The sequence below is a fragment of the Streptosporangium nondiastaticum genome (assembly GCF_003011965.1).
Lineage (GTDB): Bacteria > Actinomycetota > Actinomycetes > Streptomycetales > Streptomycetaceae > Streptomyces > Streptomyces nondiastaticus.
Genome location: NZ_PXWG01000035.1, coordinates 1 through 57,039, shown reverse-complemented (window position 1 = coordinate 57,039; position 57,039 = coordinate 1). Strand labels below are relative to the sequence as shown.

General features: G+C 73.4%; 48 protein-coding genes and 1 pseudogene. 29 read left to right on the top strand and 20 right to left on the bottom strand.

The features are described from left to right. Window positions 1-243: 243 nt before the first annotated feature. On the bottom strand, window positions 244-735 hold the full coding sequence (locus B7P34_RS15845) for a hypothetical protein (protein ID WP_106677011.1): 492 nt from the start codon (window positions 733-735) through the stop codon (window positions 244-246). A 268-nt stretch (window positions 736-1,003) separates the two neighbouring features. On the opposite strand from B7P34_RS15845, the gene B7P34_RS15840 reads away from it, so the two are divergent. From B7P34_RS15840 to B7P34_RS15830, 3 genes are all read left to right on the top strand, one after another. Further along, window positions 1,004-1,339, top strand: coding sequence for a glyoxalase superfamily protein (locus B7P34_RS15840; RefSeq protein WP_030365720.1), 336 nt, complete (start codon window positions 1,004-1,006; stop codon window positions 1,337-1,339). Between the two features lie 140 nt (window positions 1,340-1,479). Next, window positions 1,480-3,045, top strand: a complete 1,566-nt coding sequence (locus B7P34_RS15835; RefSeq protein WP_106677009.1) for an AMP-binding protein — start codon at window positions 1,480-1,482, stop codon at window positions 3,043-3,045. Window positions 3,046-3,196: 151 nt separating this feature from the next. Next, window positions 3,197-3,931 carry a hypothetical protein gene (locus B7P34_RS15830; protein ID WP_106677007.1) on the top strand — a complete coding sequence of 245 codons (735 nt, stop codon included), beginning with the start codon at window positions 3,197-3,199 and terminating at the stop codon, window positions 3,929-3,931. Between the two features lie 178 nt (window positions 3,932-4,109). Here B7P34_RS15830 and B7P34_RS15825 read toward each other — a convergent pair whose 3' ends face one another. Together B7P34_RS15825 and B7P34_RS15820 are read right to left on the bottom strand one after the other, a co-directional pair. Next, window positions 4,110-4,931: a hypothetical protein gene (locus tag B7P34_RS15825; RefSeq protein WP_106677006.1), complete on the bottom strand. Its 822-nt coding sequence runs from the start codon at window positions 4,929-4,931 to the stop codon at window positions 4,110-4,112. Between the two features lie 70 nt (window positions 4,932-5,001). Next, window positions 5,002-5,583, bottom strand: a complete 582-nt coding sequence (locus B7P34_RS15820; RefSeq protein ID WP_106677005.1) for a TetR/AcrR family transcriptional regulator — start codon at window positions 5,581-5,583, stop codon at window positions 5,002-5,004. A 145-nt stretch (window positions 5,584-5,728) separates the two neighbouring features. Between B7P34_RS15820 and B7P34_RS15815 the strand changes: the two genes are divergently transcribed. From B7P34_RS15815 to B7P34_RS15805, 3 genes are all read left to right on the top strand, one after another. Beyond that, on the top strand, window positions 5,729-6,304 hold the full coding sequence (locus B7P34_RS15815; protein ID WP_106677004.1) for a dihydrofolate reductase family protein: 576 nt from the start codon (window positions 5,729-5,731) through the stop codon (window positions 6,302-6,304). A 24-nt stretch (window positions 6,305-6,328) separates the two neighbouring features. Next, the gene (locus B7P34_RS15810) at window positions 6,329-7,486 is read left to right on the top strand and encodes a methyltransferase (protein ID WP_223267895.1); all 1,158 of its coding nucleotides are present in this window, start codon (window positions 6,329-6,331) and stop codon (window positions 7,484-7,486) included. 242 nt (window positions 7,487-7,728) lie between these two features. Next, window positions 7,729-9,183: a hypothetical protein gene (locus B7P34_RS15805; protein ID WP_106677000.1), complete on the top strand. Its 1,455-nt coding sequence runs from the start codon at window positions 7,729-7,731 to the stop codon at window positions 9,181-9,183. Window positions 9,184-9,281: 98 nt separating this feature from the next. Here B7P34_RS15805 and B7P34_RS15800 read toward each other — a convergent pair whose 3' ends face one another. From B7P34_RS15800 to B7P34_RS15790, 3 genes are all read right to left on the bottom strand, one after another. Beyond that, window positions 9,282-10,151 carry a class I SAM-dependent methyltransferase gene (locus B7P34_RS15800; protein WP_223267894.1) on the bottom strand — a complete coding sequence of 290 codons (870 nt, stop codon included), beginning with the start codon at window positions 10,149-10,151 and terminating at the stop codon, window positions 9,282-9,284. Between the two features lie 76 nt (window positions 10,152-10,227). Further along, on the bottom strand, window positions 10,228-10,419 hold the full coding sequence (locus B7P34_RS15795) for a DUF2795 domain-containing protein (RefSeq protein WP_106676996.1): 192 nt from the start codon (window positions 10,417-10,419) through the stop codon (window positions 10,228-10,230). A gap of 544 nt (window positions 10,420-10,963) precedes the next feature. After that, window positions 10,964-12,532 carry a helix-turn-helix domain-containing protein gene (locus B7P34_RS15790; protein ID WP_106676994.1) on the bottom strand — a complete coding sequence of 523 codons (1,569 nt, stop codon included), beginning with the start codon at window positions 12,530-12,532 and terminating at the stop codon, window positions 10,964-10,966. 261 nt (window positions 12,533-12,793) lie between these two features. Here B7P34_RS15790 and B7P34_RS15785 point away from each other — a divergent pair, with 261 nt between their 5' ends. Then, complete coding sequence (locus tag B7P34_RS15785) at window positions 12,794-13,255, top strand: hypothetical protein (protein WP_146166829.1); 462 nt, start codon at window positions 12,794-12,796, stop codon at window positions 13,253-13,255. Between the two features lie 177 nt (window positions 13,256-13,432). Then, entirely contained in the window at window positions 13,433-14,056 is a 624-nt protein-coding gene (locus B7P34_RS15780) for a TetR/AcrR family transcriptional regulator (RefSeq protein WP_106676991.1), read from the top strand. Between the two features lie 23 nt (window positions 14,057-14,079). On the opposite strand, the gene B7P34_RS15775 is transcribed toward B7P34_RS15780, so the two are convergent. Both B7P34_RS15775 and B7P34_RS15770 read right to left on the bottom strand, forming a co-directional pair. Then, window positions 14,080-15,300, bottom strand: coding sequence for an FAD-dependent oxidoreductase (locus B7P34_RS15775; protein WP_106676989.1), 1,221 nt, complete (start codon window positions 15,298-15,300; stop codon window positions 14,080-14,082). Between the two features lie 118 nt (window positions 15,301-15,418). Then, the gene (locus tag B7P34_RS15770) at window positions 15,419-15,697 is read right to left on the bottom strand and encodes a helix-turn-helix domain-containing protein (RefSeq protein ID WP_106676987.1); all 279 of its coding nucleotides are present in this window, start codon (window positions 15,695-15,697) and stop codon (window positions 15,419-15,421) included. A 71-nt stretch (window positions 15,698-15,768) separates the two neighbouring features. Between B7P34_RS15770 and map the strand changes: the two genes are divergently transcribed. Continuing rightward, window positions 15,769-16,536, top strand: a complete 768-nt coding sequence (gene map, locus B7P34_RS15765) for a type I methionyl aminopeptidase (RefSeq protein ID WP_106676985.1) — start codon at window positions 15,769-15,771, stop codon at window positions 16,534-16,536. A gap of 28 nt (window positions 16,537-16,564) precedes the next feature. On the opposite strand, the gene B7P34_RS15760 is transcribed toward map, so the two are convergent. Further along, window positions 16,565-19,087: a bifunctional lysylphosphatidylglycerol flippase/synthetase MprF gene (locus tag B7P34_RS15760; RefSeq protein ID WP_106676984.1), complete on the bottom strand. Its 2,523-nt coding sequence runs from the start codon at window positions 19,085-19,087 to the stop codon at window positions 16,565-16,567. Window positions 19,088-19,115: 28 nt separating this feature from the next. Further along, on the bottom strand, window positions 19,116-20,432 hold the full coding sequence (locus tag B7P34_RS15755; protein ID WP_106676983.1) for an alpha/beta hydrolase: 1,317 nt from the start codon (window positions 20,430-20,432) through the stop codon (window positions 19,116-19,118). Window positions 20,433-20,585: 153 nt separating this feature from the next. Here B7P34_RS15755 and B7P34_RS15750 point away from each other — a divergent pair, with 153 nt between their 5' ends. From B7P34_RS15750 to B7P34_RS15705, 12 genes are all read left to right on the top strand, one after another. Beyond that, a complete protein-coding gene (locus B7P34_RS15750) occupies window positions 20,586-21,545 on the top strand; it encodes a 2OG-Fe(II) oxygenase (protein WP_146166828.1) in 960 nt (319 codons plus the stop codon). Window positions 21,546-22,088: 543 nt separating this feature from the next. Then, on the top strand, window positions 22,089-22,256 hold the full coding sequence (locus tag B7P34_RS37495; protein ID WP_189382812.1) for a hypothetical protein: 168 nt from the start codon (window positions 22,089-22,091) through the stop codon (window positions 22,254-22,256). A 132-nt stretch (window positions 22,257-22,388) separates the two neighbouring features. After that, on the top strand, window positions 22,389-23,948 hold the full coding sequence (locus tag B7P34_RS15745; RefSeq protein WP_106676981.1) for a radical SAM/SPASM domain-containing protein: 1,560 nt from the start codon (window positions 22,389-22,391) through the stop codon (window positions 23,946-23,948). A 12-nt stretch (window positions 23,949-23,960) separates the two neighbouring features. Further along, window positions 23,961-25,793, top strand: a complete 1,833-nt coding sequence (locus B7P34_RS15740; RefSeq protein WP_106676979.1) for a carbamoyltransferase C-terminal domain-containing protein — start codon at window positions 23,961-23,963, stop codon at window positions 25,791-25,793. A 35-nt stretch (window positions 25,794-25,828) separates the two neighbouring features. After that, on the top strand, window positions 25,829-26,719 hold the full coding sequence (locus B7P34_RS15735; RefSeq protein WP_106676977.1) for a phytanoyl-CoA dioxygenase family protein: 891 nt from the start codon (window positions 25,829-25,831) through the stop codon (window positions 26,717-26,719). A 52-nt stretch (window positions 26,720-26,771) separates the two neighbouring features. After that, window positions 26,772-28,085, top strand: coding sequence for an MFS transporter (locus tag B7P34_RS15730; RefSeq protein WP_106676975.1), 1,314 nt, complete (start codon window positions 26,772-26,774; stop codon window positions 28,083-28,085). After that, window positions 28,066-28,995, top strand: a complete 930-nt coding sequence (locus B7P34_RS15725; protein ID WP_106676973.1) for an NAD(P)/FAD-dependent oxidoreductase — start codon at window positions 28,066-28,068, stop codon at window positions 28,993-28,995. The genes B7P34_RS15730 and B7P34_RS15725 overlap by 20 nt, the downstream gene beginning before the upstream one ends. 46 nt (window positions 28,996-29,041) lie before the next feature. After that, entirely contained in the window at window positions 29,042-29,962 is a 921-nt protein-coding gene (locus tag B7P34_RS15720) for an SGNH/GDSL hydrolase family protein (protein ID WP_106676970.1), read from the top strand. Between the two features lie 147 nt (window positions 29,963-30,109). Next, window positions 30,110-31,945: a carbamoyltransferase family protein gene (locus tag B7P34_RS15715; RefSeq protein ID WP_106676968.1), complete on the top strand. Its 1,836-nt coding sequence runs from the start codon at window positions 30,110-30,112 to the stop codon at window positions 31,943-31,945. 25 nt (window positions 31,946-31,970) lie between these two features. Further along, window positions 31,971-32,126, top strand: a complete 156-nt coding sequence (locus B7P34_RS37490; RefSeq protein ID WP_189382810.1) for a hypothetical protein — start codon at window positions 31,971-31,973, stop codon at window positions 32,124-32,126. Window positions 32,127-32,174: 48 nt separating this feature from the next. Further along, on the top strand, window positions 32,175-33,278 hold the full coding sequence (locus B7P34_RS15710; RefSeq protein WP_106676966.1) for a PP2C family protein-serine/threonine phosphatase: 1,104 nt from the start codon (window positions 32,175-32,177) through the stop codon (window positions 33,276-33,278). Between the two features lie 283 nt (window positions 33,279-33,561). Continuing rightward, entirely contained in the window at window positions 33,562-34,509 is a 948-nt protein-coding gene (locus tag B7P34_RS15705) for an MBL fold metallo-hydrolase (protein ID WP_106676964.1), read from the top strand. 70 nt (window positions 34,510-34,579) lie between these two features. Here B7P34_RS15705 and B7P34_RS15700 read toward each other — a convergent pair whose 3' ends face one another. The 5 genes from B7P34_RS15700 to B7P34_RS15680 all read right to left on the bottom strand — a co-directional run bounded on the left by B7P34_RS15700 (window position 34,580) and on the right by B7P34_RS15680 (window position 40,965). Next, window positions 34,580-35,656: a hypothetical protein gene (locus B7P34_RS15700; protein ID WP_223267893.1), complete on the bottom strand. Its 1,077-nt coding sequence runs from the start codon at window positions 35,654-35,656 to the stop codon at window positions 34,580-34,582. Window positions 35,657-35,883: 227 nt separating this feature from the next. Then, a complete protein-coding gene (locus tag B7P34_RS15695; RefSeq protein WP_286157481.1) occupies window positions 35,884-37,320 on the bottom strand; it encodes a cysteine desulfurase in 1,437 nt (478 codons plus the stop codon). Continuing rightward, window positions 37,307-38,689: a family 2B encapsulin nanocompartment shell protein gene (locus B7P34_RS15690; protein WP_106676962.1), complete on the bottom strand. Its 1,383-nt coding sequence runs from the start codon at window positions 38,687-38,689 to the stop codon at window positions 37,307-37,309. Before B7P34_RS15690 ends, B7P34_RS15695 begins: the two co-directional genes overlap by 14 nt. 254 nt (window positions 38,690-38,943) lie before the next feature. Further along, window positions 38,944-39,723: a DUF998 domain-containing protein gene (locus tag B7P34_RS15685; protein WP_106676960.1), complete on the bottom strand. Its 780-nt coding sequence runs from the start codon at window positions 39,721-39,723 to the stop codon at window positions 38,944-38,946. Window positions 39,724-39,759: 36 nt separating this feature from the next. Beyond that, complete coding sequence (locus B7P34_RS15680) at window positions 39,760-40,965, bottom strand: DUF6777 domain-containing protein (protein ID WP_106676958.1); 1,206 nt, start codon at window positions 40,963-40,965, stop codon at window positions 39,760-39,762. 240 nt (window positions 40,966-41,205) lie between these two features. Between B7P34_RS15680 and B7P34_RS15675 the strand changes: the two genes are divergently transcribed. Next, window positions 41,206-42,495, top strand: a complete 1,290-nt coding sequence (locus B7P34_RS15675) for a streptophobe family protein (protein ID WP_106676956.1) — start codon at window positions 41,206-41,208, stop codon at window positions 42,493-42,495. Between the two features lie 366 nt (window positions 42,496-42,861). Here the strand turns inward: B7P34_RS15675 and B7P34_RS15670 are convergent, their stop codons facing one another. The 3 genes from B7P34_RS15670 to B7P34_RS15660 form a co-directional block, all read right to left on the bottom strand. Beyond that, entirely contained in the window at window positions 42,862-43,794 is a 933-nt protein-coding gene (locus B7P34_RS15670; RefSeq protein WP_106676955.1) for a serine/threonine-protein kinase, read from the bottom strand. Further along, a complete protein-coding gene (locus B7P34_RS15665; RefSeq protein WP_106676953.1) occupies window positions 43,794-44,324 on the bottom strand; it encodes a hypothetical protein in 531 nt (176 codons plus the stop codon). Before B7P34_RS15665 ends, B7P34_RS15670 begins: the two co-directional genes overlap by 1 nt. 63 nt (window positions 44,325-44,387) lie before the next feature. Further along, a complete protein-coding gene (locus B7P34_RS15660; protein WP_106676951.1) occupies window positions 44,388-46,796 on the bottom strand; it encodes an FHA domain-containing protein in 2,409 nt (802 codons plus the stop codon). 95 nt (window positions 46,797-46,891) lie between these two features. Here B7P34_RS15660 and B7P34_RS15655 point away from each other — a divergent pair, with 95 nt between their 5' ends. From B7P34_RS15655 to B7P34_RS15645, 3 genes are all read left to right on the top strand, one after another. Then, window positions 46,892-47,317: a gamma-glutamylcyclotransferase family protein gene (locus tag B7P34_RS15655; protein WP_106676949.1), complete on the top strand. Its 426-nt coding sequence runs from the start codon at window positions 46,892-46,894 to the stop codon at window positions 47,315-47,317. A gap of 314 nt (window positions 47,318-47,631) precedes the next feature. Then, a complete protein-coding gene (locus B7P34_RS15650; RefSeq protein ID WP_223267892.1) occupies window positions 47,632-49,485 on the top strand; it encodes a M4 family metallopeptidase in 1,854 nt (617 codons plus the stop codon). Window positions 49,486-49,666: 181 nt separating this feature from the next. Next, window positions 49,667-50,596 carry an alpha/beta fold hydrolase gene (locus tag B7P34_RS15645; protein WP_223267891.1) on the top strand — a complete coding sequence of 310 codons (930 nt, stop codon included), beginning with the start codon at window positions 49,667-49,669 and terminating at the stop codon, window positions 50,594-50,596. Between the two features lie 35 nt (window positions 50,597-50,631). Here the strand turns inward: B7P34_RS15645 and B7P34_RS15640 are convergent. After that, window positions 50,632-50,868: pseudogene (locus B7P34_RS15640) on the bottom strand (WhiB family transcriptional regulator); the annotation flags it as partial. Window positions 50,869-51,138: 270 nt separating this feature from the next. On the opposite strand from B7P34_RS15640, the gene B7P34_RS15635 reads away from it, so the two are divergent. After that, window positions 51,139-52,593 carry an amino acid permease gene (locus B7P34_RS15635; RefSeq protein WP_223267890.1) on the top strand — a complete coding sequence of 485 codons (1,455 nt, stop codon included), beginning with the start codon at window positions 51,139-51,141 and terminating at the stop codon, window positions 52,591-52,593. Between the two features lie 64 nt (window positions 52,594-52,657). On the opposite strand, the gene B7P34_RS15630 is transcribed toward B7P34_RS15635, so the two are convergent. Then, complete coding sequence (locus B7P34_RS15630) at window positions 52,658-53,593, bottom strand: AraC family transcriptional regulator (RefSeq protein ID WP_106676943.1); 936 nt, start codon at window positions 53,591-53,593, stop codon at window positions 52,658-52,660. Between the two features lie 96 nt (window positions 53,594-53,689). Between B7P34_RS15630 and B7P34_RS15625 the strand changes: the two genes are divergently transcribed. The 3 genes from B7P34_RS15625 to B7P34_RS15615 all read left to right on the top strand — a co-directional run. Then, window positions 53,690-54,727, top strand: a complete 1,038-nt coding sequence (locus B7P34_RS15625) for a zinc-dependent alcohol dehydrogenase family protein (protein WP_106676941.1) — start codon at window positions 53,690-53,692, stop codon at window positions 54,725-54,727. Window positions 54,728-54,803: 76 nt separating this feature from the next. After that, window positions 54,804-55,757 (top strand): cyclase family protein, encoded by a 954-nt coding sequence (locus B7P34_RS15620; protein ID WP_106676939.1) that lies wholly within the window; start codon window positions 54,804-54,806, stop codon window positions 55,755-55,757. A gap of 170 nt (window positions 55,758-55,927) precedes the next feature. Continuing rightward, window positions 55,928-57,039, top strand: a 1,112-nt coding sequence (locus B7P34_RS15615; RefSeq protein WP_146166827.1) for a GAF domain-containing protein, incomplete at its 3' end; no start/stop codon positions are given.

Below are 57,039 nucleotides of genomic sequence, written 5' to 3'. Positions count from 1 at the left end.
CGCCTGACGGCCGTCCCGTGCGGCCGGATCGCGGGTGAGCGGCCGGCCGGTCGCCGCCCGGCCGCCGGATCGTCCGCGAGATGCCGGCGGACGACCCGGCGGCGTTCGGCGAGGTCGGCGAGGTCGGCGAGGTCGGCGAGGTCGGCGAGGTCAACATCCCCCGTACGAGGTGCCCCCGCTCTGATGGGTGATCCGGGGTGCCCGCCGGGGACGTCCCGGGCAAGGGGGCCCCGACGGCCGGGCTCAGTAGTGCCAGCGCGGCTTGCCGCTGCCGCCGCAGCTCATGAGCCGGCCCTGGGCGTCGTGCGTGCTCGCCCCGACGTCGGCCGTGCGGCAGTACTGGCCCGCCTTGTAGCAGTTGCCCGCGCTGGAGCGGATCTCGCACGTCGCACCGGCCTCGCGCGGGGCCTGCGTGTGCTCCGTGGAGCCGGCCGCGCTCGTGTGCCCGGCGGCCGGCGGCGTCGCGGGCTTGCGGGAGGGCTTCGGCAGGACGGGCGAAGGCGTGACGCCGCGGGACGGCAGCGCGGTCGGGGACGCCGGAGGCGCCTGCGAGGGCGACGGAGAGGAGGGGGTCGCGGACGCCGGCGCGGAGACGGAGGGCGAGGACTTCTTCGCCGGTGACGCATCCTCGTCGCCCCCGGTGCAGCCGGCCAGCGCGAGGACACCCGCGAGGGCGACGGCACAGGCGGCGACCCGGCGGCGGCGAAAGGCCGGGAGGGATATGCGGAAAGACATGGTCGGGCAACTCCACGATCGGAACGGGCAGGAAGGAAGCCGCACTTCGAAATCCGTGACTCCGCTTTGCGGCGGGCACGCAGTTCGCTGCCGACACGTGGGGGGAATGCCTGGGCCCGCCCACATTAGCGGGATGTCCCCGGCGAGTGAACCAAGATCACAGGAAAATGGGCTTTGTACGCTGGAGGGTCCGGTGAGACCCCGAAGAGAGCATTCGTCGGCAAAGCACAACAACCGGGCGCCGCCGGGGTTCTGGAATGATGGACCCGTGGACGAAGAAGTCATCCCGGTGCTTTATGTCGAGGACGCGAGGACGGCGGTCGCCTGGTACGCACGCCTCGGATTCGCCGAGCAGTGGGAGCACCGCTTCGAACCGGGCCTTCCGGCCTTCGTCGAGGTGGCCCGCGGGCCGGTGCGGCTGTTCCTGTCGGAGCACGAGGGCGACGCCCGGCCCGGCACGCTGGTGTACCTGCGGGTGCGCGATGTCGACGCGGTCGCCGCCGAGTTCGGCGTTCCCCCGCAAACCGCGCCCTGGGCGCGGGAGATCGAGCTGCGGGATCCCGACGGAAACCGGCTGCGGGTGGGCACCCCCACCGCCCGTTGACCGAATATCGACGTTTCGGCCCCGCACGCCCCGCTCGGCGCTCCTCCCGACTTGGAGCTGTTGATCAATGGCACTAGCATCGAACTGGTTGCCTAAGTCAACTGCCGGCAATCGCCTTGCCGCATCAGGAGGAATCACGCATGACCGCCACGGCGCAGCAGTTCCGCACATACGTGGAGCGGAACCTCGACATCCTGGGAGCCGACCCCACCAGGACGGCCGTCGTCCACCACGACCGTCGCGTCACCGCCGGTGAACTCCGCGACCTCGTCCACCGGATGGCACGCGCGCTGCGCGCCCGGGGCGTGGAGCGGGGACAGGTCGTCACTCTGCTCAGCGGCAACCTGCCGGAGACCATCGCCGCCCGCTACGCGGCCAACCTGATCGGCTGCGCGGTCAACCACCTCTACAACAAGCTGTCCGCCGACGTGCAGGCCACCATCATGCGCGACGTCGAGACGCGCGCCCTCATAGCCGACCCCGCCTACGCCGGGCGCGCGGCCGAGCTGGCGGAGCTGACCGGCGTCCAGGACGTGCTCCTGCTCGGTCCGGGCAGCGAAGGCACCGACCTGCTGGAGCTGGCCGCCGGGCAGCCGGCCGAGCCGCTCTCGGGTCTCGCCCGCCCCGAGGATATCTGCATGATCCGCCACACCGGCGGCACCACGGGCCACCCCAAGGCCATCTGCACCGCCTTCGAGCGGCTGCCCGGCTTCCAGGACGACGTCGACGAGATCCTGGAGCCCGAGGGCAAGGCCGACGACGGGATGCGGCAGCTGGTGTGCACCACGCTCGCCCACGCCGCCGGACTCCTGGCCGACGTCACCCTCCGCACCGACGGCGGCACGGTCGTCCTCCTCGACGACTTCGACGCGGCGGAGGCCCTCGCGGCCATCGAGCGCGAGCGCATCACCCACATGTTCCTGCTGCCGCCCCTGCTGTACCAGCTGATGGACCACCCGGACGTGGACAGCACCGACACCTCCAGCCTCCGCAACGTCACCTACGGCGGCTGCCAGTCCTCCCCCGCCCGCCTCGCCTCGGCCGTGCGGCGCTTCGGGCACGTGCTGACCCAGTTCTACGGGCAGAACGAGGCCGGCGGCATCAGCGTGCTCAGCCCGGAGGACCACGACCCGGAGAACCCGGCCCGGCTGCGCACCGCGGGCAAGGCCATGAACGGCGTCGAGATAGCGATCCGCGACGAGTCCGGCCGCGACCTGCCCACCGGCGAGCACGGCGAGGTCTGCGTGCGCTCGGAGCACATCATGACCGGGTACTGGAAGCAGCCCGAACTGACCGCCGAGGTCCTGCGGGACGGCTGGCTGCACACCGGCGACATCGGCTTCCTCGACGACGAGGGCTACCTGACCATCGTCGACCGGATCAAGGACATGATCGTCGTGGTCGGCGGCCACGTGTACACCACCGAGCTGGAAGACCTGCTCAACACCCACCCGGAGGTGCTGCAGAGCGCCGTCTTCGGCGTCCCGGACGCCAACCGCATGGAGCAGGTGTACGCGGCCGTCGTGCGCGCCCCCGGCAGCGAGCTCGACGAGAAGGAGCTCCGCGAGTTCGTCGGCAACGAGCGCGGCGCCATGTACGAGCCCGCCCACGTCTCGTTCATCGACGCCCTCCCGCTCACGGACGCCGGCAAGCCGGACAAGAAGTTCCTCCGCCGCGAGGCGGAGGCCGCGGCGGCGACGCGCTGACGACGGCGGTCGGACGCGTGAGGGGGCCGGCACACGGACCGCGGCCGGCCCCTCCGCGAAAACAATTGGGTCGTTCCGCGCTCAGTGCGTAAGAATCCACTGACCACGGATCACCTCCGACCATCCCTCCGGAAAGCCGCAGTTCGCACCGATGCAGTTTCAGTCAACCGATGTCGTCGCCCGCGTCACGTTCCGGACTTCCGCAGCGGATTCCGCGGACGCGGCCTTGCGGGAATTCCGCCCGCTCGCGGACGAGCTCCGGCCCCTGGCCGTCGAGTCCTGGGCCACCGACCCCGGCGACGCCGGCGAAGGCTTCACCGTCGAATTCCTCCTGACGCTCCCCGCGCCGGAGAGCGACGACATCACCGAAGTGCTGCGCACCGCTACTGCTCCGCTGCTCGAACGGCTGGGCTTCGACGCCGGGAACCTCGACGTCGACGCCGAAGACCGGGATGCCGTCGTGTGGGCCGATGACGACGCCCGGCCGGACGCCGTGACGGCGTGCGGCGCGGCCGTGGTGTACGTCCGGATCGGACGCGATCCCAACGAGCCCAAGGAGCTGGTCCCCGAAGGGGGACCGCTCACCGAGGAAGAGGCCGTCGAACTCTTCGAGGCCATGAAGTCCTTGGCCGGACTGGTGCTCGTCCTCAACGTGGAAGTGGTCGGGCTCGACGCCTCGCCGGCGCGCGAACTCGTACGGGAACAAGCCGTGCGCCTGCGTCAGCGGTTCCTCGGCGATGGCGTGCCGGACGCGTTGCCCTTGGAGGAGGTCTCCGCCGGCGGAGGGACGCGTCAGTTCTCCGTCGCCGTCGACCTGGGCGACGAGGGCCCCGAGCCGCCGGCGGCCATGGCGGCCGCCCAGGAAGCACTCGGCGTCCGGGGCTGAGAACCGGTCTCCACCCTCTCCTCCCGCTCCGGGCCCTGCCTGACATCCGGCCGGCAGCCTGACGTCCCACCCCTCGCGGGTATCGCCGGCATGCGGCTGTTCGCAGCGACGGGCCGGGTCATGTCAGAACTTGCGGAGCAGCACCACCCGGGTGCGTGAACCGCCGGCGGACGGCCGCCTACGGCGCCGCATCCAGCGCCGGCGCCTCCGCGCCCTGCTCGGCCCGCAGCTGGGCCGCCACCGCGTCCGTCCGGGCCCGCAGCGCGAGCACCCGGTCGCCGGTCTTCGTGCCCCACGGCGGAGCTTCCGCGGGCAGGACGGGAACGCCCTTGGCCTGCGCGGTGAGCACGAGGCTGTGCATGACCGCCGCCTGCTGGGCCAGCAGCGCGGTGGTGAACATGTTGGCGCGCAGCGTCTTCTTCATCCCGAGCGCGCCACGGTAGGTGATCTCGCAGGCGACGTCGACGGTCTCCAGCCGCTGTTCGCCGGCCTGTTCCAGCGCCGCGAGCATGACGGAGGCGAGGCCTTCGACGACCTTGGTGACGACCCACTTGCGCCCGGGGAGCATGGGCAGCAGGTCGCGGATCCGGTCGATCTCGGCGTCGAGCGCCTCCGTGGTCATGGAGCTGAACGCGTCGTGCAGCTGGAGGTGGACGACCTTGTCCCAGGGGATGTCCTCGCCGTCGAAGCCGACCGACTCGGGCCCGAAGCGCAGGGCGCCGATGCCGTCCAGGGGGCGCAGCGCCTTCGCGGTGACGGCGGGGACCTTGGGGTGGCGGCAGATGAGGGCGCCGAGGGAGAACTCCCACTCCGTGGGGGCGGGCGCGGCGGGGGCGGGCAGGGAGCGCAGGACGGAGAGGACCCAGTCGCCGGAGGCGTTGGCGCCGGTGCGCCCGGCGTCGGCGCCGCGCTGCACGGCGTGGGCGACGTCCTTGCCGAAGGCGGTCGCCGCCGTTCCCACCTGGTCGCCCAGGTTCTTCACCCGGTTGAGTATGCCCATGCCCTGACCCCGTTTCACCTGCGATGTTTCGTACGGCGGCGACACTTTACCCACTGGCCGGGGGGAGGTTTCACCCACTGGCCGGGGGCAGGGTGCGATCGACCAGATCTCCGATCAGCTCGTCGAGGGGGAACGGCGCGAGGACGTCCGGGACGGTGAGGTCGTCCACGATGAGGCCGCTCATGGCGAGGTAGAGCAGGAGCACGGTGGTGCGGTCGCCGGGCAGCCCCGCGCCGAGGTGGAAGCGGATGCCCTCGTGGATGTTGCTGCTGAAGACCTCGCTGAGCATGGCCCGGAGTTCGGGCCTGCGGGTGCCTTCGAGCCGGAGTTCCATCATGGCGAGGTAGCTGCTGCGGTCGTCACGCATGCGGCGGACGAGGTCGTGGAGGAGGCGGATCACCAGGTCCCGCGAGGGCGGCTCCTGCAGCGTGCCGGCGAGCGCCGTGGCGTCGGGCGACAGGCGTTCGCGGGTGCGCCGGGCGACCTGCCGGATCAGGTCGTCGCGGTTGGTGAAGTAGTTGGAGGCGGTGCCGTTGGGCACGGCGGCCTCGGTGTCCACGGCGCGGAAGGTGAGCCCGCGGGAGCCCTGCCGGGCCAGGACCTCGATGGCGGCGTCGACGAGCACGGCGCGGCGCTCGGGGTTCTGTCGCATGCGGTCTTCCTCTCCGTCGGGGTTCGTCCCGCTGCCGGGGTTCTTGAAACCACTCCAAGCGTAGTTCTATAGTCGGCACATCAAACCACTCCATCCGTAGTACTACGGTTGAAGTGTTGAGGTGAATCAGGGAACGGGGATCCATATGCGCAAGCTCACCTACTACGTCGCGACCACCATCGACGGCTTCATCGCCTCACCCGACGGCGGCTCCGACTTCTTCCCCGTGGCCGAGGACCTGGCCGCGTACATGAACGCGCGCCACCCGGAGACAGTCCCGACCGCCTTCCACGAGCCGGCCGGCCTCGCCGACGCGCCGAACCTGCGGTTCGACACGGTCCTGATGGGGCGGGGCACGTACGAACCCGCCCTGGCCGCGGGCATCACCAGCCCGTACGCACACTTGCGGCAGTACGTCTTCTCCCGGACGCTGACGAGCGGCGACCCGGCCGTCGAGGTTGTCTCGGACGATCCGCTCCCCTTCGTACGCAAGCTCAAGGAGCAGGAGGGCGCGGGCATCTGGCTGTGCGGCGGCGGCAGGCTGGCGGGCGCCCTGCTGCCCGAGATCGACGAACTGATCGTCAAGCGCTACCCGGTCGCCATCGGCACCGGCATCCCGCTCTTCAGCGCCGGTTTCCACCCGCGCCGCTTCGGCCTCGCGGACTGCCGCGCATTCGGCAACGGGGCGGCCGTGCTCACCTACACCCGGGGTCTCGACTAGCCTGTGGGCACAATGAACCGTTTGATGACGCCGTGGGGCGAGCTGGTCCTGACCCGTTTCCCCGAGGACCCCCGCGACCAGCTCCGCGCCTGGGACGCCGCCGATGAGTACCTGCTCCAGCACCTGGCGGGGAGCGCGGAGAGCGCCGACGGCCCCGCGGACCTGTCCGGCACCGTGGCCGTGCTGGGTGACCGGTGGGGCGCGCTGACCACCGCCCTCGCCCGGCAGGGCGCCCGGCCCGTGCAGATCACCGACTCGTTCCTGGCCCGGCAGGCCACGCTGCGGAACCTGGAGCGCAACGGCGTCGACGCCGGCGCCGTCACGCTCCTGTCGACCAGGGACACGCCGCCGGACCGCATCGACGTCCTGCTGGTGCGCGTGCCCAAGAGCCTCGCGCTCCTGGAGGACCAGCTGCACCGGCTCGCCCCCCGGCTGCACGCCGGGAGCGTCGTCGCCAGCGCGGGCAAGGTGACCGAGATCCACACCTCGACGCTCAAGCTGTTCGAGCGGATCGCCGGCCCCACCCGCACCTCGCTCGCCGTGAAGAAGGCCCGGCTCATCTTCTGCTCGCCGGATCCGGCGATCCCTCAGTCCGGGAGCCCGTGGCCGCACCGCTACGCCCTGCCCCTGGGCATCGGGCCGGCCTCCGGGCTGATGGTCACCAACCACGCCGGCATCTTCTGCGCCGACCGCCTCGACATCGGCACCCGGTTCTTCTTGCGCAATCTGCCGCAGCGGCGCGGCCCGGAGCGCGTCGTGGACCTCGGCTGCGGCAACGGCATCGTCGGCACGGCCGCGGCGCTGGCGAACCCGCAGGCCGAGGTGATGTTCGTCGACGAGTCCTACCAGGCGGTGGCGTCCGCCGAGGCAACGTTCCGGGAGAACGCGGGCCCGCGGGCGCAGGCCGAGTTCCGGGTGGGCGACGGCCTGGCGGGCGTGCCCGCCGAGTCCGTGGACCTGGTGCTCAACAACCCGCCCTTCCACTCCCATCAGTCGACCACCGACGCGACGGCCTGGCGCATGTTCACCGGGTCGCGCGCCGCGCTGCGCCGCGGCGGCGAGCTGTGGGTCATCGGCAACCGGCACCTGGGCTACCACGTGAAGCTGCGCAAGCTCTTCGGCAACTGCGAGACCGTGGCCAGCGACCCGAAGTTCGTCGTTCTCAAGGCGGTCAAAAACTAAACGACTTGGGGCAGGGCGACCCCACCGGCGACCCCACTGGCGGGCAGTGATCCAGATCACTGCCCGCCAGTGGTTTAGGACTTCTGAGGGTCCCTACGGCCATGGCATGATCATGCCGTTACCGGCGGGTAGCCATCCGGTTTCCCGCCCATGCCGTGTGATGCGGGCCGAGGTGTCGACCCCTTCGGCCCGCCCCCACCTCACGCCCTCAAGGATCGAATTTGCGCAAGTCCGCACGATTCATGGCTTTACCCGCCATCACCGCCGCCTCCCTGCTCGCCACCGGGTGCTCCGCGGCCTCCGGGCCGTCCGGCAGTGACTCCGGCGCCGGCACCGAGAAGGCCGCAGCAGCCCGCCCGCCCGCGGCGGAACCCCAGCTCGCCGTCCGGGCCGCGCCCGAGGGCGCGGGCGCCCCGAGCGCCGTGGCCCGCCCCTCCGGCTCCGGCAAGCCGGCGCAGAAGTCCGCGCTGAAGGTCGCCTCGTTCGACAAGAGCAGCGGACGCGCCGTCATCTCCGGCGCGGCGAAGCCCCCCAAGGGCGTGGCCCCCGGCCGCACCCCCGCGCCGTCCGGCTCGGCAGGGGCCGGAAGCAGCGCCTCCCCCGAGAAGAGCAACCAGGTGGACGTCGGCGACATCATCGCCAGCGCGCCCGCCCCCGGTGCTCCCGACGGTGTCCTCGCCAAGGTCACCAAGGTGCTCGGCAAGACCGAGCAGGGTACCGAGGTCAACACCGCTCCCGCCACCCTGGGCGCCCTGCTGGGCGACTCCCAGGCCAAGGGCTCGGTGCCCGTCGACCCGTCCACGGTCGAGGTCGAGCCGCTCGTCAAGGGCGTCAAGGCCTCGTGGACGAAGACGGGGAACGTGCACTTCGGGCCCAAGGGCGCGAAGGTGCCGCTGGGCAACCTGCGGCTCGACGTCGGCACGTCCATCGCCACCGCCAAGGACGCCCCGGTGTCCGCCGCGGCGTCGGCCTCGGGCTTCGTCCAGCTGGCTCCGGAGGTCGACTTCGCCTACGACGGCGGCGGCTCGGGCTTCGGCGGCGCTCCCGCCGGCGCCTCGGTCTCGCTGTCGGGCGACTGGTCCTCCCAGTGGGAGCTCAAGGGCCAGGCGGCCGCCTCGACGGACGGCAAGCCGCTGCGCCTGCCGTTCGCCAAGCTGCACGCCTCGCCGGTCATCCAGGTCGGCCCGGTGCCGGTCGTGGTCAACCTCGGCCTCACCTGCTACCTGCAGGTGGACGCCGACGGCCACGTCAACGTCGACGTCAAGGAGGACCTCAAGGGAGGCTTCCGCGTCGGCGGCGCGTACAACCGCGGCAAGGGCTGGTCGCCGGTCAACACCTCCGACTTCTCGGCCACGTCGCCCCAGGCGTCCGTGACCGCCGCCGGCAAGGTGAAGGCCGCGCTCGGCGCCGAGGCGTCCGTCGGCCTGTACGGCGCGGTCGGCGTGAAGGCCGACGTCGCCCCGTACCTGCGGGCGGAGGCGGAGGGCAGCGCCACGGCGTCCGCCGACGGCAAGGCCTCGGCCACCGGCAAGTGGGGCGCCTACGGCGGGCTGGACCTCGCGGGAGCCCTCCAGCTCCAGCTGCAGATCTTCGGCACGCCGATCTTCGAGAAGCCGATCCCGCTGGGTTCGCTCCACAAGGAGTGGAAGCTGGCGGGCGGCGAGGGCACCGTCTCGACGGGCTCCCGCCGCAAGTAGGTTCCCCGCACGCGGGGTGAGGGCACCGGTGCGCGCACGTTCCGCGGCGCGCACCGGTGCCCCGCTTCACTTCAGGGAGCTACTCGGAGGTCAGGGAGCTACTTGGAGGCCCGCAGCGAGTAGACCATCGGGATGCGCGGGCGGCCCTCCGGGAGCCGGTAGACCGTGCTCTCGCCGCCCCGGCTTCCGCTCGTGTCCCGCGCCCGGACCATGCCGTCGAGGTACTCGAACAGCGTGAAGTCGTGCTCGTGCAGGAACTCCAGCCGCAGGCCCGCCGCGGTGACGGCGCTGACCACGTCGCTCAGGGGGTGCTGCCACTCCACCGAGCGGTTGTGCCGCGTCGCGGCGGTCAGGGCGGCGTACGAGCCCGGCTCCTCGTACGCGAACGGCCCCCGGGTGAAGTAGTCCTCGGTGAACGCGCTGCCGTCCTCGCCCAGGCACATGGCCACCGGATGGAACTCCGCCAGGTACAGGAAGCCTCCCGGCGCCACCAGTTGCGCCACCGTGCGCGCCCACTGTGTGAGGTCGGGCAGCCAGCACAGGGCGCCGAACCCGGTGTAGACGATGTCGAAGGTCTCACCCCGCAGCGCGGCGGGCGCGTCGTACACGTCGGCCTCGACGAACCGGGCCCGCTCCTCGCCGACCTCCGCCGCCAGCGCCCGCGCGGCCTCCACCGCCGGGCCGGAGAAGTCCAGGCCGGTCACCTCGGCGCCCCGGCGGGCCCAGGACAGGGTGTCGGTGCCGATGTGGCACTGCAGGTGGAGCAGGCGCTTGCCGGTGACGTCACCGACCTCGTCCGCCTCGAACCCGCGCAGGTCGTTGCGGCCGGCCTTGAAGCCCGCCACGTCGTAGAAGGCGCTCTCCGTGTGGAGGGGCACCCGCTCGTCCCACAGCGCGCGGTTGTCCTCGCGCCAGTTCCCGGCGGGACCGCCCAGCCCGCCGCCCGCTCGTTCGCCGGTCGTCGTCACCTGAGTGACGCTAACGGGGCCGGTTGCGGGCACGCGAACGATTTTCCAGGCCGTACCGCACGGCAAGCGCGTCGGCTCAGCCCTTGCCGAAGACCTCCCGCTCGACGTCGCCGGGGGTGTTGTAGGTGTCTTTGGAATGTTCCTGCAGGCGTCTGACCACATCGTTCGAGGCGTGGTTGTCCTCGGCGACCCGGGCGAGGTCCTTGCCCCGGGCGGGGAAGTGCGCGCCCTTCAGGACTTCCTGCATGTCGGTCGGGTTCTCAGCCACGATGATTCCTCCCGATATATTGCGTTTCACTCCTCTCGATTCTGGCAATCCCACCCCCGGCCCGCTACTTGACCGGCTACCCGGCCCGGTGCCACTGGAGCGGTTCCGCCGGGCGACCGAGCCGTTTCCTCAGGCCGCTCGGGCGGCTCTCCGGATACCAGCACTCCCCCGGACGGGCCGAAGGGGCTCGCAAGGAATCCGTGTGAGGGCGGCGGCGCCCCCTGGACGGCGCCCCCTGGAGCAGGACGTTGCCGATGCCTTAGGGCAGGACGTTGCCGATGCCTTCGGTGAACGGCCGCCGGCCCCGGGCGCGGGTGCACCCCCAAGTGCGTGCGCCCGGGTGCCGTGCGGTGGCACGGCTCCGGGCCGGCCGGCGCCCACGCCCGCGCGTGATCGGCGGGCGTGGACGGGCTCGCCGGGTGGCCGGGCCGGCGGCACCGTTCCCCCGTGGAACCGGCGCTGGGCGGCGCCGGTTCCGCTGACGTTACGCGCGGGCGGCCGGGCCCGGACACGTCACGCGTGCACGGTCGGGCGCCGCCGGCTGTCACCCGTGCACGGTTGCCGGGCACAGCACGCGGCCCGGGCCGGGCCCGAGCTCCACGTCGGCCAGGGCGGCGCAGGCGAGGACCACCTCGTAGAGGTCGCCGCCGCCGGGGACGAGCCGGCGGCCCAGCAGGTGTTCGGCGCCGCGCAGGTGGTCGCGCACGGTGCGGGGGTGGACGCCCAGGCGCGCCGCCGCCCCCTCGACCGCCGTGTTCTCCGAGATCCAGACGCGCAGGGTCCGGCGCAGGTCGCGGTCGTCGGGGGTGAGCCGCCCGAGGAGTTCCCCCGCCCAGGCCCGGGGGCCGCCGGACGCGAGCAGCCGCTCCAGGCTCGCGGGCGGCGGCGCGTCGCCGGGCGCAGTGCCGGGAGCGGTGGCGTGCAGGTGCAGGGCCAGGTGGAGCGCGGCCCGGGCGCGTACGTCGGCGAGGTCGGCGCCGAGCAGGGCGGCGGCCCTGTCCATGCGGGCGCGGACGGTGTTGCGGCTGACGCCGAGGACCTTGGCGGCGTTGACGGCCGTGAACTCCAGGCCGAGGCCGACGGTCGCGAGCAGCGGGGCGCGTGCGTGGTACGGCAGCGCGTCGAGCGGCTGCAGGGCGCGGGCGGCCCAGGCGTGCGAGGCGGCGGGGTCGAGGAGTCCGGCGAGCCTGGTCTGTGCGCTGTGCTCGGCGACCCGGTCGGGCCGGAAGCGTGCCACGGCGAGGGCGCGGGCCGCCTCGCCGTACGCCTCGCCGGTCCGGGAGAGGGGGTGGAGGCCGCCGGCGCCGAGGTAGACGTCCGGCCGGCCGGCGACGAGACGGCGCAGCGCGTCGGCGGGGGCGGGCCCGCCGGCGTCTCCCGGCGCGTCCCCGTCACGGGCGGGGACGACGACGATCACCTGGGTGTCGTAGGCGGCGCAGCGCACCGTCAGGGCCCGTCCTCCGGTGGCTTCTTCGCAGGCGCGCAGGAGGGTGTCGCGCCGGTGCCCCTGTTGTTCGAGGACGATGACGCGGGCCGTGTCGGCGTCGAGGAGGCCGGGGGCGAGACCTGCGGCGGTGCGCTGGGCGAGGGTGACCTCGCCGCCCATGAGGAGCTGGAAGACGGCGAGCCGGAGGCAGGCGGTGGCGTGTTCGGCGCTGCGGCGGTGCTCCTCGGCCTCGCGGGCCCGGAGCAGCGGGGCGAGGACTCCGGCGGCGTGGGTGAGGAGGGCCGCGGCCCGCTCGTCGAACGGGCCGGGCAGGCCGGCGGCGAGGACGGGGTGCGGGGCGCTGCGCCCGACGGCGACGAGGCGCAGCTGTCCGTGCCGGTCGTCGGCCGCCGCGGCGTGGAGCCTGCCGCCTGCCACGTGGCGTAGCAGTTCCCCGGCGCGTTCCTCGACGGCTGCGTGGGCGGCGGTGCCGGCGAGGGGCTCGCCGTTCCGGCCGGTCAGGGTGACGGTGCCGCCGAGGGTGCCGGCGAGCCAGGTGACGAGGCGGCGCAGGACCGTGTCGTCGCCGTTCTCACCGGCGCGGGCGAAGTCCAGCAGCCGGGTCAGCCGCGCCGCGTGTTCCCGTGCCTGCCGCAGCCGTTCGCCGCTGTCGTCGTCCGTGGCCACGCGCCCAACCTCTTTTCCCGTTTTTCACCCTTCTTTTCCTCAAGGCTACTTGAGGAAAAGAAGGGTGCTCGCGCCGCTGCGGGGAGGCGCGTTGGGCGCGCGCACGCCGGGGGGTGCGTGCCGTGGCGTGGCGGGCCGTTCGCACTGCGGGACGGGCGTACGGAGCAGCGGTTCGCGCGTTGTGTTAGTAAGAGGAGCAGCACGTCACGGAAGGCACGGGCGTGACTGCGGGAGAGGGGTGGGATGGGAGGGAGGAGCACGTTGATCCGTCTGACGCGGGGCGCTACGGGTTTCCGGGGGCCGCACGAGGCTCCTCTGCCGCGCACCGAGGCGGCGCTGTTCCGGGCGGCTTGTTTCACCGCGGCCATGGAGGCCCGGGGACGGGCCGGCGAGGTGGTTCCCGGCGAGGTGCAGACGTTCCGCCGGGCGACGCTCAGCGACGGGTACGGCCGTGTGTTCACTGCCCTGGGCCACGTCCATCTGCCCCTGGTCGCCTTCACGACGGACGCGGTCCGCGAGGGCGAGCCGGTGCCGGGATTCGCGGACCCGCCGCTGTGGGCGCAGGTCTTCGAGACGGCGGGGCTGCGGGTGATGGGGGTCAAGGAGCTGATGACGCCCTTGGAGGAGTGCGATGTCTCGGAGCTGTCGCCGGCCGAGCTCACGGAGATCCGCTACTGGAAGCCCGCGTGCCTGGGCGATGTCCTGTTCAACTGGTGGGACTGACCCCTGGTGGGGCTGCCCCTGGGGGCTACTCCTGGTGGGGCTGACCCCGGGCCGGGCCCGGTCCCGGTGACCCGGCCGCCGGAGGCGCGGTGTACGGTCGGGTGTCGTCCGCGAGGACGGCAGCCCGGGCCGGAGCGCGAGAAGAACCAGCGCGAGAAGAACAGAGGTGGCGTCACGATGAGTCCCCGCCGGAGTGCTGCCCCCGGCGAGCCGACCTTCACGGAGCGGGCGCGCCGGCAGCAGATCGTCGAGAGCACGATCGACCTGATCTCCACGCGGGGGTACCCGGCGGCGTCGCTGTCGGCGATCGCGGAGGCGGCCGGCATCTCCAAGGCCGCGGTCCTCTACCACTTCTCGTCGAAGGACAACCTCACGCGCACGGTGCTGACGCAGGTGCTGGAGGAGTTCACCGCGTACGTCGCCGAGCGCGTGGAGCGGGAGGCGGACCCGCTGGACGCGCTCGTCGCCTACGTCCGGGCGATGGTCGGCTACCAGCAGGCCAACCGGCGCCATGTGCGCGTGATCATCGAGATGCTCCTGGACGACGAGGGCGGCACACGGCTGAAGACGCCGGGCCGGCACCAGACCGGCGGCCGCCTGCAGGGCCTGATGGAGCTGCTGGCGGCGGGGCAGGCGGCGGGCCGGCTGCGCGCGTTCGACACGCGGGTGACGGCCCTCGCGATCGGTGGTGCGATCGACGGGGTGGTCTCCCACTGGCTCGCCGACCCGGAGCTGGATCTCGGCGCCGCGGCCGACGAGCTGGTGACGTTCACGCTGAACGCGGTGCGGGCCCGGGACTGAAGCCCGTACGTCCGGGGCCGTTCCTAGGCCCTCGCGAAGGCGGGCGCGCGCTCGGGGCGTATCCCGAGCCCGCCGATGTACGCGGTGGCGGCGCGCAGGGGGCGGGCCCGGCGCAGGATCCGCAGGGGCAGGGGCATGGTGCCCGCGGTCAGGGTGCCGTCGAGGGCGCTGCGGATCAGCTTGTGCTCGCCCTGCTGGGACTGCTGCACGAGGGCCGTGGGGAGCGTGCGGCGCTTCTGCACGCGTTCGAGGTCGTGGCCGCAGACGGTGCCCTCGCGCAGCGGCCGGGCGAGGATGCGGGCGGCCGCGACGGCGTCCTGGATCGCGAGGTTGACGCCGACGCCGCCGACGGGCGACATGGTGTGGGCGGCGTCGCCGATGCAGAGCACGCCGTTGCCGTACCAGCGCGGGAGCCGCCCCATGCTCACGTCGAGCAGCTTCACGTCGTCCCAGGAGCCGATGCCGGCGGTCACGGCGGCGTCCCAGCCGAAGAAGGCGCCGAGCCGGTCGCGGAACCACTGGATGTCGTGGGAGCGCAGTTCGGCGTCGCGGCCCTTGCCGATGAGGTAGGAGGTCTGGAAGTAGGTGCCGCGGTCCATGGTGACGGCGGCCTGGCCGTCGCCGAAGCGGGCGAAGACGCGGCCGTCCTTGAGGCCGCCGCGGGGCGCGTCCACGCGGACCTGCCAGACGTCCATGGGGACGTCGAACTCCTCCGGGACCAGGCCCGCTTCCCCGCGGACGACGGAGCGGCGGCCGTCGCAGCCGACGGTGAGGTCGGCGGCGATCTCGCCGGGGGTGCCGTCCTCGGCGGTGTAGCGGACGCCGGTGACGCGGCCGCCGTCCCGGCGCAGGCCGGTGACCTCGGTGCACATGCGCAGGGTGAAGGAGGGCTCGGCTTCGGCGGCGCTCGCCAGCAGGTCGAGGAAGTCCCACTGGGGGACCATGGCGATGTACTTGTGGCGGCCGGGGATGCGGCTGAAGTCGGCCGCGACGACGGTGGTGCCGGCGATCTCCATGCGCATCTCCTCCAGCTTGGGGAAGGGGAGCTGCGCGAACCGTTCCCCGAGGCCGAGCTCGTCGAGCAGGCGCAGGGTGGAGGGGTGGACGGTGTCGCCGCGGAAGTCACGGAGGAAGTCGCGGTGCTTCTCCAGCACGGTGACCCGGATCCCGGCCCTGGCCAGCAGCAGCCCCAGCATCATCCCCGCGGGGCCTCCGCCCACCACGCAGCATGTCGTGCGCTCCATGTGTCCTGCCTCTCGTCGAGCATGACTCTAACCGATCGGTCAGTAATCTAACCGATCGGTCAGCCGCTGTCTCGCGAGAGCCGGAAATGCCGTCAGGAACGGCGCCGCCCCGCTCTCTTCACGCCGTCAGCGCCGCACGATCCCCCTCATCCGCACCGGCCGCCGCAGCCGCCGCCAGCTTCTCCATGGGCAGGCCCAGCACGGAGGCCAGCGCCGCGATCGTGAAGAAGGCGGGGGTGGGCGCGCGGCCGGTCTCGATCTTGCGGAGCGTCTCCACGGACAGGCCCGCGGCGGCGGCGATCTCCACCATGCTCCGCTCGCCGCGCGCCTCGCGGAGCAGGGCGCCGAGCTTCTCGCCGCGCCGCCGCTCCCAGGGGGTCAAGGGGGTCCTCACCATGGGGCGGATTCTAGACCGTGATACTAATACCGGTATAAGAATTGGTGACGAGCCAGGGGAGTTCCGGAACCATGGTGGAGATCAAGACCGACGGCGAGCTGGACGCCATGCGCGAGGCGGGCCGGGTGGTGGCCAACGCGCTGGCCGCCGTCCGTGACGCGGCGAAGACCGGCGTGACGCTGCGGGAGCTGGACGAGGCGGCCCACGCCGTCATCAAGGACGCCGGGGCGAGCTCCCCCTTCCTGGGTTACAAGCCCGACTTCGCCCCCACGCCGTTCCCGGGGGTGATCTGCGCGTCCGTCAACGACGTCATCGTGCACGGCATCCCGAGCGACTACGCGCTGCGCGACGGCGACCTGGTCAGCATCGACTGCGGCGCCAAGCTCGACGGCTGGACGGGCGACGCCGCCATCAGCTTCGTCGTCGGCACGGCGCGCCCGGCCGACACCGCCCTGATCGACGCCACCCAGCGGGCGCTGGACGCGGCCATCGCCGCGGCCCTCCCCGGCAACCGCCTCGGGGACATCTCACACGCCGTCGGCACCGTCGCGCGGTCCGGCGGCTACGGCATGCCCGCGGACTTCGGCGGCCACGGCATCGGCCGGGAGATGCACGAGGACCCGCACGTGCCCAACCGGGGCCGTCCACGCCGGGGCATGACGCTGCGGCACGGCCTGGTGCTCGCGCTGGAGCCGATGCTGATGGCGGGCGGCAGCAACGCCTACCGCACGGACGCCGACGGGTGGACGATACGCACCGCCGACCGCAGCCGCGCCGCGCACATCGAGCACACGGTCGCCGTCACCAAGGACGGCCCGCGGATTCTGACGCTGCCGTAGGACACGTCCCGGACGGCCGCAGCCCGGCTCAGGCGGAGAACTGCCGCATGAGCCGTACGCCCTGGGCCGCCGTCATGTGCGGCAGGTACGCCTTGCCGATCGCGCGGGTGATGGCGGGCAGGGCGGCCGGGTCGGGGTAAGCCATGTACATGGGGTGGTACTGCGGCTGGAACTTGGACTTGAAGGCCAGCAGCGACCGGAAGCCGTAGACCGGTTCGAGGACCTTGCCCCCGTAGTCGAGGATCCGCTGCAGGGCCGCCGGGGGCTCCTCGGTGGCCTTGCGGGCGAGCGGGGCACCCGAGAGGCTGAGGAAGCGGGCGCCCTCCTCCTGGAAGCCGAGCGCGGCGGAGGCGATGAGGAACTCCATGGAGCCGCGGAAGCCGGCGGCCCGGCGCCGCATGAAGTCCAGCGTCCAGCCGGCCGGCCGGCCCGCTTCGTACACCGGCATCCAGCTGGTGATCCCGTGCACGGTGCGGTCGCCGTCCACGGCGATGAGGCAGCGCACGGCCGGGTCGTCGAGCTCCTCCAGGCCGCCCAGGGTGAAGCCCATCTCCGGCAGGCCCTTGTCGGCGACCCACTCCTCGGAGATGGAGCGGATCTGGTCGGTGAGGGCGACCGGCGCCTCGGGGTAGGACCACCACTCGGCGGTGATGCCCTCCTTCTTGGCCTTGTTGAGCGCGGTGCGGACGTCCTGCCACTTCTTGCCCGTGAAGGCGAGGCCGGGCAGGGGGACAACGGTGTCCTCGGCGACCTGCACCGAGCGCCAGCCGAGCGCCTCCGCCGCGGCGCGGGCCTCCTCCCCCACGCTGTAGAAGCACGGCGTCCAGCCGCGCTCGTCGCAGTGGCGCGCGAAGCCGCCCACGGCGGCCGCCCGCGCGTCGGGCGCGCCGAACGGCTCGCCCGTGGTCAGGGCCACGGTGGCGATCACGCGGTAGGCCACGGCGGAGCGGCCGGCCGCGTCGAACCAGTAGTAGTTGCCGTCCCAGGTCGTCAGGAACGACAGCGTCGAGCCGCCGTGTGCGGTGAGGAGCTCGCGGGCGCGCACGGCGGCGTCGGCGTCGGTGTGCAGGCGCGGGCGGCGGAAGGTGACGAGCAGCGCTACGAGGGTGACGAGCCAGAAGACGAGCCCGCAGTAGTGGAAGAGGGCCTGGGCCGTGCCGCCGACCGGGACCGGCCAGTCGGTGAAGGTGGCGAGCAGGGTGGGCGGCAGGAACTCCGAGGCCAGCCCGGAGAAGAGCACCCGGGGCGTGGCCGCCGGGTCGTACTGGTCGCGTGCGGCGTAGCCGATGCCCACGTACGCGGCGCAGGCCAGTACGAGGGAGCCGCCGACGACGGCCGCGAGGCCGCGGGTCGCCGGGCGCGGCAGCCGCAGGCCGAAGCGGGCGCGGGTGACGATCAGGAGGACCACGATGAGGACGGGCAGCAGCATCTGTTCCGCGAAGGCCTGGGCGTACGTCGAGCGGTCCGCGGGCTCGGCCCAGCCGGCGGGGTGGCTGAGGAAGTCGTGCAGCCACCAGGAGAACAGGGCGATCCAGGCGAGGTGGACCAGCACCGCCAGGCTCCAGGCGAGCCGCAGCCCGCGGCGCAGCCCTTCCGCGAGGACGAGCATCAGCGCGGGGACGAGGACGGCCATGACGGCGGCGGGCGAGTCGTAGAAGTTCCGCAGGGCGTGTACGAAGTGGCAGTCCTCGGCGGAGGCGGCGCAGGCGTCGGCGACCTCCTGCCCGGTGGGCTGGACGGAGACGTAGAGCTGGAAGGAGTTGAGGGGCCCGTAGGCGTCGCGGTAGAGGATCGCGACCATGGGGCCGAGGGCGGCGGCGGCCACGACGAGCGCGACGAGGACGCGGGCCTCGGTGTGGGAGGAGTGCCGCAGGCGCAGCGGCCCGGCCCTGCGGTACAGGACCGCGCCCAGGAGGAGGCCGACGGCGGCGCCGCCGAGGCGCAGGACGCCCTGGAGGTGGCCGACGTAGAGGGACATGACGAGGGCGAAGGCGACGATGCCGAGGCGGGTGCGGCGCCGCCACAGGGCGGTGAGCCGGTAGCTGAGGACGCCGCCGACGGCGAGGGCGCCGACGGTCGGGGAGACGGCGAGGTAGCCGGCGAGCTCTTCCAGCCACCACTCCCCCGCGACGTTGCCGAGCTGGACGATGCCGGTGCCCAGCAGCGTGCCGAGGATCTGGCCGCCGATGAGGACGGCCGCGGTGCGGGCGACGCCCAGGCGCCGCTCGGCGGGGGTGACGAGGAGCAGGATGATGGCGGTGGCGCCGAGGTAGCCGCCGAGCCCGGGGCACCACAGCAGGGAGCTGACGGGGGTCCACCAGCGGCCTTCGGCGAGGGCGGGGACGCCGACGCCGACGTGTTCCATGCGGTGCCGGCTCGGGCCGCTGCCGAGGCTGCCGGTGACGGCTCCGACGATCCACAGCACGGCGAGGAATCCGAGGGTGAAGGGGGCGTGCCGGACGGGGGCGAGCAGCCGGTCGAGGGTGACGCGCCAGGGGTGGGTGCTGTCGCCGGGGGTGGGCGTGGGCGGTGGGGCGGTGGTCTCGCTCATCGGACGGGCCCTGCCTCACGGACGTCGCTCATCGGGTCAGCCCCGTCTCACGGGAGATCCATGGCAGTTGCTTCTCCAGGCCGGGCCGCCAGACCTGCCAGCTGTGGCCCCCGGGGAGCAGGACCCACTCGGCCCGCATCCCGGCCTTGACGGCCGCGTCGTAGACCTTGCGCTGCTGGGGTCCGTAGGTGCTGTCGCTGCTGCCGGCGACGAAGGCGGCCTTGGTGCCGGGGAAGCGCTGCCGGGCCATCACGTCGAGGGGGTTGACGGCGGTGAAGGCGGCGGCGTCGCCGCCGAAGGCTTTGTCGACGGTCTTCTGCCGGCTGCCGAGGGTGGGTGCCTCCTGGCCGGAGATGTCGTTGACGACGCCGTAGACCTGGGGGGCGTTGACGCCGAGCTGGATCGAGCAGGTGCCGCCGAAGGAGATGCCGGAGATGACCCAGGAGGTGCGGGCGGGGGCGACCTGGAGGTGGGAGCGGATCCAGTCGGGGACGTCGGTGGCGAGGTAGGTCTGGACGTTGCCGAGGCGGGAGTCGAGGCAGAGGGTGTTGGCGAACTGGGAGCCGAGCGGGTCCACGACGACGACCACGGGCGCGAGGCCGCGGTGCTCGCCCGCGAAGGCGTTCATCATGTCGACGAGGCGCCCGGAGTTGATCCAGTCGTCGGGCGATCCCGGCTGCCCGGCCATGAGGACGACGACCGGCAGGAGCGGGCGCGGCGTGGCCCGGTAGGCGGGCGGCAGGTAGACGTAGGCGCTGCGGGCGTGGAAGCCGGATCTGACGCCGGGGACGGACGACTTGGAGAGGGTGCCGTGCTCGGCCATGCCGGCGGGCGGGCGCCAGACGTCGGCGACGGTCTTGCCGGCGGGGACGCGCAGGACGGGTTCGGTGCTCCCGGTGGCCTCGGTGATGCTCGTGGTCTTGGTGAGCCAGGAGTTGAGGGCGCTGCGGGCGGTGGGGTACTGGTCGAAGTGCCGGTTGATCTCGGAGGCCCCGAGGAGGACGACGAGGAGGCCGGCGAGGACGGCGCCGGCCCAGTGCCGCGGACGGAGCAGCGGGATGCGGAAGGCGGCGAGGCACACGCCGAGGACGGCGATCCCGGCCCAGACCACCACGCCGGTGGGCAGGGGGTCGGGGAAGGGCTGCCACCAGTCGTCGACGGCGGTGCGCAGGAGCCAGGTCGCGGCGGCGGCGAGCAGGACGGCCGCCGGGGCCCACCGGGTCCACCAGGTGCGGCGGCGGGAGAAGAGGAGCGCCGCGAGGGCGCACAGTCCCACGGCCAGGAGGGCGACCGGAATCCATCCGCTCACCAGGGACCAGTCCAGCGGGCCTGCGGAGATCTGCATCCATCGCACCTCCCTGAAAATGCTACATATCTCCATAAATGCAGCAACTCAGAAAGGTGCGTCGCGGCTCTTGCCAGTGACCCGGCCCGGTGGGAGATTCTCGGATGGCCCGTCGGCCGGTTCCGCACGCGTTTCCCGAAAAGGAGATGCCTCGTGCCCACAGCGCCGGAAGTGAGCGGCAGACCGAGCGCACTCGAGCTGCCCCAGGCCCCCGACGGATTCCGGAAGGTCATGAAGGCGCTGCGCGCCAGGCCTCCGCTGCGCAGCGCCCGGCTGCCCGCGGAGCCGCCCTGGCGGAGCCGGTTCGTCGCGCCCCTCGCGGACGTGCCGCGGGTGTCGCTGCGGGAGTTCGGATATCGCGGCGGCGAACTCCTGCGGGCGGAGGAACACGTCGACGACACGGCCGTCGCGGGGCCGTGGCGCCTCCTGACGGACGAGGGGCTGGAGCGGCTGACCGCGGTGTGCGAGCAGCTCGAAGCGGCGGCGCAGGACGCGGGGTTCACCGCGACGCGGCGGCTGCGCGCCGCCGACCTCCTCTCGCCGTTCATCGCCAACATGATCCGCGACCGTGAATTCCTCCTCACCTGTTCGCGGCTGGTCGGCATTCCGTTGATTCCCCATCCGCTGCGGCTGCCCACGGCTCAGATCAATTACGGCGAGGGCGGGGGCCGGCAGGGCGGCGTCCGCTGGCACCGCGACGGCATGGACTACGTCTTCACGATTCAGCTCAGCGGCTACGACGACTACGACGGCGGCCGCTTCACGTACTTCCTGGGGCGTACCGACGAATTCCCCGGGCCTGTGCCGGAGGATTCCCGATTCCGCGAGGCGGATCTCGGCGAGCGCGGCGCGACGCTGTTCCTCCACGGCAGCCGGATCTTCCATGCGGTCACGCCCGTGACGAAGGGCCACCGGGTGACGCTGGTGATCTCGCTGTTCTGCCCGTATTTCGCCCGCCAGGATTCGAATACGTTCTGGCATCTCGCGGCCGACGACGGCATTGCCGCCACCGTGCCCTGCTGGCTGCGCTTGAAGTGGCCCGTACGGAATCCGGCCGTGGACTTCGGCCTGCGGTCCGCGAGCCCGGTCATCACCTGGGACGACCTGCGCTGACCTCCGCCGCTCCGCGGCCCCCTCCCCCGCGCTCCCGCGGCCCTGCCGAGCCCGCGCGCGCCTGCGGCAGGGCGCGCGCACGGGCACGCGCAGCGGCCGGGAGGCGCGTTCCCGTCCTCCGGCGCGCTCCCTCGCGCACGCGCCCGGCCGCAGTGCCGCGGCCCGGGAAGGGCGCCGGGCGGGACTGGAAAAGAGCGGGCCACAGATCATCGTGCGCTCCAGGTCCGTTCCCGGCCCGGTCCGTAACGGCCGGTGAGGTCCTGGCAATTGATCCATGCCATGCACATGCATATCCGTAAGAGGCTCCGGCGACGGCGTTTTCCGCATATTCCCTGGTGGCGCCGGAAGCCCGCACTCCCCGGACCGCCCGCCGCACCGTTCTCGAACAGGAATCCATACCGTTCATGCGCTAATACCAGCGGCCCCGATCAAGTAATACGCTCCGAAAAAAGTGGCCGGAACAAATATCCCCCGGCCCATCCCGGCCATGATTCGCTGACCGCGTATGCACGCATACCGCCAGACCACGGCGAGGAGAGACTGATGGCCGAAGTCAAGAAGATGATCACTCCGACACCCACGGCGTCGTCCCGCCCTTGCGGGTTCGTCTCGCCCGACAAGGGCAACGCCCCGACGATCACGCCGGTGCCGAAGGCGGAGTCGGTCTGTACGGACGTCTCCGAGACGAAGGAAACGGTCACCCCTGCGTAGCAGTCCCGGCGCACCGGTACCGACGGGCCCGCCGCGCTCCACGCCAGCGGCGGGCCCGTTCCACGGGCGCGCTCCCCCGGCCGGCGTCCCGGCCCCGTTCGGTCCGCACCAGATCCAGGAGGAAGTCCACCGATGTCGGCTCCGGTTTACCAGTCCTCCCGCTACGTCCGTACGATGCGCACCGCCGGGGACCGCGACTTCTCGCGGTTCGGCGGCCGGCTCGACGCCTACGACGGCACCGAGCGCACGGTGGCCTTCCACTCCCTCTTCGGCAACGCCCGCCTGGTGGACCGCGACACGGTCGCGCTGCTGCGCGAGGCCGCCGGCGGCATCCCGCTGGACGAGCTGCGCGCCCGGGCGGGCAGCGAGACCGTGGACAGCCTCATCGAGGCGCAGTACCTGGTGGAGGCCGGCCACGACGAGGCGGCGCAGATCGACGAACTCCTCGCCGCCCGCGGCGAGGCGCTCAGCAGCGGCGTCTTCCACTCCTCGATCCAGCTCGTGCTGACCAACGCCTGCAACTTCTCCTGTCAGGGCTGTTTCGCCTACAACTTCGACGGCGGCGTCGAGGAGCGCAACACCTCCGGGGAGTCCGTCAAGCCCGGCCCGGTCCTCGTCCAGCTGCGCACGGCGCGCGGCGACAGCGGGCCGACGCTCGCCCGCGGCGACTGGAACGAGGGCACCGACGGCGCCCGCAACCCCTCGATGCACATGTCCCCGCAGGTCGCGGAGAAGACGCTGCGGGAGGCGGTGGCGCTACGGAAGGCCAACGGCGGCGGCGAGCTCACCGTGTCCTTCTTCGGCGGCGAGCCGACGCTCGCCCGCAACACGATCCTGCACATCCTGCGCACCTTCGGGCACTTCCACGACGGCGTCTCACTGTCGTACGACATGACGAGCAACGGCTCGCGCATCGACGACGAACTCCTCAAGGCGCTCGCCGAGTACCGGGTCGCCACCACCGTCTCGATCGACTACCTCGTCCCCGAGACCGGGGAGTTCCGCGGCGGGCAGCAGCAGCGCACGCCGTGGCCCGTGGTCCGCAAGGCCATCCTCGACATGAAGGCCGCGGGCGTGCCCGTCAGCATCACCACGGTCCTGTCGCAGTACACCTGGGACAAGTGGGGAACCCCCCTGATCGACTTCGTCGCCGAGGCCGGCCTGGACTCCCTGGACGTGATCGTCTCCTTCCAGGCCCGCGAGTTCTTCGAACAGCACAGCCCGCACGACGTGGCGCAGAAGCTGCTGGCCGCCGTCGACTACGGGCGCGAGCGCGGGGTGCAGCTCAGCGGCTACTGGTACCAGACGTTCCAGATGATCGCCGACGAGGCGAAGTGGGCGGCCCAGGCGGACTACAAGACGTGCCCGGCCGTGGGCCGGCAGCTGTCCATCGAGCCCAACGGCAGCGTGTTCGCCTGCAAGGCGACGGCCCGCAAGCTCGGCACCATCGACGACTGGCGGGGCGTGTTCAACTCCTCGGCCTACCGCGACTACGGCATGCGCGCCTACACCAACGGCCCCGGCTGCCAGGGCTGCGAGCTGCAGGGCACCTGCTCGGGCGGGTCCGCGGGCGCGCTGGAGGAGGAGAACGGGTCGATCCAGGTGATGTCGCCGGGCTACTGCGCGTACATGCGCGAGGTCGTGCAAGGGCTGCTGGAGCGCCACCACGCCCAGGTCCGCACGGGCGTCTGAAGGGGCCCGGCAATGCCGACGATCGGTCTGAACTTCGGGCACGACGGGGGCGCGGCCCTGGCCCAGCCGACGGGCGTCCACGTCATCGAGGGCGAGCGCCAGGTGGGGCTGCGCCACGTGTGCGGCGGCAACGCCGGGTTCGCGGCGTCGGTCGGCGGCTGGGTGAACCGGCTGCACGCGCTGGCGCGCGGCCCGGTCACCGCGGTCGCCGTCGCCGACTGGTACACGCCGGCCTGCCGGATCCTGCCCGGCGGCCTCGTGGAGCTCGTCTCCGAGGACATCACCTGGGGCCGCCCGGGCGACGCGCTGGCCACCTCCGTGCTGCGCCCGGTCAAGGCCGTGGACTGGCCGCTCGCCGGCGGCCCGGCCGGCCCGCTGCCCGTGATCGCCGTGCGCCACCACTACGCGCACGCAGCCCTGGCCTACTACACCTCCGGGGCGGACAAGGCGATCGCCCTCGCCCTGGACGGGACGGGCAACTACGCCGAGTGCGGCATGGTGTGCCTGGGCGACGGCACGTCGCTGACCCCTGTCCTGTCGTTCAGCAACCGCACGGGGCCGCGCTTCGGGCTGGTCTACGAGGCGCTGGCCCGCCGGGTGCACGGCGGGCAGTTCGACACCGGCAAGCTGCTGGGCCTGGCCGCCACCGGCACCGTCGACGCCGGCCTCCTGCCCGTGCTGCGCACGATGCTCGCCGGGGAGCGGGCCCGGCGCACCGCGCCCGACCTGCTCGCGCCCCTCCGCGGCGACGCCCCCGCCGGCAGCGCCCTGCGCTACGAGGACACCTGGTACCCGTACGACGAGGACGCCGGCGGCTATCTGGACGGGCTGCTGGCCGACGCCACCGACGACGACGTGGTGCACTCCTACGGCGGGGTGTTCCCCGACGAGATCCGCACGCCGCGCGGGGACCGGTTCCTCGTCGGACACGACCCCGGCGACCCCGTCTGCCGGAACCTGGCCGCGACGCTCCAGGCGGCCGTGGAGGAGGACCTCACCCATTTGGTCGCCGGGCTGCACGCCCGCTGGCCCGGCCACCCGGTGCTCTGCTACGCCGGGGGCTGCGCCCTGAACATCACGGCGAACACCCGGATCGCGGAGAGCGGGTTGTTCTCCCGGGTGCACATCCCCACCTGCTGCGACGACTCCGGGATCGCGCTCGGCGCTGCGCTGGCCGTGGCCGCGGCGGAGGACCGTCCGGTGCCCGGCAGCAGCCCCGGCACGGACCTGGCCTACGGCGGCCCGCTGCTCACGGCGCGCGGCCCGGCGCGCACCGGGCACACCCGTACGACCCTCGCGAGCGACGCCGCCCTGGCCGAGCACGTGGCCGGCATGCTCGCCGGGCGCAAGTGCGTGGCCTGGCTGGGCGGCGGGATGGAGACCGGGCCGCGCGCCCTGGGGCACCGGTCGCTGCTCGTCTCGCCGCACTGGTCCGGCGCCCGGCGCCACGTCTCGCAGACCATCAAACAGCGCGAGTGGTTCCGGCCGGTGGCGCCGCTGTGCCCGGCGGAGGCGGCCGGCACGTACTTCGCCGGCCCGCTCGACCACACGGACACCATGCTGTTCGCCGTACGCGTCCGCGAGGAGCACGCCGAGCGGCTCGCCGAGGTGCGGCACATCGACGGCACGGCACGGCTGCAGACCCTGCACGCCGACCGGCACCCGCTGCTGCACCGCCTGTGCCACGCGGTGGCCCGCCGCACCGGACTGCCCATCCTCATCAACACCAGCGCCAACGGCGGCGGCCGGCCCATCCTCAACGACCTCGGGGACGCCCTGGAGCTGCTGGACACCACGGCTCTGGACGCGGTCGTCCTGGCCGACGAGCGGACCGTCATCACCTGACCAGGAACCCGGACCAGGAACAAGGAGCACCGACCATGGCGAGGACCCAGCTCAGGGACATCCGCAAGAAGCTGCCGCTGCGCGTGCTGTCCCCCGAGGACTGGGAGCACTGGACCACCCGCGGGTACGTCGTCGTCCGGCAGGCCGTCCCCGCGGACAACGTCGAACGGCTGACGCGGGCGCTCTGGGAGTTCGAGGACATGGCGCCCGGCGACCCCGCGACCTGGTACGCGGAGCGCGCCGACAACCAGCGGCTGCCGGGCCACAGCGGGCTCGTGGAGATCTACAACCACCAGGCCATGTGGGACAACCGGCAGACGCAGCGCGTGTACGACGCGTTCGTCGACATCTGGGACACCACCGGCCTGTGGGTCGTGATCGACTTCGCCAACGTCAACCCGCCGAACCGCGGCAACCGCGCGTTCGAGGGGTTCGTCCACTGGGACGTCGACACCTCCCGGCGGCCGCTGCCCATCAGCTGCCAGGGGGTGCTCTCGCTCAGCGAGGGCAACAAGGAGATCGGCGGCTTCCAGTGCGTGCCGGGCATCTTCGAGAAGCTGGACGCCTGGCTGGAGGAACAGCCCCCCGACCGCGACCCGATGACGCCCGACATCACCGGCTACCCGGTCGAGACGCTGCGCGTCGACCCCGGCGACCTGATCATCTTCAACAGCCTGCTGCCGCACGGGGTGCGCCCGAACCGCTCCGCGGACCGGGTGCGTATGGCACAGTACATCTCCATGGCGCCCGCCCTGGAGGACGACGCCGCGCTCCGGGACAGCCGCGTACGGTTCTGGCGGGACCGCATCCCGCCGCACGAGCACGAGCACCACGGAAGCCCTCGCAAGAAGGAGCGCGAGCTGTACGGGCGCGCCGAGCTCACCCCGCTGGGCGAGCGGCTTCTGGGGCTCACGAGTTGGTCGTGACCGGGCCGGGCGGCGGGGCGGCGGGGCGCGGCCGGACGCGGAGTGAAGTCCCTTGACCGAGACCGGTGCACCCGCCCGCACGCCCGTGCTGGGCAGCCGTTTCCGCTGGCTGTGGTCGTCGTCCGTGGCGTCCAACGCCGGGGACGGCGTCACCCGCACCCTGCTGCCGCTGCTGGTGGTCGCGAGCCACCCGCAGCCGCTGGTGGTGGCGGGGCTCACGGCGGTGAACATGCTGCCGTGGCTGCTGTTCGCGCTGCCCGCGGGCGTGCTGGCGGACCGTCACGACCGGCGGCGGATCCTGCTGTTCAGCAATCTCACGCGGGCGGCCGCGCTGCTGGCGGCCGTCGGGGCGTTCGCCGCCGGCACGTCGCTGGCCGTGCTGTTCGTGCTCTCGTTCGTCCTCGGCATCGCCGAGACGCTGGCGGAGACCGCGGCGCCCGCGATGCTGCCCGACATCGTGGCCTCCGAGCACCTGGAGCACGCCAATGGCCGGCTCTTCGCGCCGCAGGTCATCCTCAACGAGATGGCGGGCCCGCCGCTGGCCGGCCTCCTGGTCGGCGTCGGCGCGACGCTGGCGCTGGCGACCGGCGGCGCGCTGTACGGGCTCGCCGCGGTGCTCCTGCTGGGGCTGGCCGGCGTCAAGGCGGCGCCGCGCACCGCTCCCCCGCCCGGCACGTCCGCGGCCCGCTCCATGTGGCAGGACCTGCGCACGGGCGTCTCCTTCGTCCTCACCCGCACGGCGCTCACCCGCACGCTGGCGGCCAGCGCGCTCTACGGCCTGGTGTACTCGGCGACGTTCTCGATGCTGGTGCTGCTGGCCTACCGCACCTTGCACCTGCACGCCACCGGCTACGGCCTGCTGCTGACCGTCGGCTCCGTCGGCTCCGTCGCCGGGACGTGGCTCGCGCCGCGGCTCTCCCGGCGGCTGCCCACGCTCGTCATGGCGCAGTGGTCGCTGATCCTCTCGGGCGCGGCCTACGTGGGCCTGGGCCTGGCGGGCCACGTCGTGGCCGCCGGCGCCGCGATCTTCTGCAACGGCGTCTTCATGATGAGCTGGAACATCCCCGTGCTGTCCCTGCGCCAGCGGTTCGCGCCGCCGGAGCTGCAGGGCCGCGTGATGAGCGTGTCACGCCTGTGCTCGTGGGGAACGATGCCGATCGGGGCGGCCCTCGGCGGCCTGCTCGCCCGCACCACGTCCGTCACCACCGTCTTCGTCTCGTCCGGGGCCGTCCTGATCCTGGGATCCGTCGCCCTGCTCGCACCGCTGCGCCAGGACGTGCTCACCGGCGAACAGCCGGAGCCCTCCCGCGTGCCGCGGCAGCACACCGACACCGAAAGAGGAGAGCATGACCGCGGAACTGTATGACACCGTGATCGTCGGCGGCGGCCCGGCGGGCCTGGGCGCGGCGCTGTACCTGGGCCGTTCGCGCCGGCGCGTCGCGCTCGTCGACTCGGGCGACGCCCGGAACATGGCCGCGGGCGTCATGCACAACATGCTCACCAACGACGGGGTGACCATCGCGGACTTCCGCGCCCGCGCCCGCGCCGAGATCGCCCGCTACGGCGTGGAGTTCGTGGACGACGAGGTGATCTCCGTGGCCCCCGAGGGCGACCGCCTGGTGACCGTGGCCAAGGAGTCCGGGGCGTACACGAGCCGGACGGTGGTGTACGCGGCGGGCGTGCGCTCGAAGCTGCCGGACGTGCCGGGGCTGGCCGCGCTGTGGGGCAAGGGCGTGTTCGAGTGCCCGTACTGCCACGCCTACGAGGTGCGGGACGGGCGCTTCGGCGTCTACGGCGGCGCGGTGCCCGGCGAGTGCCTCGCCGCGACCCTGACCGCGTGGACGTCCTCGCTCACCTACCTCTCGGACCGGCGGGAGCTGCCCGGGGAGGAGCGGGCGTTCCTGGCCGCCTCCGGGGTCGCCACCGTCCCGGACAAGATCACCAGTGTGTCGGCGCACCCCGACGGGGTCGCCGTCGACCTGGCGGACGGGCGCTCGCTCACCTTCACGGCCCTCTTCCTACACATGGACACCGAGCCGCGCGTCGAGCCGCTGCGGCCCTGGCTCCAGGCCGCCGACCTCACGGAGGTCCAGACCGACGAGCGCGGCCGCACCTCGCTCCCCCGCCTGTACGTGGCCGGTGACCTGGGCAAGAACATGCAGCAGGCGACCATGGCCGCGGCCAGCGGGGGGCTCGCCGCCATGGCCGTCAACGCCGACCTGATCCGCGAGGACCGGCCCGGCGCGCTCTACGACCTGCCGCCCGCCGCCCACTGACCCGCCACCACCGGCCGGCCCGGATCCCCGAGGAGAGCCCTGCCCCATGAAGTCCCCGCGCGCCGAACTCGTCCCCCACATGGAGCACTACACCTTCGTCCTGGAGGACCAGCCGTACATCGGCTTCTTCCAGTACGGCAACGAGCGCACGCCGGTGTACTCCACCGACTCGTGCGGCTTCCGGGTCACGCACACCACGGACGGCACGGCGACGGTCGCCGACGGCCGCCCGCCGGGGCCCGTCCGGCTGCTGGCCGGCAGCTCCGCCGTGTTCGGCGTGGGGGCGAGCGGGGACCACGCCACGATCGCCTCGCGCCTGGGCAGCCGGCACGCGCCCGGGCGTCCCTGGCTCACCTTCGCGGGACAGAGCCTGAACTCGGCGCAGGAGCTGATGCTGCTGACGCTCTTTCAGCACCTGCTGCCCGAGGTGGCGGAGATCGTCCTGTTCTCCGGCGTCAACAACCTCGTGCTCAGCCGGCTGCCGAAGGCGCAGCACGGCCGGCACGGCGCCTTCTTCGAGTGCGGTCCCGCGCCCGACGCTTCCACGGTGCCGGCCCCGGCCGAGCGCATCGCGCACGCCACGGCACTGACGGTGCGGCACCTCGGCGGGTGGCGGCTGCTGGCCCGGGCGCTCGGGGCGCGGCTGACGTTCGTCCTGCAGCCGCTCGCGCCCTGGGTGCGGGAGGAGCCGGCGCCCCAGGAGAAGGCGCTGTTCGACGAGCTGGACGACGTCTCCAACTGGCGCCGGCTGCACAACGACATCGCCTCGATGGAGGTCGGGCGCGCCTACGCGGCCGCCCTGCGCGAGGGCTGTGCGGCGCTGGGCGTGCCGTTCGTCGACATGAACGCGGAGCTCGGCGCGGCGACCGGGCCCGGGGACTGGCTGTTCGTGGACCGGGTGCACTGCGTCGACGCCGGGTACGACGCCGTCGCCCGGGTCCTCGCCGGCCGCCTCGGCACCGCCTGACACCGGAAAGGGGGAGGCTCGCATGGCACTGCTCCGCAGAGCCCTGGCGCGGCTGCTGCGCCTGCGCCCGCGCCGCAAGCGGGCGCTGAAGCCGCAGCCGGCCGACGACGCGTCCATCTATCCCATGTTCTGATCCGGGGGCGCCGCGTGACGCAGCTGGTTCTGGGTTTGTCGGCCTTCTACCACGACAGTGCGGCCGCGCTGGTCGCCGGCGGCGTGCCGGTCGCGGCCGCGCAGGAGGAGCGGTTCAGCCGGAGACGGCACGACCCGTCGTTTCCACGCGGGGCGGTCGGCTACTGCCTGCGGGAGGCGGGCGCGGAGCTCGGTGACGTGTCCGCGGTCGCCTACTACGAGGATCCCGCACTGAAGTTCCGGCGGGTGCTCGCGACGTACGCGGGGGCCGCGCCGCACGGCCTCACGTCCTTCGTCGAGGGGCTGCCGGCCTGGCTCGGCTGGAAGCGGTCCGCCACGCGGGCCGTGCGCGAGCACCTGGCCGGGCCCGCGGGGCGGGCGGCGGTTCCGCAGGTGGTGGCGCGGCGCCATCATGAGTCCCACGCGGCGTCCGCGTTCTTCGCGAGCCCCTACCCGTCGGCCGCCGTGCTGTGCGTCGACGGCGTCGGCGAGTGGGCGACGACCACGCTGTGGCAGGGCGCGGGGACGCGGCTGCGGTACCTCGCCGAGCTGCGGTTCCCGCACTCGCTGGGGCTGCTGTACTCGGCGTTCACGTACTTCTGCGGCTTCAAGGTCGACTCGGGCGAGTACAAGCTGATGGGCCTCGCCCCGTACGGGACGCCCCGCTTCGCGCCGCTGATCAGGGAGCGGCTGATCGACGTCAAGCCGGACGGCTCGTTCCGGCTCGACCTGCGCTGGTTCGAGTTCCTGCGGGGCCGGGTGATGACCGGCGCGGGCTTCGAACAGCTCTTCGGCGGGCCACGGCGGCAACCCGAAGGACCCCTGACCGAGCGGGAGTTCGATCTGGCGGCGTCGGTGCAGCAGGTGACCGAGGAGGTGATGGTCAGGCTGGCGCGCACCGCGCGACGGCTGACCGGGGAGCCCCGGCTGTGCCTCGCCGGCGGCGTCGCCCTCAACTGCGTCGCGAACGGCAGGCTTCTGGAGGACGCGGGCCTGACCGAGCTGTGGGTGCAGCCCGCGGCCGGGGACGCCGGGGGCGCCCTCGGGGCGGCGCTGGCCGAGGCGTACGAGCGGGGCGCGCCGCGGGCCCACCCCGCCGCCGGGCACGACGCGATGGCGGGCGCGCTGCTGGGGCCGGAGTTCTCGGACGACGAGATCGGCGCGTACCTCGACGCGCACGGGATCCCTTACGAGCGCCCGGGATTCGAGGGCGTGGCGCGGCGGGTGGCCGCCGCGCTGGCGGACGGGGCGATCGTGGGCTGGTTCCAGGGCCGGATGGAGTTCGGGCCGCGGGCGCTCGGGTCGCGGTCCATCCTCGCCGACCCGCGCGACCCCGGCATGCAGTCGGCGCTCAACCTGCGGACGAAGTTCCGCGAGTCGTTCCGGCCGTTCGCGCCCGCGGTGCTCGCCGAGGACGCGAAGGACTGGTTCGACCTGCGCCAGGAGAGCCCGTACATGCTGATCGTCGGCAAGGTCGCGGAGGCGCAGCGGCTCGCCGCGGACGTCCCCGGCGGGGTGAGCGGGCTCGACCTGCTGCACGTGCCCCGCTCGACGGTCCCGGCCGTCACCCACGTCGACGGCTCGGCGCGGGTGCAGACCGTCGACGGGCGGCATCCGCGGCTGCGGCGGCTGCTGCTCGCGTTCAAGGAGCGCACCGGGTGCCCGGTGCTGGTGAACACGTCGTTCAACGTCCGCGGCGAGCCGATCGTGAACACGCCGGGCGAGGCGTACGCGTGCTTCATGCGGACCAACATCGATCTGCTGGCGCTGGGCGGCTTCCTGCTGCGCAAGCAGGGGCAGCCGCCGTGGCAGGAGGAGCGGGACTGGCGTGCCGGGATCCCGATGGACTGACTGCCGGGGAAGGAGGTGTGACGCCGTGCGGACGTTGCTGCTGACGGCGGTGTACTACCTGGCCGTCACCCCGTGGGGGTGGTGCCGGCGCAGGGTGCGCGATCCGCTGGCGCGGCGCCGGCTGCCGCGGGCGGAGACGTACTGGCACTTCGCGCCCGGTGGCGGGGCCGGGGAGCGCTGAGTCCGCGGTTGCGGGCGGGGCGGGTATGGCTGATGGTGGACAGCAATCATGACGCACGCCACCGGCCCGGACGGTCAGCCCCAGGCGCCGCGCCTGCCGCCGCGCGCGCGGGGGCTCGTCGTGACGGCGTACGTCCTGCTGGTCACGGCCGTGGCGATAGACCTCTCGCAGGATCCGCAGTGGACGGTGTCCCCCGTCCTGGCCACCGCACCGGTGCTCGCCAGCATCGGCACGCGGCGACCCCGGGTCCCACTGCTCGTCGGCCTGGGCGCGCTCGCCCTCGTCGCCCCGCTGGCGCTCGCCGACGACGAGGTGCCCCTGCTGGTCCACCTGACGTCCGCGTTCACCGTGCTGGCGATCACGTCCGTCAGCACCGCGAACGTGGTGCTCGTCGCCACGCGCGAGCGCGAGCTGCTGGAGTCGCGGTCCGTGGCGGAGGCCGCCCAGCACACGCTGCTGCGGCCGCCGCCCGAACGGCTGGGCGGGCTGCGGGTCGCCGTGCGCTACCTGGCGGCCGCGGCGGAGGCGCGGGTCGGCGGCGACCTGTACGAGACACTCCTCACGCCCTTCGGGACGCGGCTGCTGATGGGCGACGTGCGGGGCAAGGGGCTCGCCGCGATCGACACGGCGGCGGCCGTGCTGGGCACGTTCCGGGAGGCCGCGCAGGTCGAGCCCTCGCTCGCGGCGGTCGCGGGGCGGCTCGACGCGGCGATGGGACGGCGGCAGCCGGGCGAGGAGTTCGTGACGGCGGCCCTCGTGCAGGTCACCGGGCCGGGCCGGGCCGAACTGGTGAACTGCGGCCACCTGCCGCCCCTGCGGTGCCGGCCCGGGCGGGCGGGCGGCATGGACGTGGACGAGGTGCCCACGCCCGAACCCCAGCCGCCGCTGGCGCTCCTCGGCATGGCGGGCGGCGCCTACCGGGGCCGGCCCTTCGCGTTCGAGCGGGGCGACCTCCTGCTGCTGTACACCGACGGGGTGACGGAGGCGCGGGACGCGGCGGGCCGCTTCTACCCTTTGGCGGAGCGCCTCGCCACCATGCCGGACGCGCCCCCGGCCGCGCTCCTCGACCGCATCGTCGCCGACCTCCTCGCGTACGCGGGCGGAGAACTCTCGGACGACGCGGCGCTGCTCGCCGTCCGGCGGGAGCACTGACGTACGGGGTGATGCGGTTCCGGCACCGCCGGGCACGTTGTCGGCGGCTGAGCGCCGCCGCGGCGGTTTCAAGGGCGCGAGCGCCCTTGACCTCGGTGAGCGGGCCTCCGGCCGGGCCGGCCCGTTCCCTCCGCCGCGGCGGCGCTCAGCCACCGACGACGCAACCGGCGGTGCCGAGCCCGCCCCGGGCCGACGCAGGCACGTCGGGGCAGCGGCGCCGTATCAGCGCAACGATGCCATCTGCCTCTTGGCGGTTCCGCCTGCGGTGCATAGCGTCAATGGCATGCAGACGATCACCTTGGGTGGCGTGGACGTCACCCGCATCGTGGAGTGGCACTCCCCCGTCGCCCCCACCCCCGCGATCTTCCCCTCCAGCACCCCGCGCATGTGGAAGGAGAACGAGTCGTGGCTCGCGCCGGACTTCTGGCGTCCGGCGACCGACCAGCTGGTGTGCAACGTGCAGACGTGGGTGCTGCGCAGCGAGGGCCGTACCGTGCTCGTGGACACGGGGCTGGGCAACGACAAGGACCGGCCGCACATGCCGGAGTGGTCGCACTTGAGCACCGGCTACCTGGAGCGGCTCGCCGCCGCGGGGGTCCGCCCGGAGGACGTGGACGTCGTCGTCAACACCCACCTGCACTCGGACCACGTCGGCTGGAACACCCGCTTGCAGGACGGTGCGTGGGTGCCGACGTTCCCGAACGCGACGTACCTCGTCGCGAAGGCCGACTTCGCGTACTGGGACCCGGCAGGGCCGCACACGCCGCGCGGGGTCCTCGGGGACCTGAGCCTGGCCGAGGGCGTCGACACGGTGTTCGAGGACAGCGTCCTGCCGGTGCACCGGGAGGGGCGGATGGTGCTGTGGGAGGGGGACACGTACCGCATCGACGCGGACCTGACGCTGGAGGCCGCTCCCGGGCACACGCCGGGCTCGGCCGTCGTGCGGCTGGAGTCGGGCGCTGACCGCGCCCTGTTCATCGGCGACCTGGTGCACAGCCCGCTGCAGATAGCCGAGCCGGACTGCGACACGTGCCTGAGCGAGGACCAGGCGCAGGCGACCCGTTCGCGGCGGCGGATCCTGGAGGAGGCCGCCGACACCCGCGCCCTGGTGTTCCCGGCGCACTTCCCGGGCCACGGGGCCGCCGAAGTGCGCAGAGAGGGCTCCAAGTTCGCCCTGCAGCGCTGGGCGGCGTTCGACCGCACGGAGGACGGGGACCCGGGCCCGGGCTGACCGGGGCCCCGGTACGCCGACGGGCCGGCCCCCGGAAGGAGCCGGCCCGTCGGGTCCGGGACCGTGCGCGCTAGCGGATCGCGAAGGGCAGTTCCTGGTGGTGGAAGGACAGGTCGCCGTTGCCGACCGTCACCCCGGCGTCCGCCCGCGGCACGTCGCGGGGGGCCGACCCGGCGACGGCGATCCGCAGCCGGTAGGAGGCGGTGGCGCCGGGCGCGAGCGGCCCCTTGACGACGGGCAGGAGCGCGGCGCTCATGCCGGGGTCGCAGCCGCCGGCGACGAGCGGAACGCGCTCCCAGCCGTGGCCGGGCCGGTACTGCTGCAGGACGAGGTCCTTGGGGGCCAGGGCGTGGCTCTTGCCGGCGCCGTAGGCGAAGTAGGAGGCGTACAGGGCGGGGTAGGGCCGGTCGGTGGTGTTCTTGACCGTGACCGTGAAGGGTGCGCTGGGCGCGCCGCCGCGGCTGAGCCGGTCACCGCTGCGCCAGCCGGTGACCGAGACGTCGGGCCGGGTGGTGGTGGCGGTGCGGGCGGGAGCGCGGTACGTGCGGCCCTTGCCGTCGTCGACGGAGGCGGTGACGGTGAGGGTGCCCGGCCGGTCGAGGTCCTGGATGCGCAGCGCCACGCTGTGCGGGTGGGCCGCGCTCGCGTCGGCCGTGACCGGGAAGGTGAAGACGCCGTGGGTGTCCGAGCCCGTGGAGCGGCTCTTGAGGTCCGTCCACTTGTGCGTCTTGGGCACGTAGCGCTGGACGGTGAGGGAGTCGGTGCCGAAGCCGCGGCTGCGGACGTCGAGCCGGACGGTGCCCTTGGTGACGGGCGTGCGGAGCGTGACGCCGGAGCGCGACCACATACCGATGGGGAGCTGGGACGGCAGGCTGTAGGAGATCTTCTCCGCGGCGGTGCCGGTCGCGGCGGCCGGCGGTTCGGCCGTGGCGGCGCGGGCGGCGGCGGCCGCGGCGGCGGACGGCTGTTTCGCCTCCTGTTCACTGCCGCAGCCGACGGCGCCGGCTCGCGCGCCGCCGTCGGCCGGTATGGCGGCGGCCGTTCCGGCCGTCCCCGCGACGAGGACCAGGCCGGCCGCGAGGGCGGCCACCGATCCCATGGCGCCCCGCACCGCCGACAACCGCCGCTGCGCGACTCTTCGTGACATGTACCGCCCCCTGCATCCGGGTTCGTACGCACACTCGTGCGTCTCCGACGTACGAGATTGTCTTCCGTAGCTGATGGTTCCCTGTGACACCGGAAATACCACGGAATCTCGTAGGTGTGCCGCGCATGGGTCCGGCGGGAGGCCCCGGTTGCCGCAGGACCGCATGCGGCGGCGTGCCCCGGCGCGGGTGCGCCGGGGCACGCTGTGATCGCCGGGCCGTCCGGCGGTCAGCCGGCGCCCTGCAGTTGAAGCTGCGTCAGCGACTGAAGCTGTGTCAGCGACGCGGCCAGCTGGTCGACCTCTTCGGCCGTGTTGTACAGGGCGAGGGAGGCCCGGGTCGCGGCCTCCAGCCCGTAGTGGCGCAGCGAGGGCTGGGCGCAGTGGTGGCCGGCGCGGACGGCGATGCCCGCCCGGTCCAGCCACCGGGCCACGGTCATCGGGTCGTGGCCGGCGAGCGTGAAGGTGAGGACCGCGATCTTCTCGGGCGCGTCGCCGAGGACGGTGAGGCCGGGTACCGCGGCGAGCGCCTCCTGGGCGTGGCCGAGCAGGGCGGTCTCGTACGCGGCGACCGCCTCGCGGCCGAAGGAGCTCAGCCAGTCGATGGCGGACCGGAGTCCGACGACGCCGGAGATGTGCCCGGTGCCGGCCTCGAAGCGGTGCGGCACGGGCGCGTAGGTGACGCGGCCGAACTCCACCTGGTCGATCATGTTGCCGCCGCCCTGCCACGGCGGCATGCCGGCCAGGACCTCCGGCTTGGCGTACAGCGCCCCGATGCCCGTGGGGGCGTACAGCTTGTGCCCGGAGAAGACGTAGAAGTCGCTGTCCAGGTCCTGGACGTCCACGGGGAAGTGGGCGACGGCCTGGGCGCCGTCCACGAGCACCTTGGCGTCGTAGCGGTGGGCCAGTGCCGTCATCTCCTTCACCGGCGGCACGGTGCCGAGCACGTTGGAGGCGTGGCTGATCGCGACCAGCCGGGTGCGGAAGGAGAGCAGGTCGGCGTAGGCGTCCTGGTCGATGCTGCCGTCGGGCAGGAGGGGGATCGGGACGACCCGGGCCCGCCGCTCCTTGGCGATCAGCTGCCAGGGGACGATGTTGGAGTGGTGCTCCAGGGTGGAGACCAGGATCTCGTCGCCGGGGCCGAGGTTGGCGCGTCCCCAGCTCTGCGCGACGAGGTTGACGGCCTCGGTGGTGCCCCGGGTGAAGACGATGGTGTCCGGTGACGGGGCGCCGAGGAATCCGGCGACCGCGGCCCGTCCGCCCTCGTACATCTCGGTGGCCTCGCGGGCCATGGTGTGCGCACCGCGGTGGATGTTGGAGTTGGCGGTGGCGTAGTAGGAGGCCAGGGTCTCGATGACCTGGCGGGGCTTCTGGGTGGTGGCGCCGTTGTCCAGCCAGACGACGGGGCGGCCGTTGACGGGCCGCTGGAGGACCGGGATGTCCCGCCGGGCGGCCTCGGGCGTGAACTGCCCGCTGCGGGTGGCGGCGCTGCCGGCGGTGGGCTGCCCGGGCGGTACCGGCTCTCCGGGCGGCTGCTGGGGCGCCGCGAGGCCGGGCGGGCCCGGTGGCGGCGCCATGCCCGGCGGTGTCGTGCCGGGCACCTGCGTGCCGGGGAGCTGCGCCATGCCCGGGGCGTACGCGCCCCACGGCATGTCAGGAGTAGTCATGGTACTTGGACACCTCGACGTTCTGGAGCACGGCGAGGGCGTCCTCGACCAGTACCGCGGCGTTGAAGTACGCCGTCATCAGGTACTGGGTGATGCCCTTCTGGTCCATGCCCATGTTGCGCATGGACAGGCCCGGCTCGACCTCGTCGGCCACCTTCGCGGGCCGCAGGCCCACGACGCCCTGCTCGGCCTCGCCGACGCGCATGAGCAGGATCTCGGTGGTGGCGGCGCCGTTCGGGCCGGTCATGCGCACCTTGTCGGAGGGCAGGAGAGGGACGCCGCGCCAGGTCAGCAGGGGGCTGCCGAAGCGGTTCTCGATGACCGGGGGCACGCCGCGGCGGGTGCACTCGCGGCCGAAGGCGGCGATGGCGCGCGGGTGGGCGAGGAAGTAGGAGGGCTGCTTCCAGACCTTGCTGAGCAGCTCGTCCAGGTCGTCGGGGGTCGGCGCGCCGGTCCGGGTCTGGACGCGCTGGCCGGGGGCGACGTTGTTGAACAGGCCGTACTCGGGGTGGTGGAGCATCGAGCGCTCCTGGCGCTCGCGCAGCGCCTGGACGGTGAGGCCGGCCTGGGTGCGGGTCTGGTCGATGGGCTCGTTGTAGAGGTCGGCGACGCGGGAGTGGACGCGCAGCACGGTCTGGGCGAGCGTCATGTGGTACTCGCGCGGGGTGTCCTCGTAGTCGACGAAGGTGCCCGGCAGGTCCGGCTCGCCGACGTGCCCGGCGCTCAGGTCCACGGGCACCTCGGCGCCGGGGACGGCGCGTTCGCCGGAGGTGAAGGCCGTGAGGGCGGCCCGCAGCGCCTCGTCGCAGCCGGCCAGCCGCATCAGGTGCTCGCGGTCGGCGCACAGGGCGGTGCCGGGGGTCAGCGCGTGGACGCGGTAGGCGGCGGGCGTGCCGCAGGCCCAGGCGTCGAGGTCGAAGAACTGGCCGTCACCGATGATGTCGAGGAGGGCGTCCTCGCCGTAGCGGCCGGTGGTCCGCTTCTCGGCGCGGCCCTGGACGAGGACCCAGAGCTTGTCCGCGGCCTCGCCTTCCTGGAGGAGCTGCTGACCCGCGTCGAAGGTGACCTCGGTGAAGGCACCGGCCAGTTCGCGCAGCAGTTCCTCGTCGGCCTCGCGCAGGAAGGGGATCTCCCGGAGGTCCTCGGGGACGACCTGGTGGGCGTCGCCGTTCCTGAAGGTGGATATCCGGTCGTCACCGAGTATGAAGGTCCGCCGGCGGTTGACGCGGTAGACGCCGGACTCGACGTCCACCCACGGCAGGGCCCGCAGCAGGTAGCGGGGCGTGATGCCGCGCATCTGCGGGGTGGTCTTGGTGGTGGTCGCGAGTTGCCGTGCCGCGTCCGGGCTGAGACTCAGCCGATCGTTCATGAGGACCTCCTCGGTGTGGGTAACGAGGGTGATCGTCTTGTCGGCAACATTGCGTTCACAAGACTGCAGCAATGTGTCATGGCCTTAAATGACGTGCCGTTGAGATGACGTCAGTCCGTTCAGAAGTGAACAGGCTCTGTTCATGGGGGTGCTGAGCAGCACGATCTTCCTCGTGGGTGGCGAGGTGCTCCCCCGGTCGGCGGCGTACGGAGCCGGTCCGGCTCCCGCACAATCGACCAGATTCGATCGCCGGATCAGCCGGGTCCGCCCGCGCGACCCCGGTGACTCACAGTGCGGCGGTGGCGGCCCTTCACCCCGATACGGTCCTTCCTCCGGATGCGGCCGGTCCCCGGCGAGGCGGCGAGCAGGGCCAGCCACACCCCGACGAGCAGCAGGTGCGCCCGCTGCGGGACGCCGTGCCAGCCCGGCCGGCCGATCAGCGCGCCGACCGTGCACACGGACGTCACGAGCGCGGCCGCCAGGACCCACGGCCCCCAGCGGCGGATCAGCGGCCACCGGGCGCCGCGCGCCGCGGCGGTCACCAGCAGGGCCATGGAGCCGAACAGCGCGGCATGGGCCAGGGCGCTGGTGGCGGTGTGCCAGGGATTGACCGCCTCGCAGGCGCGGTTCACCGACGGCGCGCACCGCATCGGGACGACGACGTCCGCGACGGAGGACGCGGCGAAGGCGACCAGCGACCACCGCCCGGCGACGGACCAGCGGTTGCTTCCCGGCCGGTGGGGAAGCGGGACCGCGCCCGCGGCGACGAGCAGGGCGGTGACGACCTCGACGGCGCCGAAGAGGACGTGGAAGGGCTGGTCGGCGGCGTAGAGCTCGCTGACGTAGGAGTGCCGGGGGTCCAGGCCGGTGGGCAGCAGGAACTCCAGCACCCACGCGTTGTACGTCACCGCCGCGACGGCCAGCGGCCACGCCGCACGGCGGGCTCCGTCCGGGTCCTCCGGGGGCACGCCGGCGGCCGTCACCCGGCCGGGGGCCGCTTCCCCCGGCCGGGACTCGGCCGGCGCGTCGCTCATCGGGGCCGTCTCAGGGCCGCCGGGCGGCGGCTCCGCTCATGCCGCCCCTCCGGGTCGGGCGAGCCCCAGGTTCTGCGGCCCGTACGCGGGGCCGGGTTCGGTCGCCGGCTTCTGCGGGGACGGCGGGGCCTGGGACGGAGGCGGCGGGGCGGACGAGGACGGCTTCGACGGCTCGCCGCTGCTCGACTCCTCCAGCCCCTGCGAGGCGGAGCCGGACGGCATGGCGCCGCTGGGCTTCGGGACCGGGCGGTCGCTCCCCCCGTCGGTGCCGACCGGCCGTGCGAACCACTGGCGGGACACGGGGTCGTACACCACGATGTCGTAGATGGCGGTCGTGGCCTCGGTGACGGCGACGGCGTTCGACGACTTGTACCCGCTCCAGCCCTCGCCCTTGGTCTTCGCGCCGCTCTTGGCCGCGACGGGCGGGCCGAGGGGGTTGCCGCAAGCGCAGCGCACGCGCGGCATGCCCCGGTTGTCGACCAGGACGGCCGTGCCGGCCTGCAGCACGGACTGGAACGCGGTGGCCGCGCCGTCCTTGTAGCCGTGGTTGGTGACCCGGGTGTCGGAGCGCAGCAGCAGGGGCGTCAGGCCGCGCAGGAAGTGCTCGGTCTCGCTCTGCTGGATGCCCGCGGCGCTCGCGAAGGCACGGGACTTGGCCTGATCGTCCTTGAGGTAGCTGACCTGGCGATCGACGTCGCAGCTCGCCGCGTTCTGCGTGCCGCCGTAGAGGCCCTGGGTCGAGCCCGGGTACGTGCGGTTGCCCCCCTCGGCGGGGGTGACGGGGGCGGCGGCCGCCTCCTTGGTGCCCGCGTCCTTGGCCGTGGACGCGGTGAAGGGGTCGTTGCCGTGGGCCGACGCGGCCTGCAGGAAGACCTCTCCACCGCCTTCCGGGCGGAGGAAGAAGACCAGGAGCGCCGCAGCGGCGACCAGGACGCCCGCGAGGAGGGCGACCTTGGGGGCGGAGCGCCACCAGGCCCTGCCGGGCTCCCCCGCGGGAGGGGGTGCGCCGTGGGCGCCGGACGGCGGGGCCGGCGGGCCGGGCGGCTCCGGCGGCTGCGCGCCCGTGGGGCCGCTGATCTGCGTGGAGCCCTCGCCCGACGGGGTCGAGTGCCAGTCGGGGCGGGTGGGTTCGGGAGGCGGGCCGGCCGGGCCGGGGCGGCCGGACCCGCTCCCTCCGCCGCCGGACAGGGGGCCGGAGGGCGGGCCGGTGGGCCGGTCTTCTGACGGTGGTTCGGACGACACGGGCCCTACTCCTCCGCTTTTGTCCTTATTGACACGCTTACGGGCTCATTGTGTGCCGCAAACCGGCGCGGCCCGCAAGCGGGGCTCCTTCCAGGAGGGACGGGTGCGAGGCCGGCCCGGGGCGGGCCGCGCGGGACGCGCCCTCGACAGGTGGGGCGGGCCGCGCGGGCGTACGTTGGGCTTCCGGGCCTCCCCCGCCGGAGGCCGGGTCCGACCGTCGACGACGCACGCGGAGGCAGTGTGAGCCAGCCGCCCGGGGGCGCGCCCTCCTTCGTCCGCGCCTGGGGGGACGCCCTCGCCGCCGTCGCCGCCGGGGTCGCCGCGATGTTCGCCGTCGCCGCGCTCGGCCTGTGGGCCGCCGGAGCCGGCGGGCTGCCGGACGGAGCGTTCCCCTCGGTGACCGCGGCCACCGTCGTCACCGCCGTCGGCGGGACGGTGGAGCTGTCCGGCGACGCGGGGATCCTGGGCCGTACGGGGGCGGGCATCGCCGTCGTCCCGCTGTCGGTGACCCTGGCCGGCGCGGTCGCCCTCGCCGCCGTCTTCCTGCTCCCGCTGCGGCACCACGCCGTGACCAGCGGGCGCGGACTCCTCGCCCGCGTCGCCCGGACGGCCGTCCTGTGGCTGCTCGCCCTGCTGCTCATCACCCTCGGCGCGCGCCACGACTTCCGGATCGACCTGGGCGACTCGCTCCTCGGCGACATCGGCGAAGCCCTCGACGTCGCCCCCCGCGTCGGCTTCCGCGCGTCCCTCGGGCCCACGCTCGGCTACGGCCTGCTGTGGCTGCTCGTCCTCCTCGCCGTCGCCGTGGCCGCCTCCCGCAAGACGCCGCTGCCGTCGCGGCTGCTGCGCTTCCAGGACCCCGTGCGGCCCGTGGCGTTCGCCATGGTCGTGCTGCTGCTCGGCTACGTGCTGCTCGGGCTCGTCGTCGGACTCGTCTCCGCCGCCGTCCGGGGGCACGCCGGGGAGACGATGGCCGTGCTCCTGCTCGGCCTGCCCAACCTCGCCTGGATGGCCTTCGGCCTCGGCCTCGGCGGGGCCTGGGACGGCCGCGTGCCCGGCACGTCCCTCGGGCTGCCCATGCCCAAGCCGCTCACGGCGGTGCTCCGCGAGCACGGTGACCAGCCGTCCACGCTCACCGTCTCCACGCTCGCCCAGCACGACGGCCGGGCCTGGCTGCTCGTGGCCGTCGCCGTGGTCGCCCTGCTCGCGGCGGCGTTCCTGATGGCCGTGCGGTCACCCGCGACGACGCGGCCGTGGGAGCACGCGGTGCAGCTGGGTGCCGCCCTGGCGGTCACCCTGTTCGTCATCGGCACCCTCACCCGCATCTCGGCCCGCTTCGGCCTCTCGCTCCTCGGCATCACCGACATGTCCGCCTTCGGCGGCGAGGTCGCCCTGCGGCCGCACCTCCTGACCCTGGTGGGGCTGGGCCTCCTGTGGGGCCTGGTGGCGGGCTTCGTGGCAAGCGCCCTGTCCCGCCGGATCCGCCGCCGGGGCCTTGCCGGCGAGGCCGGGCCCTCCGGGCCGGCCTGAGTCCGGCACCGCCGGACCGGTTGGCCGTGGTTGCGCGCCGCGGCGGCGGGGTGGGATGGCGCAGCCTCTGAAGCGGCCGGCCACCGATTCTCCCGCCGCAACGGCGAGCAACCACGACACCGCTGTCCGGCGGTGCCGGACCGGCCGTTCCCCGGAGCGAGGGCACAAACCCCGGTGCCGAACCGGCCGTTCCCCCGAGCGATAGCGCAAGCCCCCGTGCCGAACCGGCCGTTCCCCGAAAGCGAAGGCGCAAGCCCCCGTGCCGAACCGGCCGTTCCCCGAAAGCGAAGGCGCAAGCCCCCGTGCCGAACCGGCCGTTCCCCGAAAGCGAAGGCGCAGCCCACCCGTGCCGGCGGCGACCCGCCGTCAGGCGCCCCGTTCCGGGAACACCGCCCCCGCCCAGCCCGGCGGCTCCGGGACCCGTCCCGCGCCCGGGGCCGCCGTCGCCGTGCGCAGCGCCGCGATGAACCGCAGACAACTGTCGAAGCGTTCGTCGGGGGTCTTCGCCAAGGCTTTGGCCATGACGTCGTCGGCCGCGGCCGGCAGGCCGGGGACGCGTTCCGACAGCCGCGGCGGCGCGTCGTACTGGTGGGCCCACAGCAGCGCCATGTCGTCCTCGCGCCGGAACGGCGGCGTTCCCGTGAGCATTTCGAAGACGACGCACCCCAGGCTGTACACGTCGCACCGCCCGTCGACCGGCTTGCCCGCGATCTGTTCGGGCGCGACGTAGTCCAGCGTGCCGACGAACTGGCCCACACGGGTGTAGCCGGTCAGGGACAGGGACTTCTTCGTCAGCCCGAAGTCGGTGAGGTACACGTGCTCGGGGTGGTCGCTGTCGGTGCCCTCCGCCACGAGGATGTTCCCCGGCTTGACGTCCCGGTGGACGAGGTCGTGCGCGTGGGCCGCGTCGAGCGCGGAGGCGACCTGGCCGGCGATGCGGCAGACCACGGCGGGCGGCAGCGGCCCGTCGCGGTCGAGGAGGGCGCGCAGGTCGAGCCCGGCCACGTACCGCATGGCGATGTAGAGCACCCCGTCGGCCTCCCCGGCCTCGAACACGGGGACGATGTGCGGGTGGTCGATGGCCGCGGCGACGCGCGACTCGTGCCCGAAGCGCCGGCGAAAGGTGTCGTTGCGGGCCAGTTCGGGGGCGAGCAGCTTGAGCGCGACGATGCGGCCGAGCCGCAGGTCGCGGGCGCGGTAGACGACGGCCATGCCGCCGCGCCCCAGTTCGTCCTCCACCTCGTAGCCGGCGATGCGGCGGCCGGTCAGCTCGGCGGGCCGGTCCCCGGCCGGGGCCATCAGTGGTCACCGCCGGGCCCGGCGGGGGACGCGAGCGCGGCCATGGCGGTGCCGTCGCAGTAGCACCACAGGTCCCGTTCGGCGTCGTAGAGCCAGAGGGCGTCACCGTCGACGACGGCCCCGATGCGCAGGCCCCGGGTCGTGCGGCCGAAGGTCTCGGCGTCCGTGCGGCCGGCGGCGAGGTCCTCCATCGCCCGGCGGTACTGGCCGAGGGTCTCGTGGACGCCGGTGAGGAGCTTGCGGGCGTCGTCCGTCCGGACGAGCGGCCCGCCCGCGGCGGGCGGGCCCTGGGGGAGGACGACGAGGAGCCGGGCGTCGGTCCAGGCGGCCCAGCCGTTGGAGCAGAGCACTTGGCCCCAGTCGCCGCGCCGCTCGACGAGCCGTACGGGAAGGAGCGGGTCCAGCGGCGCGGTGGGCACGGCGCCGTCGGGGGCGGTCCAGGTGGCGAGCCCGTCGGGCGGCACGACGTGGGTGGGCAGGAAGCCGGGGATGCCGGAGGCGCCGCCGGGTGCCAGGGGGACCGTGCTCATGTGCTCCGTCTCCTCCGTCTCCGTCGCTTCCGCATGACCGCCGTCACTTGCGCACGACCGCGGTCACTTCCGCATGACCGCCGGTTCGTGGCGGCGCAGGAGGCGGGCCACGAGGAGGGCGAACACGAGGGCCAGGACCAGCATCATGCCCATGTCCATCAGCCACGTGCCGACTGCGTGCCGGAAGAGCGGGTCGCCTCCACCGGCCGACGGCGGGAGCTGCCCGGTGGCGGGCGGGATGCGCGTGAAGTCGATCGTGGAGCTCATGGCCGCCAGCGCCCACCGAGAGGGCACCAGCCAGGACAGCTGTTCGAGCACCAGCTTGTTGTTGAGCTCGATCATGCCGCCGCAGAAGACGACCTGGACCAGGGTGATGAGGACCAGCAGCGGCATGGTGACCTCTTCCCTGCGGACGATCGCCGACACGAGGAGGCCGAGCAGCATGGACGTGAACGACAGCACCGCCAGCGCCAGGGTGATCTCGACGAGGGGCGGCATGAGGACGCCCTGGCCGTGGGGCGCGCGGGTGTCCACCCCGCCGAGGCCGACGATGGACAGGACGACGGCCTGCGCCACCGTGATCACACCCAGGACGATGATCTTCGACATCACGTAGGCGGACCTGGACAGGCCCACGGCTCTCTCGCGCCGGTAGATGACCCGTTCCTTGACGAGTTCGCGCACGGCGTTGGCCGCACCCGTCAGCACGCCGCCCACGCACAGGATCAGCAGGACGGTGTTGGCCTTGTCGGCGGAGGCGAAGCGGGTGCCCGAGGACAGCCGGGCCATCGCGCCGGTGACGAACGGCAGCACGATCATGATGATCAGGAAGGTGCGGTCGGTGCTCAGCGCCCGCACGTAGCGGCGCATCAGGGTCGACAGCTGGGCGCCCCAGCTCTGGGGCTTGGGGGGCGCGGTCGCGGGCTCCGCCTCCGCGGCGGGCGGCTCGGCGGGGAGCGGCTGCGCGGCCGCGGTCTCGACGTACTGCCGGTACTGGGGCGAGGCGCGGTACTCCCCCGGCCAGTCGCGGTCCTTGTCGTTCTCGAAGGCCTCGAACGCCTCGGGCCACTCCTTGAAACCGAAGAAGCCGGGCGTGTCCTTGGGCGGCCCGTAGAAGGCGGTCCGCCCGCCGGGGGCGAGGACGAGCAGCCGGTCGCAGACGTCCAGGCTGAGCACGCTGTGGGTGACGACGATGACGGTGCGGCCGTCGTCGGCGAGGGTGCGCAGGGTGTTCATGACGGAGCGGTCCATGCCGGGGTCGAGGCCGGACGTCGGCTCGTCGAGGAAGAGCAGGGAGGGCTTCGTCAGGAGTTCCAGGGCGACGCTGACGCGCTTGCGCTGGCCTCCGGAGAGGCTGTGGATGGGCTGGTCGGCGCGCTGTTCGAGGCCCAGTTCGCCGATGACCTCCTCGACCCGGGCGAGGCGTTCGGCCTTGGCGGTGTCGCCGGGGAAGCGCAGTTCGGCGGCGTAGGACAGGGCGCGGCGCACGGTGAGCTGGACGTGCAGGATGTCGTCCTGGGGGACGAGGCCGATGCGGGCGCGGAGTTCGGCGTAGTCGCGGTAGAGGTCGCGGCCGTCGTAGAGCACCGCGCCCTCGTCGGCGGGGCGCAGCCCGGTGAGGGCGTTGAGGAGGGTGGACTTGCCGGAGCCGCTGGGGCCGACGACGGCGAGCAGGGACTTCTCCTCGACGGGGAAGGAGACGCGGTCGAGGAGCCGTTTGCGGCCGTGTTCGGCGTCGACGTGGACGCACAGGTCCTGGACGTCGAGGGAGATCTCGCCGCTGTCGACGTACTCCTGGAGCTGGTCGCCGACCAGGCAGAAGGCGGAGTGGCCGATGCCGATGATGTCGCCGGGGAGCACCGGGGCGCGGCGCACGGGGTGGCCGTTGAGGAAGGTGCCGTTGTGGCTGCCGAGGTCGACGATCTCGTAGTCGCCGCCGGGTCCCGCGCGCAGTTCGGCGTGGCGCCGGGAGACGACCAGGTCGTCGACGGTCACCTCGTTGTCGGGCCCGCGGCCGATGCGGATGGTGCGGGAGGGCAGGGGGCGTACGGAGGTGGGCTGACGGAACGTGCCGGTGGAAGCGGGCAGGGACACCGAGGTCGGGCGCTCCCCGAGTGACGCGGGAGGTGGAGGGGGCGGCAGTGCCGGGGGCGGGGCGCTCTTGAGGACGGCGGCGGGCCCGTCGGCGGGGCTGCCGAAGCGCAGGACGGTGCCGGGGCCGACGTCGAGGAGCTGCACCCGCCGCCCCTCGGACCAGGTGCCGTTGGTGCTGCCGGCGTCCTCGACGGTCCAGTGGTCCGCGACCGGGCGCAGCACGGCGTGATGCCAGGAGACCCGGGCGTCGTGCAGCACGATGTCGCACTCCGGGTCGCGCCCCACCTGGTAGACACGGCTCGGGGTCATCGTCTGCGAGCCGCCGTCGGACTCGACCACGAGTTCGGGGGCGGAGGGCACGACGGGCCGCTCTCCCATACCGGTAATTTTACGGCGGGCCGCCCTCCGCCGCCTTCCGGTGGCGCGGGGCGCCCGAGGGGGCAGGGACGCGGGGACGGCGGAGGGAGCAGGGGATGGCGGCGGAGCAGGAGCGGCTGCCGGTGTTCGTCTACGGGACGCTGCGTCCCGGTCAGGCCAATCACGGACGCTACCTGCGGGGGCGCACGGTGGCGGAGGAGCCGGCGCGGCTGCGGGGTGCGGTGCTGTTCGAGGGCCCCGGGTATCCGTACGCGGTGGCGGAGCCGGGCGGCGAGGTCCGCGGCGAGCTGGTCCGGGTCGCGCCGGGTGCGTACGCGGCGGTGCTCGCGTCCCTGGACGAGCTGGAGGGCTGCGCCGCGGACGGCACCGGTGAGCTGTACGTACGGGTCGTGCGGCCGGTGCTGACCGAGGGCGCGGAGGGCGCGGTCCGCGCCTGGGTGTACCTGGCGGCGGAGCGGACGGCGCGGCGGCTGCGGGTGTCGGGCACGCGGGTGGCGGGCGGGAGCTGGCCCCGGGCGTAGGGACCCCGCGCCGGGCACAGAGTCCCCGTCTCACATTCCAAGACGCCGACGACGGCCGGCAACCTTCGCCCCGCAGCCCGCATCTCACTCTGCGGTTGACGCCAAGTCACCACATAGGCACCTTCCGTTCGGTCATTGTTAACAGTTGATCAACTGTCCGGACATCGCGCCTATCTGCTCTTTTCATGCCCATGCCAGTACCGGCAGAGTCCTCCGCGGGACCACAGGTTCCCGCGGTGCGCGAGTGACGGCACCGCGTGCATGCAGGCGGCCGGGCACGTCCCGAACCGCCCTTGACGCAAAGGGCGCTGAACTTGCGTACGACCCCCACAACGCAGAACCGAATACTCGCCGTCGCCGTGGCCGTCGTGGCCGCGGCCACCATGGCGGGCACCGCCTCCGCCGCCCCGTCCCAGCCCGTGGACAAGGTCAGCGACGCGACCCGGGACCGGGCCCGCGAGTCGGCCGCCGACTCCTCCTTCAACGCGGCCGCCCTCGCCGCCAACGCGGAGACCGTCAAGGCGGCCACCGCCGCGGCCCTCGCCCACGCGGACGCCACGGGCGTCGGCAAGAACGAGACGCTCCGGGTCAAGGACACCCTTATCGACCCCGACGGCAAGCGCCACGTCCGCTTCGTCCGGGCCTACCAGGGCGTCCCCGTCGTCGGCGGCGACCTCGTCGTCCACCTCGACGCCCAGAAGAACTACCTCGGCGTCACCCGGGCCATCAAGCACCGGGTCGCCGTGCCGTCGGTCGCCCCCAAGCTGACCGCCCCGCAGGCCGCGGCCAAGGCCGCGCAGTCCGTGTCCGGCAAGGCCGCGAAGACCGAGCTCGTGGTCGACGCGCGTAGCACCGAGCCGGTCCTCGCCTACCGCGTGACCGTCACCGGCGGCGGCAAGGCGGAGACGGGCGTCAGCCACAGCGTCGTCGTGGACGCCGGCAGCGGCAAGGTCATCAGCAGCACGCCGCTCAGCGACGGCTTCATCTCCCCCCGTCTGAAGGCCACGCTCCGCGACCAGGGTCAGCAGGCGAAGCCGCGCAAGAACGCGAAGTCCGCGCCGCCGTCCAAGGTGCAGCCCGGCGCCGGGTTCCCGGCCCAGGCGAACGGCACCGGCGCCTCGTTCTTCGCCGGTGACGTCCAGCTGACGACGACGCAGACCGCCAAGGACTCCTTCACCCTCAAGGACCCGAGCCGCGGCGGCGGCGAGACCCGCGACGCCGGGGGCAAGGAGCTCGGCTCCTTCGCGTCCGGCAAGGCCTTCCTGGACTCCGACAACCGCTGGGGCAACGGCACCACCACGGATGCCGCCACCGCCGCCGTCGACGCGCAGTACGGCATCACCAGCACGTACGACTACTACAAGGCCACGTTCGGCCGGAACGGCATCAAGAACGACGGCGCCGGCCCGCACGCCCTCGTGCACTTCGGCGACAAGGTCGGCAACGCCTTCTGGTCCCCCGAGTGCGGCTGCATGCTCTACGGCGACGGCGATGGAGAAACGTTCAAGCAGCCGCTGGTGGCCCTGGACGTGACCGGCCACGAGCTCAGCCACGGCGTGATCGAGGCCACCGCCGACTTCCAGCCCACGCGGGTGGACGCGCGCCAGAACCAGTTCGGCGAGGCGGGCTCGCTCAACGAGTCGCTCGCGGACATCTTCGGCTCGGGCGTGGAGTTCCGCACGAACAACCCCGGCAACCCGCCGAACTACCTGCTCGGCGAGAAGCTCGGCCTGGAGCAGAAGTTCCTGCGCCGCATGGACAAGCCGTCGCTGGACGTCCTCGAGGGCACCGTCGACTACTGGGACGAGGGCTCCTACGACCGCGAAGTGCACGCCGGCTCCGGCGTCTCCTCGCACGCCTTCTACCTGCTGGCCGAGGGCAGCGGCAAGAAGACCATCGGCGGCGTGGAGTACGACTCCCCCACGTACGACGGCAAGGCGGTCAGCGGCATCGGCCGGGAGAAGGCGCAGCAGATCTTCTACCGCGCGCTGACCCGCTACATGGTCTCGACCACCGACTTCCACGAGGCCCGCACCGCCACGCTGCAGGCCGCCGCGGACATGTACGGCGAGAACAGCACCGAGTACAAGGCGGTCGACGCCGCCTGGGCCGGGGTGAACGTGACCACCGCCAACACCCCCAAGGAGGGGCCGGCCGTCAAGCGCTGATGGCGGCGAGCGTCCCCGCCCGGCCGGTTCCCCCGCGCTCCGCGCGCCGGGGAACCGGCCGGGCCGGTGTGATCCACACCCCATGGCCCGGCGAAGTGGATGTTGTTATCGTCATCGCCACCGGAGAGTTGGGTGTTCAAACCCACTCGACGCGCCACTGGTCGACGACAAGGGGGAGCAAGTGCCGGCACACGCAGAGAACACGGCGACGGTCACGGACACCGAGGAGCTCAAGGCTCTGAACGCGGAGCTCGCGGCGTCCCTCGACGGCGGTTTCACCAGCGAGTACGCCGAGGTCAACGGCGTCCGGCTGCACTACGTGACCGGCGGGCAGGGCGATCCGCTGGTGCTGCTGCCCGGCTGGCCCGAGACGTGGTGGGAGTACCGCAAGGTCATGCCCGCGCTCGCGGCCCGCTTCCGCGTGATCACCGTCGACATCCGCGGCATGGGCGGCTCCAGCAAGCCGGAGTCCGGCTTCGAGAAGAAGTCGATGGCCCAGGACATCCGCGAGCTGGTCCGCCACCTCGGGTACGAGAAGGTGAACATCGCGGGGCACGGCATCGGCGCCATGGTCGCCTTCGCCTACGCCGCGAACCACCCGGAGGCCACCGAGAAGGTCGCCATCCTCAACACCACGCACGCGGACCAGAGCTACTACAAGTTCCCCATGCTGCCGAACCCCGGCGACAAGGGCCCGCACCGCTGGTGGCTCGCCTTCAACCAGGTGGCCGACTTCCCGGAGCAGATCCTCACCGGCCGCTACCGCCACATCATCGACTACATGTTCGGCCTGAGCCTGGTGAACCCGGACAACATCACCGACCGGGACCGGGACATCTACGCCAAGGCGTACTCGTCGGCCGAGGCGATCCGGGCGAGCAAGGGCTGGTTCCAGTCCTACCAGCAGGACATCGCGGACTTCGAGTCGTACGACAAGATCTCCGTGCCGATGCTCGGCCTCGCGTACGGGACGTTCTTCGAGTACATGAGCCAGGTGTTCCCCCAGCAGGGCACCGACGTCCGCATGGCCGAGATCGAGGGCAGCCGCAACTACCTGGTCGAGGAGCAGCCGGAGGCCGTCACGCGCGCCCTCCTGGAGTTCTTCGGCTGAGCCCTGGGCCGGACCCGCCCCGCGGGTGACGCGCCGCGCCGGGTCCCCGCGGCCCGGCGCAGCGCCCGCCGCTCGGCCTCGCTCGTCCCGCCCCACACCCCGCTCTCCTGCCCGGAGTCCAGCGCCCAGCGCAGGCAGTCCTCCCGCACCGGGCAGCGTCGGCAGACCGACTTGGCGTCCTCGGTCTGGACGACGGCGGGGCCCCGGCTGCCGACGGGGAAGAAGAGTTCGGGGTCCTCGTGGAGGCACGCGGCGTACTGTCGCCAGTCCATGTGGCGATCCATGTGGCTGTCAGTCCCTTCGATCACGGTCGGGCGGCCCCCCTCTTGCTACTCCGCGTTGCCCGTGATGCGCCGGTTAAGCCTGGCTGCGCGTCTCGGGCCTCACTCCATGTGAATGCCGGCGCCCGTCTCCTTGCCCCCGGATTCCCCTGCGTGGCCGGACCGGCCCGGCCGACCTGACAGAGCGGACGGCGTCCAGGGGTGCCGCACCCCGCCCGCCGGTAGGTAAGTGGTTCCACGGCAGTGCCCCGTGCACTCCCCATGAGCCACAGGACGGTCAGCATGCTCGCGCCCTCCCCCGACGGCACCGCCCGGGCCACCCCGGACGCCTCCGCCACCCCGGACGCCTCCGGCACGCCCGCCCGGCCGGCCACCGCGCTCCCGCGCGGCCTGAAACAGCGTCATCTGTCCATGATCGCGCTGGGCGGTGCCGTCGGAGCGGGCCTGTTCGTCGGCTCCGGAGTGGGGATCAGGGCCGCGGGGCCCGCGATCGTCGTCGCCTACGTCCTGGCCGGCGGGCTCGTGCTGCTGGTCATGCGGATGCTGGCGGAGATGTCCGCCGCCGACCCGGCCACGGGCTCCTTCTCCGTGCACGCGGCCAAGGCCCTCGGTCCCTGGGCGGGCCTGACGGCGGGGTGGCTGTACTGGTCGCTGCTGGTGGTCAGCGTCGCCGCGGAGGCGATCGGGGCGGCGGACATCATGACGGGCCTGCTCCCGGGCATACCCGGCTGGACGTGGATGGCCCTCTTCATGGCCGCCTTCACCGGCAGCAACCTGGCCGCCGTCCGGCGCTTCGGCGACCTGGAGTTCTGGTTCGCCGGGCTGAAGGTCACCGCCATCTGCGTCTTCCTCCTGCTGGGCGCGCTCGCCGTCGCCGGTCTGCTGCCGGGCACCGCCGCGCCGGGCACGGCACACCTCACCGGCCACGGCGGCTTCCTGCCCCACGGCTGGCACGGGCTCGCCCTCGGCCTCGTCGCGGCGGTCTTCGCGTACGGCGGGCTGGAGACGGTCACGATCGCCGCGGCCGAGTCCGCCGACCCGGTCAGGGCGGTGGGCCGGGCCGCCAGGACGGTCGTCTGGCGCATCTGCCTCTTCTACATCGGCTCCATGGCCGTCATCGTCACTCTTCTGCCCTGGGACAGCGAGTCCGCCCGCACCGGCCCGTACAGCGGAGCCCTGGAGCGCATCGGGGTCCCCGGCGCCGGGCGCGTCATGGACGCCGTGGTCCTCGTCGCCCTGCTGTCGGCCATGAACGCCAACATCTACGGCTCCTCCCGCATGCTCTACTCGCTCGTGCACCGCGGCGACGCGCCCCGCGCCCTCGGCCGCGTCACCCCGGGCGGCGTGCCGCGCAACGCCGTCCTCGCCTCGGCCGCCTTCGGCTTCGCGGCGGTCGTGCTCAACGCCGTGTGGCCGGGCACGGTCTTCCGCTTCCTGCTCGACGCCGTGGGGGCGACGATCCTGATCGTCTGGTTCCTCATCGGCCTGTCCCAGCTGCGCCTGCGCCGCCGGCGCGTCCGGCGCGGGGATCCGCAACCACCGGTGCGCATGTGGCTGTTCCCGCACCTCACCCGGCTGGCGCTGCTCGGGATCGGCGCGGTCCTGGTGGTCATGGCCCTCGAACCGGACTCCCGTACGCAGTTGGTGTGCACGGGCGCGTGGGCGGCGCTGCTGATCGTGTGCGGCCTGGTGAGAGGGCGCGGGAAGGCGAGGTGACCGGAGGCCGGCCGGCGGCCCCTCAGGCGCGGTGACCGGAGGCCGGCTGCGTCCGGCTCGGGCCTCAGGCCGGGCGGTCGGCCGCCTCCCTTTCCCTGCGGTACCGGCCCGGCGCCACGCCGAACTCCCGCTTGAAGGCCTTGGCGAAGGCGAACTCCGAGGCGTAGCCCGCCCGTTCGGCGACGGAGCGCAGCGGTGCGTCGCCCTCGCGCAGCAGCCGTCCCGCGGTCGTCATGCGCCACCAGGTGAGGTAGGCGAGCGGCGGCCGGCCGACGAGTGCGGTGAAGCGGCGGGCGAAGGCGGCGCGGGAGAGCGCCGCCCGGGCGGCGAGTTCCTCGACCGTCCAGGGCCGCGCCGGATCGTCGTGGATGGCGTGCAGCGCGGCCGTGACGGCCGGGTCGCTCAGGGCCGCCGCCCACCCGGAGGGCTCTTCGGGGCGCTCGGTCAGCCACCACGTGCGCAGCAGGTAGAGCAGCAGGGTGTCGAGGAGCGCGGGCACGACGGCGTCGGATCCGGGCTGCGGGTCGGCCAGTTCGGCGCCGAGCAGGTCGACGGCGGCGCGCAGCCGGTCGTGCACGCCGACGCGCGCCGGAAGGTGGATGAACGGCGGCAGGTCGGTGAGGAGGGGGTGGGCCCGCGTCTTGTTCAGCCGGTAGGCGCCGCAGAGCATGAGGGTGTCGTCGCCGTGGACGGGCCCGCGGTCACGGATCGACGGCCAGGAGCCGTCCGGCCCCAGCCTGGCCTCCTCCAGCGGGGTGCCGGGGTGGTCGGCGAGGCCGTGCCCGTACCCGTGGGCCAGGAAGACGACGTCGCCCGGGCCCAGGCGGACGGGTTCGGCGCCGTCGGGCGGCAGCAGCCAGGCCGATCCCTGGAGGACCACGTGGAAGCCGGCGCCGTCGGAGTCCGGGAAACGGACGCCCCAGGGCGCGCGCTTGACGGAGCGCGAGGAGTGGGGCAGTCCGGTGCGCATGGCGGCGATCGCGTCGCTCAGTACGTCCATGGCGGCACCCTACCGTCGTGATTGCGAGACGCAGGGACATGGTCAGGAGGTTTTCGGATATGGAACGTCTTCCACTCGCTCCGTACGGTCGTTCCCATGACAACTTCTTCCGCAGTCAAGGCAGTCACGGCAGTTAAGGCAGTTAAGGCAGCCACCAAGGCGGTGCTCTTCCATGAGCTCGGCGGTCCCGAGGTCCTGCAGGTCGAGGACGTGCCGCTCGCCGGGCCCGGGCCCGGCGAGGTCCTCTTCCGCGTCGAGGCGATCGGCCTCAACCGGGCCGAGGCCCTCTTCCGTGCGGGCCGGTACTACTACCAGCCGACGCTGCCCGGCTCCCGGCTCGGCTACGAGGCGGCCGGCGTGGTCGAGCGGGTCGGTGAAGGCGTGACCGAGTTCTCGCCCGGCGACGCGGTGATGTCCGTTCCCGCCTTCGACTTCGGCGTCCACGGGGTGTACGCCGAGCGCGCCGTCCTGCCGGCGGAGTCGCTGGTGCGCCGGCCCGAGGGCGCGGACGCGGTGACGTCCGCGGCGATGTGGCTGACGTACTCGACGGCGTACGGCGGCATGGTGGAGACCGGCGGCCTGGCCCCCGGCGACCACGTGGTGATCACGGCCGCGTCCAGCGGCGTCGGCACGGCCGCGATCCGGACGGCCCTGAGGATCGGCGCGGTCCCGATCGCCGTCACGCGCGGCGAGGCCAAGCGGGAGCGGCTGCTGGAGCTCGGCGCGGCCCATGTGATCAGCGCCGGCTCCGAGGACCTCGTGAAGGAGGTCAAGCGGATCACCGGTGGCCGGGGCGCCGAGCTGGCCTTCGACGCGGTGGGCGGCCCCGGCTTCGCCGCCGTCGGCGACGCCCTCGTGCCCGGCGGTACGGCGGTGATCTACGGCACGCTGGACCGGCGCCCCGTCGAGCTGTCGATGAACTGGCCGCTCGCCGTCCACGGGTACTCCAACGGCGCCCACTCCCGGGACGCGGCCTACCGCCGCCGCTCCGCCGCCTTCATCGGTTCGGGCCTGGCGAGCGGCGCGCTGGCGCCCGTGATCGCCGAGACCTTCGACGGCCTGGAGCGCGTCACGGACGCGCACCGCCTGATGGACTCCAGCACGTTCACCGGCAAGATCGTGGTCACCGTATGACGGCGTGAGAAGGACCGGGAGGCGCCCCGCCCCCTGCCCGCGCGCGCCGCGGGCAGGGCCGTCGAAGAATAGGGGCATGAGGAGCCCGACGGACAACGGCCCCGCCGTCTCCCGGCAGGAGTTCGACGCGCTGTTCGAGCAGGTCCGCACGTGGGGCCGCTGGGCCCCCGCCGACCGGGGCGCCTGGAACCGGGTGGGTGCGGACCACGTCCGGCGGGCCGCCGCCCTGGTGCGGTCCGGGACCGTCGTGCCGCTGGGCCGGCCGTGGGACACGGCGGCCGGCCCGGACAACCGCAGGCCCGCCCTGCACTACATGTCCGATCTGGGCGACGCCGAGACTTCCGGACCCTCCGGACCCTCCGAGCCCTCCACCCACAAGGATTTCGTGGGCGCCGACTTCCACGGCAAGGGCATCACCCACCTGGACGCCCTGTCCCACGTCGCCTATCGCGGCCGGCTCTACGGAGGCGGCGCGGCACGGGAGCTCGTCGGGTCCGGGGGTGCCCGCTTCGGCGGCGTCGGGGCGCTCGGCCCCCTGGTGACCAGGGGTGTCCTCCTCGACCTGCCCGCCGTCCAGGGGGTGGCCTGGCTGGAGCCGGGGCAGGCCGTGCACGCCGGCGACATCGCCGCCGCGGAGGAGGCCCTGGGCGTGGAGATCGGCGAGGGCGACGCCGTCCTGCTGCGGACCGGTCGCTTCCGGCGGCGCCGGGAGCTGGGCCCCTGGGACGCCGACGCGGCCTGTGCGGGGTTCCACGTGCACGCGGTGCCGCTGCTGGCCGGGCGCGGGATCGCCCTGCTGGGCGGCGACGGCGACAGCGACGTGCGGCCGTCGCCGGTCGAGGGCGTGCACTCGCCGGTCCACACGCTCGCCGTGGCGGCGATGGGCGTGCCGCTGCTGGACAACGCCGACGTCGAGGAGCTCGCGGCCGCCTGCGCGGGCACGGACCGTTACGACTTCCTGCTCAGCGTGGCTCCCCTGAACGTCCCGGGCGGTACGGGCTCGCCCGTCAACCCGGTGGCCGTCCTGTGACCCGGGATGACCGCGTACCCGGGATGGCCGCGTACCCGAAACGACCGCGCACCCGGGGCAGCCCGAGACGGCTCGGGGCGACCGAGAACGCCCCAGATCCCATATGTCCGTGAAGTTCTAAAATAGGACATCAGTGCAGGCGCGCCGACCGTACGGGGAAGTGATCCGGAATGGGGCTCGTGGCGGACGACATCGGCCCCGTGCTCGCCCGCGAGCAGTTCTTCACGGGCGCGCCGGTCGAGGGCGCCGTGCGCGGCCCGATCTTCGACTCGTGGCAGCGGAGCCGGTCGCTGGGGCTGTCCCCGGACGGCTGTGAGCTGCCGTACTTCCAGGACCTCGACCTCGACGGCCGCCTCGTGCGCGCGGCCACCCCCGTGCTGGACCGCCTGCAGGCCCGGTTCGCGGGCCGGAGCATGAACGTGGCCCTGGCCGACGGGCGCGGGGCGGTGCTGCAGCGCCGCTTCGGCGACGCCGCCATGGTCCGGCAGCTGGCCCCGATCCAGAGCGTCCCCGGCTTCGTCTTCGCCGAGAAGTACGCCGGGACCAACGGCATCGGCCTGGCCCTGGCGGACCGGCGTCTGGTCAACGTCTACGGCGCCGAGCACTTCGCCGAGCGCTCCCAGTCGAACGCCTGCGCGGCGATTCCGATCCGGGACCTGCTCAACGGCCGCATCGAGGGAGTCCTCTGCTTCGGGTTCCCCCGCACCGACGCGGACGCGTCGCTGGACATCGTCATCCGCAAGGCGGCCGGCGCCATCGAGCGGCGGCTGCTGGAGCAGAGTTCGGCGCGCGAGCGCGCCCTGCTGCAGGCCTACCTCGACGCCAGGCGCCGCGCGCCCGCCGGGACCGCGGCCCTCAACGGGCAGCCGGGCGAGCCGCTGACGAGCGGCCTGGGCTGGCGGGACCGGATGATCCTGGAGGAGCGGGCCACCGAGCTGATCGCGTCGGCCCAGCGGGCCGCCGTCGAGGTGTCGCTGCCCGGCGGCCGGCGGGTCACCCTCCTGAGCCACCCGGTGACCACCGCCTCCGGAGTGGAGGGCGTCGTCGTCGAGGCGGCGCTCGACACGCGGCAGCAGTCCCTCGCGCTCGCCCGCGAAGCCGGGACGGGGACAGCGACGAGGGCCGGTGCGGAGGCCCGGGACACGGCCGGCTCCGCCACCGGAACCGCGGTCGCCGCATCGCCCGGCCTCCTGGCCGAGCAGTCCCTCGCCCGCTTCGCCCCGCTGCCCGCCCGGCCCACGGCGGCGGCCCGCGCGCCGGGCCCGGCGGAACCCCGCGGCAC

What these genes read in the sequence shown, in the direction of transcription:
- B7P34_RS15845 (WP_106677011.1), bottom strand. Translation starts at nt 735, where the DNA reads ATGTCTTTCCGCATATCCCTCCCGGCCTTTCGCCGCCGCCGGGTCGCC.
- B7P34_RS15835 (WP_106677009.1), top strand. Translation starts at nt 1,480, where the DNA reads ATGACCGCCACGGCGCAGCAGTTCCGCACATACGTGGAGCGGAACCTC.
- B7P34_RS15830 (WP_106677007.1), top strand. Translation starts at nt 3,197, where the DNA reads ATGCAGTTTCAGTCAACCGATGTCGTCGCCCGCGTCACGTTCCGGACT.
- B7P34_RS15825 (WP_106677006.1), bottom strand. Translation starts at nt 4,931, where the DNA reads ATGGGCATACTCAACCGGGTGAAGAACCTGGGCGACCAGGTGGGAACG.
- B7P34_RS15820 (WP_106677005.1), bottom strand. Translation starts at nt 5,583, where the DNA reads ATGCGACAGAACCCCGAGCGCCGCGCCGTGCTCGTCGACGCCGCCATC.
- B7P34_RS15815 (WP_106677004.1), top strand. Translation starts at nt 5,729, where the DNA reads ATGCGCAAGCTCACCTACTACGTCGCGACCACCATCGACGGCTTCATC.
- B7P34_RS15810 (WP_223267895.1), top strand. Translation starts at nt 6,329, where the DNA reads ATGACGCCGTGGGGCGAGCTGGTCCTGACCCGTTTCCCCGAGGACCCC.
- B7P34_RS15805 (WP_106677000.1), top strand. Translation starts at nt 7,729, where the DNA reads ATGGCTTTACCCGCCATCACCGCCGCCTCCCTGCTCGCCACCGGGTGC.
- B7P34_RS15780 (WP_106676991.1), top strand. Translation starts at nt 13,433, where the DNA reads ATGAGTCCCCGCCGGAGTGCTGCCCCCGGCGAGCCGACCTTCACGGAG.
- B7P34_RS15775 (WP_106676989.1), bottom strand. Translation starts at nt 15,300, where the DNA reads ATGGAGCGCACGACATGCTGCGTGGTGGGCGGAGGCCCCGCGGGGATG.
- B7P34_RS15770 (WP_106676987.1), bottom strand. Translation starts at nt 15,697, where the DNA reads ATGGTGAGGACCCCCTTGACCCCCTGGGAGCGGCGGCGCGGCGAGAAG.
- map (WP_106676985.1), top strand. Translation starts at nt 15,769, where the DNA reads ATGGTGGAGATCAAGACCGACGGCGAGCTGGACGCCATGCGCGAGGCG.
- B7P34_RS15760 (WP_106676984.1), bottom strand. Translation starts at nt 19,087, where the DNA reads ATGAGCGAGACCACCGCCCCACCGCCCACGCCCACCCCCGGCGACAGC.
- B7P34_RS15755 (WP_106676983.1), bottom strand. Translation starts at nt 20,432, where the DNA reads ATGCAGATCTCCGCAGGCCCGCTGGACTGGTCCCTGGTGAGCGGATGG.
- B7P34_RS37495 (WP_189382812.1), top strand. Translation starts at nt 22,089, where the DNA reads ATGGCCGAAGTCAAGAAGATGATCACTCCGACACCCACGGCGTCGTCC.
- B7P34_RS15745 (WP_106676981.1), top strand. Translation starts at nt 22,389, where the DNA reads ATGTCGGCTCCGGTTTACCAGTCCTCCCGCTACGTCCGTACGATGCGC.
- B7P34_RS15740 (WP_106676979.1), top strand. Translation starts at nt 23,961, where the DNA reads ATGCCGACGATCGGTCTGAACTTCGGGCACGACGGGGGCGCGGCCCTG.
- B7P34_RS15735 (WP_106676977.1), top strand. Translation starts at nt 25,829, where the DNA reads ATGGCGAGGACCCAGCTCAGGGACATCCGCAAGAAGCTGCCGCTGCGC.
- B7P34_RS15725 (WP_106676973.1), top strand. Translation starts at nt 28,066, where the DNA reads ATGACCGCGGAACTGTATGACACCGTGATCGTCGGCGGCGGCCCGGCG.
- B7P34_RS15720 (WP_106676970.1), top strand. Translation starts at nt 29,042, where the DNA reads ATGAAGTCCCCGCGCGCCGAACTCGTCCCCCACATGGAGCACTACACC.
- B7P34_RS15710 (WP_106676966.1), top strand. Translation starts at nt 32,175, where the DNA reads ATGACGCACGCCACCGGCCCGGACGGTCAGCCCCAGGCGCCGCGCCTG.
- B7P34_RS15705 (WP_106676964.1), top strand. Translation starts at nt 33,562, where the DNA reads ATGCAGACGATCACCTTGGGTGGCGTGGACGTCACCCGCATCGTGGAG.
- B7P34_RS15700 (WP_223267893.1), bottom strand. Translation starts at nt 35,656, where the DNA reads ATGTCACGAAGAGTCGCGCAGCGGCGGTTGTCGGCGGTGCGGGGCGCC.
- B7P34_RS15695 (WP_286157481.1), bottom strand. Translation starts at nt 37,320, where the DNA reads ATGACTACTCCTGACATGCCGTGGGGCGCGTACGCCCCGGGCATGGCG.
- B7P34_RS15690 (WP_106676962.1), bottom strand. Translation starts at nt 38,689, where the DNA reads ATGAACGATCGGCTGAGTCTCAGCCCGGACGCGGCACGGCAACTCGCG.
- B7P34_RS15685 (WP_106676960.1), bottom strand. Translation starts at nt 39,723, where the DNA reads ATGAGCGACGCGCCGGCCGAGTCCCGGCCGGGGGAAGCGGCCCCCGGC.
- B7P34_RS15670 (WP_106676955.1), bottom strand. Translation starts at nt 43,794, where the DNA reads ATGGCCCCGGCCGGGGACCGGCCCGCCGAGCTGACCGGCCGCCGCATC.
- B7P34_RS15665 (WP_106676953.1), bottom strand. Translation starts at nt 44,324, where the DNA reads ATGAGCACGGTCCCCCTGGCACCCGGCGGCGCCTCCGGCATCCCCGGC.
- B7P34_RS15660 (WP_106676951.1), bottom strand. Translation starts at nt 46,796, where the DNA reads ATGGGAGAGCGGCCCGTCGTGCCCTCCGCCCCCGAACTCGTGGTCGAG.
- B7P34_RS15655 (WP_106676949.1), top strand. Translation starts at nt 46,892, where the DNA reads ATGGCGGCGGAGCAGGAGCGGCTGCCGGTGTTCGTCTACGGGACGCTG.
- B7P34_RS15635 (WP_223267890.1), top strand. Translation starts at nt 51,139, where the DNA reads ATGAGCCACAGGACGGTCAGCATGCTCGCGCCCTCCCCCGACGGCACC.
- B7P34_RS15630 (WP_106676943.1), bottom strand. Translation starts at nt 53,593, where the DNA reads ATGGACGTACTGAGCGACGCGATCGCCGCCATGCGCACCGGACTGCCC.
- B7P34_RS15625 (WP_106676941.1), top strand. Translation starts at nt 53,690, where the DNA reads ATGACAACTTCTTCCGCAGTCAAGGCAGTCACGGCAGTTAAGGCAGTT.
- B7P34_RS15620 (WP_106676939.1), top strand. Translation starts at nt 54,804, where the DNA reads ATGAGGAGCCCGACGGACAACGGCCCCGCCGTCTCCCGGCAGGAGTTC.